Below are 56,938 nucleotides of genomic sequence, written 5' to 3'. Positions count from 1 at the left end.
GGGATTGGGGATCATGCTGCAGTTATAATCACAATGGTTGTTGCAATACCACCAATGATACTTTTAACACTGCTCGGACTAAGAGCAGTTCCACCAGAAGTAATTGAAGCAGGCAAAATGAGTGGTTGTACAAATTTCCAATTAATGACTAAAGTTTTAATACCAACAGCCAGAAGAGATATTCTTATAGGTGTTAACCAGGTGATTATGGTTTGTTTTTCAATGGCGGTTATTGCAGCCTTTATTGGAGCGAAAGGCTTAGGTTGGAATTTATTATTAGCTCTTAATCAACTTAATATAGGTTTAGCTTTAGAAGCAGGGTTGTGTATTAGTTTAATTGCAATTCTTCTAGACAAAATGTCATTAGCTTGGGCAAATAAACAAGAAGACTATTTTGGAAATTTAACTTTTTATCAAAAATATAAGAACTCTATATTTTTTATTGGAGCTGTAATTATTGGATCGATACTTGCATATTCTGGAACTTTAATTTTTAAAGATACTTTTAATTATTTATATGAAATTCCACATAACAAAGGTATTTCAACAGCTGCATTTTGGAATAAAGGTGTAGATTGGATTTTTGAAACTTTTTTTGTTTACATAAAAGCTTTTAATACGTGGCTTATAACAGAAGTGTTACAGCCAATGAGAGCACTCTTTTTAAGAATGCCTGCTGTTGCAACTTTAGTTTTAGTTGTAGGTGCTGGCTACATTATTGGTGGAGTAAGATCTGCAATGGTTGTTGGTGGGCTGACATTATTTATAGCTTTTAGTCCATGGTGGGATAGAGCTTTAGTTACTACATACATGGCAACTTTTGGTGTAGTAGTATCAATGATAATAGGATTAATTGTTGGTACTATCTGTGTTCAAAACAAACATTCTACAAATTTTATGTTGGGTGTCTGCGATATATTTCAAACATTCCCATCTTTTGTATATTTAATCCCAGTTATGATGTTATTTGGAATAACAGACACATCGGTTTTAATTGCGGTAATAGTTTATGCAACAATACCAGCAACAAGATATACAATTGAAGGATTAAGAGGAGTTTCACCTGCTTTACATGATGCAGCAACAATGTCAGGTGTAACTAAATTTCAAAGATTAACAAAAATTGAGTTTCCATTAGCTTTTCCACACATAATGTTAGGTTTAAATCAAACAATTGTGTTTGCTTTATTCATGGTAATTATTGGTGCATTCATTGGAACTGAAGATTTAGGTCAATATATTCTAAAAGCTCTATCGGACAAGCAAGGTGGAGGAAAAGGTTTAACACTTGGAATTTGTGTTGCATTCATTGGTTTAATTTTTGATAACCTAATTAGAACTTGGGTAGATCAAAAAAAGAAACATCTTGGAATAGCTTAATGCAAAAATTTATAATCTCTATAGATCAAGGAACAACTTCGAGTAGGGCAATATTATTTGATTTGAGAGGTAAACCAAAGTTTGTATCTCAAATGGAATTTACTCAATACTTTCCAAAAGATGGATGGGTTGAACATAACCCCGAGGAAATTTGGTCAACTACTCAAAAAGTTTTGAGAGATGTAATAAAAAAAAGTAAACAATTAAAAGGTAAAATTTTAACAATAGGAATTACCAATCAAAGAGAAACTACAATTCTTTGGGATAAACACACAGGTAAACCAGTATACAATGCAATTGTTTGGCAAGATAGAAGAGCCGTCGATTATTGTAATAAACTTATTAAACAAAAAAAAGAAACAATCGTTTACAATAAAACAGGATTACTAATTGATGCCTATTTTTCTGCAACAAAAATTAAATGGATAATTGATAATGTTCCTAAGGCAAAAGAACTAATTAAACAAAAACGATTATTATTTGGCACTGTAGATTGTTTTTTATTGTGGAGATTAACAGGAGGCACTAATCATTTTACAGACGCCTCTAATGCTAGCAGAACAATGTTGTTTAATATAACTAACAACAAGTGGGATAAACAAATTTTAGATATGCTTAAAATACCCGAGCACATATTGCCCGAAGTAAAAGATTGTTCTGATGATTTTGGACATACAGATCCAAAAATAACAGGCGAGTCTTATTCGGTTACAGGGATGATAGGAGACCAACAATCAGCAACTGTAGGCCAATGTTGTTTTGAACCTGGTTCTTTAAAAAGTACATACGGTACTGGTGCATTTTTACTATTAAATACTGGTAATAAAATAATTTATTCAAAAAATAAACTGTTAACTACTATTGGATATAGATTGAACGGAAAAACAACTTATGCACTTGAAGGTTCAATATTTATTGCAGGTGCCGGAGTACAATGGCTAAGAGATAAAATAAATTTTATAAAAAAAGCATCTGACACAGAAAAATTAATCAAAAAATTAAATTCAAATAGTGGAATTTATTTAGTTCCTGCGTTTACTGGATTAGGGACACCGTATTGGAATGCAAAATCTAGAGGTGTATTAAGTGGTTTAACAAGAGACACAGGTGTAAATGAAATTGTAAGAGCAACAGTAGAGTCTGTTGCTTATCAAACTTATGATTTATTTGAAGCGATGAAAAATGATGGTCTTAGACCCAAACTAGTAAGAGTTGATGGCGGTATGGTAAAGAATAATTGGTTTTCTCAATTTTTGAGTGATGTAGTTAATGTAAAAGTTTTAAGACCAAAAGTTGATGAAACAACTGCACTAGGCGCTGCATTTATGGCTGGTTTAAAAATTGGCGTTTATAAATCTTTAAAAGATATTTCTAAAAATTGGACATTAGACAAAAAATTTTCACCAAAAATGAAAAATTTAAAAAGAAAAACTCTTATTAGTGGGTGGGAGAAAGCAATCCAAAGAAGTCTCATTACATAACAACTTGTAATTGAAAAATTTATACACAAGTTAAATTAGCCCCTTTACATTAAACTTGTTTCTTTGTTAGGCTAGAGTACTTAAAACAACAAGGGAGAAAATAAATGTTTAAACATATCAAGACTTTCCTAGCTTTTGTTGTTTCATTCTCATTACTAGCAACATCTTCTTATGCAGACGCAGTTAAGAAGTATGCAACTGGTGAGTTTAGTCTTTCTACTCTTTCTGAAAAAGAAAGAATTAAAGAACTAAAGTGGTTTCAAAAAGCTGCAAAACCATTCAAAGGAATGGAAATCAATGTACTTTCTGAAACGATTCCAACTCACGAGTATGAGTCTAAAACACTAACAAAAGCATTTGAGGAAATTACAGGTATTAAAGTCAATCACCAACTTTTAGGAGAAGGTGAAGTTGTACAAGCTGTACAAACACAAATGCAAACAGGTAGAAATTTATATGATGCCTATATCAACGACTCTGACTTAATTGGTACGCACTCAAGATTACAGCTTGCTGTAAATTTGACTGACTGGATGGCTGGAGAAGGTAAAGCAGTTACTTTACCAACTTTAGATATCGATGATTTCATCGGTAAATCATTTACAACTGGTCCAGACGGAAAATTATACCAATTACCAGACCAACAATTTGCTAACCTATACTGGTTTAGAAAAGACTGGTTTGACAGAGCAGACATCAAAAAAGGCTTCAAAGCAAAATATGGTTATGATTTAGGTGTACCAGTTAACTGGTCAGCTTATGAGGACATAGCTGAATATTTTACTAATGATGTTAAAGAAATTGATGGTGTGAGAGTTTATGGTCATATGGACTATGGTAAAAGAGCTCCGGACTTAGGTTGGAGAATGACTGATGCTTGGTTATCAATGGCTGGAGCAGGTTCAGTTGGAAAACCTAATGGAATACCAGTGGACGAGTGGGGTATAAGAATGGAAGATGGTACTTGTAACCCAGTTGGTGCTGATGTAGCTAGAGGTGGAGCTGCAAATGGTCCTGCTGCTGTTTACGCAATTAGAAAATGGGATGAGTGGTTAAGAGCTTATGCTCCTCCAGGTGCTGCAAGTATGGACTTCTATCAGTCACTACCTGCATTATCATCTGGTAACGTTGCTCAACAAATTTTCTGGTACACAGCGTTTACTGCATCAATGGTAGCACCTAAGAGTTCTGGAAATAAAACAGTTGATGACAATGGTAATCCTTTATGGAGAATGGGTCCATCACCAAAAGGACCTTACTGGGATGAAGGTATGAAGCTTGGTTATCAAGATGCTGGATCATGGACTTTATTTAAGTCTACTCCAGTTGAGAGAAGAAAAGCTGCATGGTTATATGCTCAGTTCGTTGTATCAAAAACTGTATCATTAAAGAAAAGCCACGTAGGTTTAACAATCATTAGAGATAGTGATATTAATCACAAATCTTTCACTGAGAGAGCTCCTAAGTTAGGTGGATTGGTAGAATTCTACAGATCTCCTAACAGAGTATTGTGGTCGCCAACTGGTGTTAACGTTCCGGATTATCCGAAGCTAGCACAAATTTGGTGGCAACAAATTGGAGACGTGAACTCAGGTGCGTTTACTCCACAAGAAGCTATGGATCGTCTTGCAGAAGAGATGAACTTAGTAATGTCACGTATGGAAGCTGCAGATAAAGCTAACAATACATACGGTGGATGTGGTCCAAGATTATCTGAACCAAAAGGTGCAGATTATTGGTTAGGTCAACCAGGATCACCAAAGGCTAAGCGTGATGAAAAACCACAAGGTAAAACTGTTCCATACGCAAAAGCTTGGAACTAACTTTATTTTGTAAATAAAATCAATATCAAAGAGGGGTTAAAACCCCTCTTTGTTTTAATCACAAAATTTTTTTATATGAGTTTAGAATTAAAAGGCATTGAAAAAAAAGTAGGTGAAGTAACTCATATTTACAATACAGATTTAAAATTCGAAAAAAATACTATCAATGTTTTATTAGGTTCTACTTTAGCTGGAAAAACAACTTTGATGCAAATAATGGCCGGTTTGGATAAGCCGACATCAGGTGAGATTTGGTTTAACGAGAACAATGTAACTGGTGTGAAAGTTCAAAAAAGAAATGTTTCGATGGTTTATCAGCAGTTTATAAACTATCCAAATTTTACAGTTTACGAAAACATTGCATCACCATTAAAAATAATTGGGATTGAAAAAAGTGAGATAGAGCAAAGAGTTGGTAAAGTTGCAGATTTATTAAAACTTACTCCAATGTTAACTAAAAAACCAATGGAATTATCTGGAGGCCAACAACAAAGAACAGCATTAGCTAGAGCTTTAGTAAAAGACTCAGATTTAATTTTGCTAGATGAACCTTTAGCTAATTTGGATTTTAAACTAAGAGAAGAGTTAAGAGAGGAATTACCAAAATTATTTAAAGATAGAGATTGTATTGTGGTTTATGCAACTACAGAACCATCGGATGCCTTATTGATTGGCGGTTATACTGCAACACTTTTAGAAGGAAAGGTAATTCAACATGGTAAAACTTTAGATGTGTACAACAAACCAAATAATCTAGATTCAGCAAAGGTTTTTAGTGATCCACCTATGAACATTGCGGATATAAGCAAAAAAGGAGAAACATGTTCATTGTTATCAGATAAAGTTAGCTGGAAAACAAATCTAAATCTAAAAGATGGAAATTATAAAGTAGGAATTAGACCTCATAATATAACAACATATAAAGAAGGGGATAATTCTATAGAAATAAATGGAAAGGTAATCATTTCAGAGCTGAGTGGATCTGAAAGTATGATTCATTTTAACAATGGAAATTTAAATTGGGTATCATTGTCAGAGGGAATTCATCAAAAAGATGTGGGAGAAAATACAAAACTTTTCATGAATGCTGATGAATTTTTATATTTTGACAGCAATAATAGATTGGTAGGAAATGTCTAAAATAACTTTAAATGAATTAAGCCATAGTTATTTAAAATCACAAACAAAAGATGAAGACTGGGCAATTAGAAATGTAAATATTGATTGGGAGGATGGAGGAGCATATGCTTTACTTGGACCTTCTGGATGTGGAAAGACAACATTACTTAATATTATTTCAGGATTAATAATTCCTACTCGTGGAAAAATTTTATTTAATGATGAAGATATTACTGAAAAAAATCCAGTAGAAAGAAACATAGCTCAAATATTTCAGTTCCCTGTAATCTACGACACTATGACTGTTTTTGAAAATTTAGCATTCCCACTGAGAAACAGAAAAATTCCAGAGGAAGAGATAACAAGAAAAGTTAATGAGATTGCTGAAATGTTAGAACTTACTTCAACATTACATAACAGAGCTTCAGGCTTAACAGCTGATGGAAAACAAAAAATATCACTCGGAAGAGGACTGGTTAGGTCGGATGTAAATGTAATTATGTTTGACGAACCTTTGACTGTTATTGATCCCCATTTGAAGTGGGTGTTACGATCAAAACTTAAAGAACTTCACCAAAAAATTAAGAGAACTATGATTTATGTAACACACGATCAAACAGAAGCCTTAACTTTTGCTGATCAAGTAGTTGTTATGCATGAAGGTCAAATAGTTCAAACAGGAACACCCGTGGAATTATTTGAAAAACCTAAACACACTTTTGTTGGTCATTTTATAGGTTCTCCAGGAATGAATATTCTTCCATGTGAAATCAATAAAGGGGCAGTCGCTGTTAATGGAACAAAAATTAAGACTTCAAATTCAAAAATAGATAATTCTAATTTTTCCAAAATAGAAGTTGGTGTGAGACCTGAATTTATTTCCTTTAATAAGGAAGGTTTACCAGTAAAAATACTTAACGTTAGTAACACTGGAAAAAATAAGATTATTGAAACTGAAAGTGATAGTGGAAAAATAAAATTAATTACTAAAGCTTCAGAAAAAATACCAGAAGGCTCAGCTTTCTTAACATTTAAAAAAGAATACACTTATGTGTATGGGGACAACTGGATAGTAGATTAATGAATAAAACTGTAAATCAAAAAGCCTGGTTTTTTGTAATACCTGTTTTTGTTCTTGTTGCATTTAACGCAATCATTCCATTGATGACGGTTGTTAATTATGCCTTTCAAGAAACCTTTGGAAATAATGTCTTTATGTGGGAAGGAACAAGATGGTTTAAACAAATTTTAGTTTCCGAAAGATTTCATGCTGCCTTAGGTAGACAAGTTTTATTCACATTAATTATTTTAGTTATTCAGATACCTTTAGGAATTTTTATAGCATTGAATATGCCAAAAGAGGGAATTGGAGTTCCAATTTGTTTAGTTTTAATGTCTATGCCACTATTAATTCCTTGGAATGTAGTTGGAGCAATGTGGAATATTTTTGCGCTACCAGATATTGGTTTTTTAGGTCACTCATTAAATGCAATGGGTTTTGATTATAATTTTACACAACAAAGTGGTGATGCGTGGTTTACTACTATTTTGATGGATGTTTGGCACTGGACTTCATTGGTTGTTTTACTTTCGTATGCAGGATTGAGATCTATTCAACCTGCTTATTATCAAGCAGCTGAAATCGATGGTGCAACAAGATGGGCTGTATTTAGACACATAGAGTTACCTAAGATGAAAAAAGTTTTAACTATTGCAATCCTTCTAAGGTTTATGGACAGTTTTATGATTTATACTGAGCCTTTTGTTTTAACTGGGGGAGGGCCAGGAAATGCAACAGCTTTCTTATCTATTGATTTAGTTAAAATGGCATTAGGACAATTTGATTTAGGACCAGCAGCTGCAATGTCATTAATATATTTCTTTATTGTTCTTACTGTTTGTTGGGTTTTTTATAATTTAATGATGAAAAATGAGAGCCAGTCATGAAAAAAGTTAAGTGGTTAGTACCTACAATTTATATAATTTTTTTAATGCTACCAATCTATTGGTTATTAAACATGTCTTTTAAGACAACAACTGAAATTATAAATACTTACACATTATGGCCTCAAGAATTTACTTTAGAAAACTATAAAAAAATCTTTACAGATAGCACTTGGTATACTGGTTATTTAAATTCAATTTATTATGTAGTTTTAAATACCATTATTTCTGTTGCGGCTGCATTGCCAGCTGCATATGCTTTTTCAAGATATAAGTTTTTAGGTGATAAACACTTATTTTTCTGGCTACTTACAAATCGAATGGCACCACCAGCAGTATTTGCATTACCATTCTTTCAGTTTTATTCTTCAGTAAATTTGTTTGATACACATGTGGCTGTAGCCTTATCGCATTGTTTATTCAATATTCCTTTAGCTGTTTGGATTTTAGAAGGGTTTATGTCAGCAGTTCCAAAAGAATTAGATGAAACAGCTTATGTTGACGGATATTCATTTACTAAATTTTTCTTTAAAATCTTTATACCAACAATTACTGCAGGAATTGGAATTACAATGTTTTTCTGTTTCATGTTTTCATGGGTTGAATTATTACTAGCTAAAACATTAACCGCAGTTGCCGCAAAACCAATTGCAGCTACGATGACTAGGACCGCCAGTACATCAGGATACGAACTCGGATTATTGGCTGCAGCTGGTAGTTTAACAATTGTTCCAGGGGCTATAGTAATTTATTTTGTAAGAAATTATATCGCGAAAGGATTTGCGCTAGGTAGGGTATGATTTTTACTAATTCATTTGCAGCTGAAACTAATACTTGGGGCTCTGTTGCAGAAACTCAAAAAAAAGGTTTTTTTGATTTTGAATTCATTACATGGATGGCTTGGACTTGGCAGACTGCAGCGTTCTTTTTATTCATAATTTTATGTTTTGTAGTGATGGTTTTATGGGAAAAGAAAAAACCTGGTGGAAGTCCTAGAAGAGGAGTTCTAGGACTAGATACTACTAGAGGCGACAGGTTATTTATTTCTTTATTAAGCTCAGCTTATATTCACTTAGGTTGGCTAGGTTTAATTGGACCAATGCTTTGGATTGCTACTATTTTATCATTTGTTTTTGCAATATTTGTATTTAGGTACGTCTAAAAATTCATGAGTAAGATTGTAATCATAGGTGCAGGTGCAATGGGATCAGCTTTTGCAGTTCCTTGTGCAGACAATTCCAATGAAGTTTTTTTAGTCGGTTCATTCTTAGAAGATAAAGTAATTGAAGAAATAAATTCGAATAAAAATTTTCATCCAACTTTAAAATGTCAACTTCCATCTTCAATTAAAGTATTAAAATTTTCTGAATTTAATGAAGAAATTAAAAAAGATATTGATTTATTGGTGGTAGGTGTAAGTTCAAAAGGGATAGAGTGGATCGGAGAAGAATTATCTAAATTTTATAATCATTCAACAAACATTCTTTTACTTACAAAAGGTTTAGCTGTGATTGATAATAAATTTGAGACTCTAGCTGAAAAATTAAATAAAATTTTAGAAGAAAAAAAAATTAAAGATGCAAAAATTTCAGCAGTAGGTGGACCATGTTTAGCAAGTGGTTTAGCAAATAGAATTAAAAGTAGTGTAGTTTTAGCAAATGAAAATTTAGGTATTGTAAAAAAAATAGGATCAATGATATCAACAAAATATTATTCAACAGAATATTCAGATGATCTTATGGGTGTTGAAGTATGTGCTGCAACAAAAAATATATATTCAATGTTAATTGGAGCTTCAGAGGGTTTAAGTAGTGAAGATCAAAATGATGAAATAAAAAATAAGTATTATTTAAATACTGCTGCTTCTTTAGTTTATAAAGCAGTATCAGAAATGAAAAATCTTACAAAAAAACTTAATGGCAAAGCAGAAACTGCTTATGGATTGGCCGGTTTAGGAGATTTACATGTAAGTTCTGCTGGTGGAAGAAATAGTAAAATGGGTTTTTATCTTGGAAAGGGACACACCTTTAAAGATGCTAAAGCTAAATTTATGAAAGAAATCACAGTTGAAGGAGCTGATCTTGCATTTGCTATTGGCCCAAAGATATTAAAAGAATTTGATAAAAAAGAGTTTCCATTGTTACTCAGCATGATTGAATGCATTTGTAACAATGAAAAACTCAAAATTGATTGGAAGTAAATAAATTACTGATCCAAAAAAGTCTTCATAGAATCGTCCATCGCAGTTTCCCATGGTGTATGATGAACTGGTGCAACAGATCCTGTTACTGGTGAAGAGAAAGACTTATTTCTGTAAGTCATTATATCTTCTACTTTATGATGCTCCCATTCTTTGAAATGAGTTCTGATTAATTCAAAATCAATTTTTGGATAATCAGACATTTCATGCAACTCTTTTGTATACTCAGTTTGAAAGTCAATCATCTGATCTGGATTTTCAAGTTTTTCTTCCATCGCAACCCATTTATTAATATCAGTTTCAATTTCTTTAGAGTCAGGCATTTTAATTTTGCCCATGATGACATCTCTTGCAAACCAAGCTTGGCAGTCAAACATATTAAATGTATGAAATTGATCTTGCATACCAAGATACATCATTTTGTGATTATCCTGCCATACTACACCTTTGTATAATTTTGGTGGATATAATCTGTTATGAGTTTTTAATTTCAAACTTTCATCAATGAATGGAAAGTGATGAAGATAACCAGTACATAAAATAATAGCATCAGCATTTTGCTCAGTTCCATCTTTAAAAATAGCTTTTTTGCCTTCAAGTTTATCTAGATAGTGAACTTCTTTCATTCCCTTAGGCCATTTGAAACCCATTGGATTATGCCTGTAGCCAATAGTTACACTTTTTGCACCATATTTGTTGCATTGAAGCGCAACGTCTTCTGCAGAATAACTACTACCTAACACTATTACATCTTTACCTCTAAATTCTTCAGCGTCTCTAAAGTCATGAGAATGCATTATTCTTCCAGGAAAAGAATTCATTCCTTTATATTCAGGAATAAAAGGAACAGAGAAATGTCCAGATGAAACAACAACATAATCAAATGTTTCTTTAGACATCTCATTATTAACTTTGTCTTGGTAACTTACATCGAACTTATCATTTTTAAATTCAATATTTGCAACTCTAGTATTAAATTTTATTTTATTTTTAGATTTGCCTTTCTTTACTCTTCCAACAATATAGTCGTATAGAACTTCTCTTGGTGGAAAAGAAGGAATAGGTCGACCAAAATGTTCATCAAAAGAGTAATCAGCAAACTCTAAACATTCTTTTGGGCCATTAGACCATAAATATCTATACATACTATTAGGAACTGGATCACCATATTGATCTGAACCTGTTCTCCAACTGTAATTCCACAAACCTCCCCAATCTTCTTGCTTTTCAAAACAAACTAACTCAGGAACTTTTTCACCTTTTTTCTCTGCTTGCTCTATTGCTCTTAGAAATGACAGACCACACGGACCTGCACCTATTAATGCGACTTTTGTCATAATTTCTCTCTCCCTTTTCTTAATAGATTATCATAATCTAAATAGGATAAAATTATCAACAAATTATTTTATCCTAAGTGCGACTAAGGATCTTAGTTTTATGAAAAAAATTCTAATTGTTGAGGGCAATCTAAGAGAAGAAAATGACAGCTTTTCAAAAGTTGGAATACAAACTCACACTCAAAGCTTAAAAGATAGTTTGGCTTATTTCACAAATGATTTAACGTTTGATGTTGTAAATCCTTCATCAGATAAAAATATTGAACCTATTGTCCAAAAACTTTCAACTTATGATGGTTTGATATGGGGAGGGAGTAGCTTAAATATTTATAATGATACTCCAGAGATAAGAAGACAAATTGAATTCATGCGAGAGTGTCAAAAGAACGTTAAAAAAATTTTAGCTATTTGTTGGGGAATGCAAGTAGCGGTCACCGCCGCGGGTGGTGAAGTAAAAAAAGCAGACAATTCAAATATTGGTATAGCAAACGATGTAAAGATTAATGAAAAAGGATTAGATCATCCTTTGTATAGAGATAAAGATAAAATTTTTAATACACCAGCATTTAATTTTGATGAGGTAGTTAAAATTCCTAATAATGGAATTTGTTTAGCTTCCAATAAAATAAATAATGTTCAAAGTTTATATTTTGAAGTTAATGAAACTAAAGTTTGGGGACTTCAATATCATCCTGAAATTACTTATGAAAAAATGATAAGTCTTATTGAATTTAGAAAAGAAAAACTTGTTGAGACGCGTAAAGCGTTTAAATCTTTAGAGGATATTGATAATCATATTGATTTTATTAAAAAAGAGATTGCAATATCTAATAAAGATAAAACAATGATGGAACTTAGAAATTGGTTAAATTTTATTTATTAAAATAAACCTTCGATTTGACCTTTATCATTTAACTTAATTGCATCTGCAGCAGGAACTCTTGGAAGACCAGGCATTGTCATTATTGCTCCACAAATCACAACTATAAATTCTGCACCAGATGAAAGTCTTACTTCTCTAATTGGTAGAACATGACCTGATGGAGCTCCTTTTAAATTAGGATCTGTTGAAAAACTATACTGTGTTTTTGCAACACATATTGGTAGATTTCCGTAACCTTGCTCTTCAAAAGATTTTAATTGGTCTCTTATTTTAGTATCAGCAGTAACTTCACTCGCTCTATAAATTTCTTTTGCTACTGTTTCTACTTTTTTAAACAATGGAGTTTTATCTTCATAAAGAAATTTGAAATTCGCTTCTCCTTTATCAATTAACTCAACAACATGAGAAGCAAGTTCTTTTGTACCTTCTCCACCATTTGCCCAGTGAGTGCAAAGTTTTGCTTCAACACCCATTTTTTTACATGATGCTAATAATTCATTAACTTCATTTTCTGTATCTGCTATAAAATGATTTACTGCAACAGCAACAGGTAGTCCAAATTTTTTCACATTTTCTACGTGTCTTTCTAAATTAACTAAACCTTTTTTTAACGCATCAACATTTTCATTTTTTAATTCATCTTTTGATAAACCACCGTGCATTTTTAAAGCCCTTATTGTTGCAACAATAACAACACAGCTAGGTTTTAGACCTGATTTTCTACATTTAATATCTAAGAATTTTTCTGCACCCAAATCTGCACCAAAGCCTGCTTCTGTAACAACATAGTCAGCCAACTTAAGCCCTGCTTTAGTAGCAATTACAGAGTTACAACCATGAGCAATATTTGCAAATGGCCCACCATGTATGATTGCAGGATTATTTTCTAAAGTTTGAGTTACATTTGGTCTGATTGCATCTTTTAATAAAACTGTCATTGCACCTTGAGCATTTAGGTCTTTGGCAAAAATTGGTTTTCTTTCTCTAGTATATCCAATAGTAATGTTTCCAATTCTATTCTCTAAGTCTTCTAAGTCATTAGCCAAGCAGAAAATAGCCATTATCTCTGAAGCTACCGTAATATCAAAACCGTCTTCTCTCGGAAAACCATTAGCAACTCCACCTAAATTAATGTTGATAGCTCTAAGAGCTCTATCATTCATGTCCATAACTCTTTTCCAAGTAACTCTTCTGACATCAATATTTAATTTGTTACCCCAATAAATATGATTATCTATTAATGCAGAAAGAAGATTATGTGCTGATGTAATTGCGTGAAAATCACCAGTAAAATGTAAATTGATTTGTTCCATAGGAACAACTTGAGCATAACCACCACCTGCCGCTCCACCTTTCATTCCAAATGAAGGACCTAAGCTTGGTTCTCTTAAACACACTATAGATTTTTTTCCTATTTTGTTTAATCCATCGTTTAAACCTACAGATGTAGTTGTTTTACCTTCTCCAGCTGGAGTAGGAGTAATCGCTGTAACTAGAATTAGTTTTCCGTCTCTATTACTTTTTAATTTGTCAAGATATTCAAGATTTATTTTTGCAATATGTCTGCCCATTGGACTAAAGGCTTCAGGTTCATCTGGTACATTAATCTTATCAAGGATCTCCTTGATAGGTTGCATTTTTGCTTCTCTTGCTATTTCTATATCTGACTTTGGCATAAAATAATCACGATCTTTTATTCAATTTCATTTTGTTTTAAACTTCTAAAAAATATATATAAAAAATAATAAGAAAAGTTTAGATATTTTTCGCTAAAATCATTTTATGCAAAAATATTCAATTTTTAGTCTCGTCAAAAATGCTTTCTCTAATCATCAAAATTGGGATTTAGCTTGGAAAGATCCTGAACCAAAAGAAGAATACGATGTAGTAATAATTGGTGGTGGAGGTCATGGTTTAGCTACAGCATATTATCTAGCTAAAGAACATAAAATTACAAAAGTAGCGATAATTGAAAAGGGTTGGATCGGTGGAGGAAATATTGGCCGAAACACTACCATTATCAGATCAAATTTTATGTACGATGCTAATGCGAGATTTAATGAATTTGGAATGGATTTATGGAGAAATATGAGTCAGGAATTAAATTTCAACGTAATGTTTTCTCCAAGAGGAATAGTTAATTTAGCTCACTCTGATGCACAAATGAATGCTTACGCAAGAAGAGGTAATTCAATGAAATTGAACGGAATTGATGCTGAATTACTAAATAGAGAGCAAATAAAAAAAATTATACCTATGGCTGATTTTTCAGACGATGTTAGATATCCAATTTTTGGAGGTCTTGCGCAACCAAGTGCAGGAACTGCAAGACATGATGCGGTAGCTTGGGGATATGCAAGACAAGCTGACTCAATGGGAGTTGATATAATTCAAAATTGTGAAGTAACAGGGTTTGATGTAGCCAATGGTAAAATCAAGGGTGTTAGAACTAGTAGAGGAAATATTAAAACAAAAAAAATTGGTCTATGTGTTGCAGGAAGTTCAAATGTTTTAGCTGAACAACTTAATATGACGTTACCGATTGAAACACATTTATTACAAGCATGCGTATCAGAGCCAGTCAAACCTATTTTAGACGGAGTAGTAACTTTTGGTGCAGGCCACTTTTATATAAGTCAATCAGACAAAGGTGAAATGGTAATGGGTGGTGATTTAGATGGTTACAATAGTTATGCTCAAAAAGGAAATTTACCAACAATCCAACATGTTTTAACTGGAGGTATAGCTCTATTTCCTTTTTTAAGTAGACTTAAAATGCTTAGAACATGGGGTGGTATCATGGATATGTCTATGGATGGTTCACCAATTATTGATAAAACTCATATAGATGGTTTGTATTTAAATTGTGGTTGGTGCTATGGTGGTTTTAAATCTGTTCCAGCATCTGGTTGGACGTTTGCACACACAATCGCTCAAGATAGAATACATGAATTAAATTCTGAATTAAGTCTAAGTAGATTTGATAAAGGTTATTTGTTAGACGAAAAAGGTCTTGGAACAAAAACTTGGATTTCATAAATGTTAAATATTAAATGCCCATATTGCGGAATGAGAGGCCATAAAGAATTTGCTTATGGCGGAGATGGAACTGTAAAAAGACCTGAGTTAAATCAAGAAGTATCAGATGAGAAATGGAATGAGTTTGTTTATTTGAGAAAAAGTCCAAGAGGTAAACATATTGAGTTATGGCATCATATAGCAGGTTGTAGACAATGGTTTAAAGTTCATAGAGACACAGTTACTCACGAAATTTTTCAAACTGCAAAAATGAATGAAGAAATAAAATGAGTCAATCACACCGTTTAACTAATGAGGGTTTAATAAATAGAAATAAAGAAATAACTTTTTCTTTTAATGGAAAAAAATATATTGGTTACGAAGGAGATACTTTAGCTTCAGCCTTATTAGCTAATGGTGTTCATTTAGTTGGAAGAAGTTTTAAATATCATAGACCAAGAGGTTTTTTTGGTGCAGGTGTTGATGAACCTAATGCAAAATTACAAATTCAATTGAATGGTCATTCAGAACCAAATGTGAATGCAACAGAAATTGAACTAGTAGATGGTATAGAAGCTACAAGTCAAAACTGCTGGCCATCAGTCGAATTTGATGTAGGAGCAATAAATAACTTTTTAAATAAATTTTTTCCAGCTGGTTTTTATTACAAAACATTTATGTGGCCGAAAAGCTTTTGGTACAAAATATATGAACCTTTTATAAGAAAAGCAGCAGGTCTAGGTGTTGCATCAGTAGAAAAAGACAAAGAAAGATATGAACATAAATATGAATATTGTGATTTGTTAGTTACAGGATCAGGTCCAGCCGGATTATCAAGTGCATATGCTGCAGCAAAAAATGGCGCAAAAGTAATCTTAGCAGAAGACAAACCAAGATTTGGTGGAACACTTTTAACAGACGATGTTACAATTGATAATTTATCTGGAAAGGCATGGACTGATAAAATCATTACAGAGTTAAAAGAAATGCCAAATGTGATTGTGAAAAATAGATCTCAAGTTTTTGGATACTATGATCACAATATGATGGTGATGTTTGAAAGAACAGGCGATCATTTAAAAGAAAAACCCAAATACACCCCAAGACAAAGACTATGGTATATAAGAGCAAAAGAAGTTTTGTTATCAACAGGTTCGATTGAAAGACCTATAGTTTTTGGAAACAATGATACACCGGGAGTATTTTTATCTGCAGCAGCTAAGGAATACATAAAAGTTTATGGTGTTTTAGTTGGAAAGAAGCCTTTAATATTTACTAACAACGATAGTGCTTATGAAACTGCTTTGGAATTTAAAAAACAAGGTGTTGAACCAATTATTTTAGATACAAGAGAAGAGCAATCATCTGAATTAATAGATGCAGCAAAAAATCAAAACATAAAAATTAAATTTTCTCACGCAGTAATAGCTGCTAATGGATATAAGAAAGTAAAATCAGCTCAAATTGGTAAACTCAATAAAGATAAAACTGGATTTGAATCGTCCGAAATAATTGAATGTGATTGTATTTGTGTTTCTGGTTTTTGGACACCAACAGTGCATTTAGCTTCACAATCAGGAAATAAACTTAAATTTAATGATCAGATAGATGCTTTTGTCCCAGATAAATCAAAACAAAACGAGATATCTATAGGTGCATCAAAAGGTACTTTTACTTTACAAAAAACTTTAGATGAAGGATTTAAAACTGGATTTGAAGTCTCAAAAAATTTAACAAATAATGATGTATCAATTCCTACTCCAAACTCAAATGAACCTAAAAAAAATGTTCATGATAAATTTTGGTGTTCACCTTTACCAGAAGGAAAAAATTATAAAAGATTTGTAGATTTTCAAAACGATGTTGCAGTGTCTGACATTGAAGTGGCTTTAAGAGAAGGTTACAGATCAATTGAACATGTTAAAAGATATACAACATTAGGAATGGCAACAGACCAAGGTAGAACAAGTAATTTAAATGGTCTTCAATTAGTTGCAAATGTTGAGAAAAAAATTGTTCCACAAGTTGGACATACAACTTTTAGACCACCATTTACTCCTATTACTATTGGTACAATTGTTGGAAGAGAAGTTGATATGGAATACATGCCAACAAGAAAAACTCCAATGCACTCATGGCACGAAGAAAACAACGCTGTGTTTGTTGATGCAGGAGCTTGGAAAAGACCTAGGTATTATAAGCAAGGAAACGAAACTTTATTTGAGGCATCTAAAAGAGAAGCGAAAAATGTTAGAGATCATGTTGGTATTTGCGATGTAACAACACTTGGAAAAATAGATATTAAAGGACCAGATGCTGCAGAATTTTTAAACAGAGTTTACACTAATGCATGGTTAAAATTACCAATTGGTAAAGCTAGATATGGGGTAATGTTAAGAGAAGACGGAATTGTAATGGATGATGGAACAACAACAAGAATTTCAGAAAACCATTATCATATGACAACGACAACTGCTCAAGCAGCTAATGTCTTATCTCACTTAGAATATTACTTACAAGTTGTTTGGCCAGAATTGAATGTAAATGTAATTTCAACAACTGAACAATGGGCTGGGGCAGCATTAGCTGGACCAAAATCAAGAGATGTATTATCAAAATTATTTCCAGATCTAGATGTAAGTAATGAAGCTTTACCTTTTATGGGTTACACAGAAGGAGATTTATTCGGAGTTAATGCAAAGATTTTTAGAATTTCTTTCTCGGGTGAATTAGCTTATGAAATAAATGTTGCTTCTGATCATGGTCTTTTTATGTGGAAAAAAATGATGGAGGTCGGAAAAGAATTCAATATTCAACCTTATGGAACAGAGGCGCTATCAACACTGAGAATAGAAATGGGACATGTCGCTGGACCTGAATTAGACGGAAGAACAATTCCATATGATGTCTCTTTAGAAGGATTAGTATCTAAGAAAAAAGATTTTATTGGCAAAAGATCATTGCAAAAAGAAGCTTTTAATACGAATGATAGACAAAAAATTGTAGGACTTGTCCCATTAGATAAAAAATCTAGCATTCCAGAAGGATCTCATTTAGTTATAGATAAAAACGCAAAATTACCTAACCCTAAATTAGGTCATGTGTCTTCTTCTTGTTGGAGTGTTGAAAATAATAATCCTTTTTCATTAGCAATTGTTAAAGATGGAAAGAATATGATTGGTAAAAAGTTATTTGCTGTATCTCCATTAAAAAATACTGCAATTGAAGTTGAAGTTATATCTTCTCATTATGTCGATCACGAGGGAAAGAGAGTTAGATCATGACAAATGTTTCACCACTTAATTTTGTGCACAAGACAGGCAAATTTGGAGATTTTGAAGGGAAAAATGAAAATGACTTATTAAAAGTTTCAGAAATAAACAAACTACTAATATTCCAAGTTGCAAAATATCGAAATTCTGATTTTGATACATCAAAAATTAAAATCGATAATCTTGAATTACCATCATCTTTAAAATCATCTTCAAATTCAAAGACAAGAATACTATGGTTAGGACCTGATAATTGGTTAGTTTTTTCCTCTAGTTTAGATCTAATTCAAAAAGAAAAGGATCAATTTGATGATAAGCATTTAGCAATCACTGATATTTCACACTCGAGAACTATTATAGAAATAGAGGGAAATTTAGTAGATGAAGTATTAAAAAAAGGATGCCCATTAGATATAAATTCTCTAAAAGAAGGTGATTGTGCGAATTCTGTTTACAATGGAATTACAGTAACATTAGATTTTATCTCAGATAATCCAAAGAAAGTTAGAATATCAGGATTGAGAAGCTTTGGTGAGTCATTACACCATTCTATAACTGATGCTTGTTTAGAATTTGGGTATAAGTCAGTTTAATCTATTTTCTTGTTGCAATATATACACCAAAAGTAGCAATCAGAAATCCAACTATATCTAAATTACTTAATTTCTCTCCTAAAAAAAACCATGCCATCAAAGCTGAGGTCGGTGGAATTAAGAAAAATATAGAAACTGTTTTGCTAGCTGAATTTTTTTTTATTAGAAACATCAAAATTGTAAAAGCTCCAAAAGATACAAGAAAAACTTGATGTGCCATTGCTATTAAAAAGGTTTTATTAAAATTTATGTAAGGATTTGCAAAGAAGACAATAATTACAATGTGAAACAAAAAACCACCGACTGCTTGATAAAAATTACTAACCCTTAATGATAAATTGTTGCTTATTTTTTTTTGCCAAAGCGTTGAAGTTGTAATAGCTAATAAAGCTATAATGGTTGCAGCTAAACCCAAAACTGGAATCTCAACACCAATATCTAGTCCTAAAACCATTGCTGATCCAGTAAAACCAAGTATTACTCCAAGCCATTGTTTGAAAGTTACTTTTTCATTTAAAATAGGCCCACTTAAAGCATTTGTTAGAATTGGTTGAAGAGTAACTATTAAAGCAGCTATACCTGTTGGCATTCCTTTTGATACTGAGTAAAAAACGCCACCTAAATAAAGTCCATGAAATAAAACACCACTCAACAATGACTCACAAATATTTTTTTTGCTAACTAAAAGTTTCTGATTTGTATAAATTGAATAAATGGCAAATCCTAATGAAACCAAAAAAAATCTAAATGCCAGAGCTGAAAATGGATCACTATTATCAGTAAGAGGTTTTGTTGTTATAAAAGCAGAAGACCAAAGAATGATAAATATAAATGGAAATACTTTAATCACTATCAGTCAATCATATCTAATTTGATTAGATTTTCTTGTTTAGTTTCTTTACACCATAATTCATAACTTTCACAAGTTCTCCATAAATGATCAAAAGCTCTTTGAGATATCTCTAAAGGATAATGACTTTTTGCATAGTATAATCCAGAAAATTTGATTAATTGTTTAACCATCATATCTTTTTGGATATTTAAAAGTCTGATAGTTTCTTCAGGAATTTTCTTTTTTGTTTTTTTATCTACAAAATTATTTTTTTTTAATTCTTCAAACCAATCATCATGAAATTTTCCACTGCTAATTTCTTTGTAAAACTCAGACCCAATAAATCTATCAACAGCATCGATATTAGTTATTCCAGGGTTTTCTTTTTTTATCTGAACTACTTTTAAATAAATTAGTTCAGCAACATAAAGAATATATGGTTTCTCTTTTGAAATTTTCACTTTCTATTTCTTATATTTTTTAACAGCAGATGTAGCTAAAATTAAATTTGGATCTAAAAAAATTTTTGAAGTTTTTGCTGTTTTGATTGATTTAAATGCAAAAATAGCAATTGGAAGTTCAGTACAACCTAAAATAATTTTTTTACATTTATTCTTAATTAAATATTTTATTGATGATTGAATAACTTTAGCTGCTTTTTTCACATTACCCATTTTAACTTCTTTAATAGCTTTGTTTACACTTTGTTTTTGAAGTTTATTTGTTGGAAAACATAATTCATAATCTTTACTAAAAATTTTATCATATACTTTTGTTTTTAAAGTACCCTCAGTTGCAAGAAGACCAATCTTTGAATTTTTTTTACATGTTTTTTTGGTATGATTAAAAACCTCTTTTGGCATATTTATAATTGGTATTCTTATCTTTTTTTGTAAATCATCGTACCAATAGTGTGCGGTGTTACATGGTATAACAATAAATCTACACTTTGCTTTTTCTAATTTTTTACATCCATCAATTAAACTTTTTAAAACTTTTTCATACTTTCTTTTTGATGAAATATTTTCAAATCTATTAGAGAGTGCTCCAGTAGTTTTGCCTATAGACTCAGGTCTTCCAGGAATATTTGATTTGTTATATAAAAAGAAAAGAGGATAATCTTGATCTATTTTACCTCTATATTGAGTTGCAAGTTTATTGCAAAAATCAAGTCCTGCTTGAGTTCCCATTCCACCAAGAATACCAATCATAAATTAATTAATCCTATTCATTAATAAGTTTTGTGTAGTGCATTGAGTTAATATCTTCTTTGTAATGTGCAAAAGGCTCACAAACTTTAAAACCACACTTATCAAATAATTTCCTTGCTGGTAAGAAAAATTTTCCAGCACCAGTTTCTATACTTAATCTTTTAATTTTGAGTTTTTTTGCTTCTTCAATAAGATGATTAATGACTTTTATTCCATTATTCTGGCCTCTAAATTTATCGTGAACTCTTATTGATTTAAATTCACCATGCTCTTTATCTAAAAATTTTAGTGCTCCACATCCCATTAGATTATCTTTTTCCCATAAACTCCAAAATTTTATTGTTGGATCTTTTAAACCTGGAATATCCAAAACATGTGCACTTCCTTCTGGAGATGCAGCTCTCAATTCTATGAAATGTTTTATAAGCAATTCATTAACTTCAGGATTTTCAAAATTTCCTTCAATTGATTTAATCATTATATTAGTGTTGTTAGGTGACCCATTTTTCTTTTCTTTTTAACTTCTTTTTTTAAGTAGTCAAAAAAGAATTGATTTTTTTCAAGTGTAGGGTTCTGTCTATAATGTAGGATATCTTCACCAATTAGATTAATCATTTTTGCATTTGATAATTTTTTTAAAGGTATTTTGTCTAATTTACAAACTGCTCTTATATGATTTTCAAATTGGCTTACATTGAATGCGTTTATTGTTAAATGACCAGAGTTATGAACTCTAGGTGCAATTTCATTAACATAAAGATTGTCGTTTCTATCAACAAAAAATTCTACACACATAGTCCCAACATATTTTAATTCCTCAGCAAGCAATATGGCCCACTCTTTAGATTGATTTAAAATATTTTCACTAATATTCGCTGGTATCTCTGAATATTTTAAAATTTGATCTTCATGTTTATTTTCTATTGGTTCATACACCTCATAACTATTAACACCAAACCTAGTAACAATAACAGAAATCTCTTGTTTTAACTTAATTAGTCTTTCTAAAATGTATTCTTTAGAAAAATCTATGTTTAATTTTTCTATATCTTCATGAGATTTAATTGGGTATTGACCTTTACCGTCATATCCCAAAGTTGTGGTTTTAAGAATTCCTGGTAATAAATCTCCTAAAGCTTCTAAGTCAGATTTTTTTTCAACCACCGCATATCTTGTTGTTCTTATATTGAATTTATTAACAAAATCTTTTTCTGCGATACGGTGTTGTATAATTCTATTTACAGAAGGTTTAGGTAAAACAGGTTTTGAATTATTCATTTCATTCAAAGTTTGATAAGGGATATTTTCAAACTCGTATGTAATTAGATCTACTTTTTGAACAAATTCATTTATTTTGTTTTGATCATTATAAGCTGCATGAATATATTCATCACAGAAATTTTGTGCTGGCCCATCTTTATCATCACAATATACAACAACTTTTATATCAAACTTTTTTGCAGCAACAGTTAACATGCTACCTAGTTGTCCACCACCAATTATCCCTAAAGAAATATTTAACATTTACTTTATTTGGGTCTCTTCTTAACTTTATTTGTTTGTGAATTTCTCCAAGACTTCAACTTATTTTTAATTTTACTATTATCATTCGCCAAAATTGATGCTGATAATAAGGCTGCATTAATTGCTCCATCTTCACCAATTGCTAATGTACCTACTGGAATACCTTTCGGCATTTGAGCAATAGAAAGCAGACTATCGAGTCCTTTTAATTTTTTACTCTCAATAGGAACACCTAATACAGGTAAAGATGTGATCGCTGCAATCATCCCTGGCAAATGTGCTGATCCACCAGCGCCAGCAATTATTACGCCTGTGCCATTTTTTTCAGCATTTTTAGCAAATTGATACATCCTATCAGGAGTTCTATGTGCTGATATAATTTTAGTTTCAAAAGAAACGCCAATTTTTTTTAATATATTTTCAGCTAATTTCATAGTTTTGTAGTCAGATTGACTACCCATAACTATTGATACTTTTTTATTTTTCTTCATTGAAACCTTTAGAATCTTTATTTCAAACTCTTAGTAAAATTTCAATAAATTTATAGAAATTGAACATGAGATTGATAGACTATTTAGATCATCATGAGCAATAATTATAGAATTGATAATCTTCAGTATTGTAATTGGTCTAGAGAAATTTTTCAGATCAATAGAGAGGCAAAATTAGATGCTGTACATGTAACAATAGTTTATCACGAGGACTATGATGAATTATTATTAGAAATTAAGAAATGGCAAAAATTAGCTGAAAATAATTCTGATTTGATTTTTTTAGCTAATAATTCGACAGATATAGAGAAAGCAAAAAAACTAAATAAGACCGCAGTATTTTTTGGATTTCAAAATTGTTCACCAATTGAAGATGATATTTCGTTAGTTGAGAAAGTGCATCAACTTGGGTGTAGATTTATGCAACTTACATATAACAACCAATCTCTTCTAGCAACAGGCTGTTATGAAAGAAATGATAGTGGCGTAACAAATTTTGGTAGAGAAGTAATCAGAGAAATGAATAGAGTGGGAATTGTAATTGATATGTCACACTCGGCAGAAAAAAGCAGTTTAGATGCAATTGAGATAAGTGAAAAACCAATAGCGATTACACATGCCAACCCATCTTTTTGGCATCCAGCAAAAAGAAATAAATCAAATGATCTTTTAAAGGCATTAAATGATAGCAACGGTATGTTAGGTCTTTCTTTGTACCCTCATCATTTACATAATAATAGTAAATGCACATTAGAAAATTTTTGCGAAATGGTTGCAAAAACTGCAGAAATTATGGATGTAAAAAATATTGGTATTGGTTCTGATCTTTGCCTTAATCAACCTGATGAAGTTGTTGAATGGATGCGTAATGGAACATGGACTAAAACTAAAAATTATGGTGAAGGCTCAAAAAGCAAACCTGGTTTTCCAGATCAACCTAGTTGGTTCAAAGATGCAAGAGGATTTGATAATATTGAAAGTGGTTTAAGAAAGATTGGATTTTCTGAGGAAGATGTGAATGGAATTTTAGGAAACAATTGGTACAATTTTTATAAAAATATTTGAATATGAATATTGAGTTACGAAGTCCAGACAAAGTTATGAAATTATCAAGACTTGGATCATTTCATCAATCAAAACTTTCTTTTTTAAGAAGTTTTTTAAAGGAGTTTAAAGATTGGGAGTATAGAAGAGATTTATTTGATCTTAATAAAGAAGGATTTGGAACTGCTGTATATTCATTTAGAAAAGATGAGAGAGTTTATTCTCTAGTATGTTTTGCAAATCAAATTGATGACAATGAAAGATCAGATAGAGTGATTGCCACAAAATGGGATGCTGCCTTCACTCTTCACGATGGAATTCCTGAAAAAAAAGATATTGAAAGATTAAGAAATGAAGTTCCAAAGCAAGAAGTTGGAAGAATGTCTTACAAAGAACTAACCTTATCTAGAGCAAATAAATCTGTAAGAGTTTTTAATCATGTTGTTGAAAAATTAAGTAACGGAGAACAACCTGATTTGGAATTGTTGTCTAAGGTTGGATATTTATACAGAACTACAGCTGTATATGGTTCTGGAAAATTTGGATTGGCAGATAGGTTTAGAATAAAGAATAGAGAGGAAATCAATGGTCCATTTAGATTAGAAATGATGTTAGTTTACTTAGTAAGACAATTTACTTTTGACCAAGTAAATCATATTGCAAAATGTCGAAATCCTAAAAAAGCAATCTCTTTAGATAATAAAATTTCTAAAAATTTAGGCATAGGCAACTCAACTGGTTTAGGTATGGCACCTTTTATAGTAAATCACCCAACGTTGTTGAACAATTGGATATTGATGAGAGAAACAGCCCTAAAAAAAATTAGAGAAATCAAAAATGTTAAAGATCAAGATTTTCAATTATTTTGTACTTGTTTGAAAAATTCTTTGACCAATATAACTAGCTGGAACTCTGATAGTGAATATCAAATTAAGAAAATTAAATCTCTTTTAATTGATATAAATAAATTTTTAAAATTTATAGATAATGAACTTGATACGAATAAAGATTATTTATTTAATGAAATTTACAACTGGATCGATCAAAATATGTGCGAAGAGGCAATTGAATATATAGTTTCAATCATGCTTGAACCATATGATGAAATTTTAGAACCTTTAATTCAAAAAATGAGTTCTGATGAAGAAAAATATTTTAATATTCCAACAAATAGATCAACAGATGATTTAAATAAAATTTTAAAAGATAGATATTCAGAAATTTTAAAAATTGATTTTGAAAATAAAGAAAACAATCAAAATTTCTGGTTTATATCCAAAAATAAAGAAGAACCTAGACTTGCAGATAGATTTGATGAACAAGGATCTGAATTAGAGCAACCACTAGCTATTGCAAGAGATATAAAAAAATTACATCAAAAAGTAGAAAAATTAAAAAAAACAATTTCTGTTGCAGAGTTTTTAATTGAAAATGCTGATTTGAGACATGTTGTAAGACGTGTTTTTATAATTGAAAAATTTCCTTATTCTGAAATTCAAGATAACACCATAGGTAAATCAATTATGCCGATAGACATGTTAAGGCTTAAGTTATCATATTTTGGAGCATTAAAGTTTGATCCTAGATCAGACAAATGGTTAAGAATTTGTATGTTTCAAGGAGCACCTCTTCCAAATGATTTAAAAAATTATGATGAGCAATGGGTTTATAAAACCCAGATTTAAAATGAGATCTCTCAGTGAAATTGAAACAGTATCGAAAAGAGCTAGTAGAGCAGTTGGTTTTAGTTGGGGAGAAGCAGAAGAAATAGGAAAAAATATAAGATTATTAGAATTGTTTGGTTTACCAGGAATAAAAAATTTAAACTTATTTTTGTCAGAAAAAAAAAATAATAGATTTGAGAATTTAAATTTAATTTCAGAAACAAATAAATCTAATAAAAATCATTTTTGCCCAATTTCAACTGGTATCAGCTTCTTAGATCAGATAGATAATTTAAAAGATAAGATTGTCTCAATTAACAATATTGCTTATCCAATATTATTTATTCCATTCTTAAGCAGAAGTTCAGAAATTATTGGAAAAAGAATTAAGCTAAAATTTAATCAAGCACAGATAATACTTAATTTTAATGTTAATATTTATTCAGATAATAATTTTTCAGATTTAATTTTAAAAGGTAAAGATGTTGAAATTAGTTTTTTAGAAAATACTGATTCATTTTCTGAAGATGAATGGAAAAATCTTTATAAATTGAGTGAAGATACATTTGTTGAAGAATCTGAAAGTTTAAAACAAGGTGGAGCAGGAGCGGGATTAACAGATAATGATTGAAAATAATGATGAGCTTATTTTAGAAGATATTAATGAGGAAGAATTAAATAATATATGCGATGAATGTAAACAAGAACATCAAAGTGTTACTCAAAACCTAATATTAACTGGATATAAAATTTGTAAATCTTGTAGAGTTTCTAAAACTATATTCCCTCTTTAACTTACCTGACTTATTGGCATTGCATCCATTCTGCTCATTACAAATGAGATAGATAAAAATACAATTATTAGAAAAGATAAGAACACTATACCAAATGATTTCATATTGGATTTAAGATTGAGAATTTGTTTAGTTGAAATAATCAAACCAGCAAAAATCCAAAATTGCGTAAGAAAAATAATTGGTATCATTAATTCTGGTGTTACAGCAAAAAACCTAATTAAGCCTGGTGCATGCGCAAAACCAACAGCAGTAAGTACTTTTTTAAATGGTATTTTAGTATCTTTGTCTGGAAATAACTTAACACCAATAACATAAATCAATATTGCCCATACAAACCATGTAATAATTGCAGTTAAACCTGAAACACCAATGGCAGTTTTAACAACTGTGTTAGCTGCAACTGCACCAGCCACACCATCTAAAATCATGATAAGACCAGCAAAATAAATTGCAGCTTCTCCAAAGTTTTTATTATCTTTGTAGAGTGATCGATCTAGTTTAATTGATTTAAAAACAATATTTAAAAATTCACCAAACATATTTTATTTTTTTTTATCTTTTTGTTCTTTATATGAAATAATTAGTGGAAATATTATTAAAGCAATCGCAATAATAATGCAAACAGCGATTAAGAAAGTTTTTGACATAATTTAAAGGGGGCAATGTATTTGCCCCCTAAAAATAAAAATTAACCTTTTACAACTTCTCTTGTATTTGCGTTGTAAGATTCTTTAAATGGAATATCAACGACCACAGCATCTACAGGTTGACCTGGTTTATCTGCATATTGATCAGGTAAATGTATTTTATACTTTGTGCCTAATTTACCTTTTGGAAAGCCATTAGCATTTAATGTTCCATCAAAAGGTACATATCCCATTGCGATATTTTGTTTTTTCTCAGGGTGATACCAAGGAGAGGTAACAAAACCAACTGGATCACCACCATCTGCATTTGATATTAACCAAAAATCAGGAGCGTATTCTTCAATAGGTTTTCCACCTAGCTCAAGACCAACTAACTGAAGTTTGTATGGTTTTTTACCTGCTTTAAGATCAGCTCCCATTTTTTCGAGAGCAGCCTTTCCAACATAATCACCTTTCTTTTTCCATTCACCTTTTCCAGATAATGAAACTTGGTAACCTAAGTTACATTGAAAAGGATTGTGCTGTTGATCTAAATCTTGACCCCATGAAAGAATTCCTGCTTGAATTCTTCTATGGTGAGCTGGTGCAATAACCATTAAGTTATGCGCTTTACCTTTATCAAGAACAGCATTCCACATATCCTCAGCATATAAAGTAGAGTCTCTTAGGTAAATTTCATATCCTGCTTCTCCAGAAAAACCAGATTGAGAAATAATAACATCTCTTCCTCCAACTTTAGCAGAAGCTAAACCGTAGAATGGCATGTCATCAAAATCAACTTGATCTCCACAAAGATCTTTCATTAATGCTTTTGATTTTGGACCTTGAATTTGAACTGGACTGACATCGATTTCATTTATATCGACATTAAATCTTCCATCTGCATTCACTCCTTGAAGATACATTCCAATATCACTATCAGATAAACTGAACCAAAACTCATCTTCAGAAATTCTTAAAAGGATTGGGTCATTAAGAACTCCCCCATAAGCATTACATAGAATTACATATCTAGCTCTCATAGGTGAGATCTTAGTTGCATCTCTAGTAATTACGTAATCAACAAATTTTTCTGCATCTGGACCCTTAACTTGAATTTGTCTTTCTACAGCTACGTTCCACATTGTTACGTGATTTACAATTGCATCATACTCAACCATTGCACCACCATCTTCTGGTTTTACATACCCTCTTGGGTGATAGATACGATTGTAAACAGTTGCTCTCCAACAACCTGCTTTCATTGATAAATGCCAATATGGAGATTTTCTTACTCTCGTTGATATTAACATTTCTACTTTAGTAGGACCACTTTGTCTTAAGTTATATGGTACCTTTCTGTCAGACTGATCTACTGACGTTACATGCCTTACTTTGTCGTAATCGAACTCTTTAGACATATTTGTTCTCCTTCAACCACTTGTTTGTTTCCTTCAAGCCGCCGAATGTATAAATGTGGAAGTTATCAGTATGCGATTTAACCTTCCCAATTAAATCATTAGGGTCTTTAGGTTTTAATAAATCTAACGCCTTACTAAAATTAGATTTAAGAAAGTTAATGGAATTTTTCGCACCAACGATATTTGCAAACTTTATTAAGCTTGAAATTTTCATGGGCCCAGTAATTCCAACATGCACTGGTACGCTTTGTTTAGAAATGAAATCAATAATAGGCTGAGTATCTAATAACCATTGGGTTACAATATAATCAGCATAAGGCTTTTTATCTATCATTGCTTTTTCTAAATCTTGGTCAGAAATATCAGGGCTTCCTTCAGGGTGTCCTGCTATTCCAATTTTAATTCCTTCTAAATATCCTGTTTCAAGAATTTGAAATGAACTATCAAATTTTCCAATTGGTTCTCTACTTCCACCAATAACTAAAGCTTGTTTAACTCCTAAATCTTTACACATATTCATATAATCTTTTAGCTCTTCATCGTTGCTTATTGAACGAGCTGGAACATGTGGAACAGGGTTAAAACCCTCTTTAACTAAATCTCCTGATTTTTTTGCTGTCTCTTTATAGTCTCCTCCAGGCAATAGTGTTACGTAAACATCCGTCACAGCAGGAAGAGTGCTAAGATCCGTATGAGGACCAATTTCTAAAGAAAAATTCATTCTTCCCCGACTCGTATCTTTTTTGAAAATCTCTGTCAAAGAAATTCATTTCTTACTCTTAGGAAATTTATTGCTAAAAATTTAACCCATGGTAATTTTTTCTATGTCTCAGAAATTCACAAATTCAACCCTCTCAAGAATTTTGGAAATAGATAAGCTTAAAAATGTAGACATGCCAATTGAGAATGCAAATGGCCTCCCTAATGAATGTTACACAAATGCTGATTATTTAGATTACGAAAGAGAAAAAATTTTTTGTAATAAATGGATTGTAATAGGTGTCGCAAGCTCAATTCCAAATCCAGGAGATGCTAGACCATATAATCTGCTCGGGATTCCTTTAATTTTGGTAAGAGATAAAGATATGGGAATAAAAGTATTTCATAATGTATGTAGCCATAGAGGATTTAAGCTTGTTGATAAACCATGTACTTTAAAAAATGTGATTAGGTGCCCTTATCATTCTTGGTCTTATGATTTTAAAGGAAACTTAGTTGCAACTCCGCATATTGGCGGTCTTAATAATCACCAATCAGAAAAATTCGATAAAAATAAAAGTAATTTAAAAGAGGTAAAATCTAAAGTTTGGATGGATATAATTTTTGTAAATATCAATTCTAATGAAATAGAATTTGATGATTATATTAAACCTCTCGAAGATAGATGGTCTAGTTTTATCAATAAAGATGATCAAAAATTAATCGTTCATTCTAATGATTATGGTTATTTTAATTTAGACGTAAACTGTAATTGGAAGTTTGCAATAGAAAATTATTGTGAGAGTTATCACTTACCAACAATTCATCCTGAACTGAATAAAGTTTCAAATATCAATGATCATTATCATATTCAAGGTTTGCCAAATAGATTTGCAGGTCAAGGAAGTAAAAAATATGAACAACCTGTAAAAGGAAATAAAAAATTTGAAACTTTTCCTAATTGGGACAAAACAAAACTTAAGAATTCTGAATATATAGCTTTATTCCCTAATGTTATGATAGGTTTACACATAGATCATTTTTATGTTTATTGGTTAGAGCCTTTAGCAATGAATAAAACTCGTGAACATATGCAAATGTATTATGTTGGAAATGAAAGTGCTAACGGTGAGGAACTTAAAGAATTAAGAAAAGAAAATTCCAGATTTTGGAAAGATGTGATGATAGAAGACATAAAAGCTATAGAAGGAATGCAAGAGGGTAGAAATTCACCAGTATATAATGGAGGAAATTTTTCTCCAGTTATGGATCAACCAACACATCAATTTCATAAGTGGGTTGCAATTAATTTACTATGAAAATAATTTTAATCATGGGTCTTCCAGGATCAGGAAAAACAACTTTAGCTAATGAATTAGCACCATTGCTAAATGCAAAGAGACTTAATGCTGATGAAGTTAGAAAAGAAGCTAATGATTGGGATTTTTCAGAGGAAGGAAGAAAAAGACAATCAAAAAGAATGGCTGACTTTGCTCTAAAGATGAAAGAAAATGGAAATAATGTAGTTGCAGATTTTATTTGTCCAACACCTGAAGCAAGAAAATTATTTCCAGCTGATTTTGTTATTTGGGTAGATACAATAAAAGAAGGTAGATTTGACGATACAAATAAAATGTTTATTAAACCTGACAAGTTTGACTTTCATGTAACAACACAAGATGCTAAAAACTGGGCACCAAAAATATTAAAGGAGATAAAATAATGGCTTACGAATGGGATAATAAAAAACCAACCGCACAAATGTTAGGAAGATGGCAACCTTTTCATGATGGCCATTACACTTTATTTAAAGAAATAATTAAAAAAACTGGACAAGTTTGTATTCAAATTAGAGATGTACAAGGAGTTGATGATAATCCTTTTGATTTTGAAACAGTTAAAAAAAATATAGAGGAAAGACTTAACCCTGAGTTTGAGGGTAGATTTAAAATCATGTTAGTACCAAATATTACAAATATTTGTTATGGAAGGGGTGTTGGTTATAAGATTGAAGAAATTGTCTTATCTGAAGAAATTCAAAAAATCTCAGCTACCAAGATTAGAGCTAAAATGAGAGAAGAAGGAAAACTTTAGATCAATCTGTATAATTTATATTTACCAAAGAATTAAAATATAATAACGTAATCTTATGAATTTTAATTTGTCAACTCACCATCATAGACTTGCAAGAGTTGGATTAGGTTCTAAACTATCCTCAAAATTATTCTCATTATTACTTGAAAAGACAGATTGTAAAAATCATTTAAATTTTTCTACTCCTACCAAACTTTAAAATTTCCTTCTTAGGCAATCTAAATAAATTATTTTAAAAGGAGGAAAATGAATAAATTAGAAGAAATAGTAGATTTAAAAAGATATCCAATTCACGACGTTCATTCAAAAGAACGTAAGGAAATGATTTCTCATTATAAAAATGAGCTTGATGAAGTTGGTTGTTGTAAAATTCCAAATTTTATCAAACAAGAATCTCTTGATAAAATGTTTAAGGAGGTTATAGCAAGACGAAAACATATCTATTGGTCAGATGAAAGTCATAATCCATATTTTAGTGTCAAAGATGATCAATATGAAAAAGATCATCCAATAAATACATTTAATGAGAGAAAAAATGGTTATTTGAATTCCGATGTTTTGAGTGATGATAGCGATTTAAGATATATTTACGAAACTGACGAATTAAAAGATTTTGTTTCAGATTGTCTAGGAGTTAAACCTATTTTTCAATGGGCAGATCCATTAGGTAGAAATCCTTATAACTGTATGGATCCAGGGCACACACTACCTTGGCATTTTGATAGTAATGAATTTACTTTAAGTATTTTAGTAAAAAAAGCAGATGAAGGAGGAGATTTTGAATATGTTCCAAACCTAAGAGCTCCAAGTGACAATAAATTTGAAGAGGTCAAAAGAGTTTTAAATGGTGATAGAGAAAAAGTGAGAGTATTAAAGTTAGGAGAAGGTGATCTTCAAATTTTTAAAGGAAGATTTTCAATGCATCGCGTAACGAAAATTAAAGGTAACACAACTCGTTACATTGCTTTACCAACTTATGTTTTGGATAGCTGGAGAGTTAACACCCCCGCACATTCAAAGATTGTTTATGGCAGAGCAATGCCTATTCATTATGAAAGAAATAAAAAACGTGATGATGATTTGGTAGATTAATGATTAAAGTAGGCTTTATTGGTTTAGGTAATATGGGAATGCCGATGGCTTTAAATCTTCATAAATCAAAAAAAATTGATTTATTAGGATATGATGTTAGTCAAAAAACAATTCAAAAATTTAAATCAAAAAAAGCAAAAGCAACTAACTCTTTGAAAGAGTTGATTAATTTTTCTGACATCATAATAAGCTGTGTACCTGGACCCAAACAAATAAAATTATTATCAGTAGGAAAAAATAAAATTATTGATCAATTAGACAAAAATAAAGTTTGGATAGATTGTTCAACTAATTCTCTTAGTTGTTTCAATTTTTTGAAAAAAAAACTTAAGAGAAAAATCAATCAATTTGTTGATGCCACAATATCAGGTGGAAATTTAAAAGCTCAATCAGGAGATCTATCCATATTCGTGGGAGGCCAAAAAAAAACAGTAAATAAGCTTAAATTTATTTTCAATATTTTAGGCAAAAATCTTTATTATCTAAATACAGCTGGAGCAGGTTATGCTGCTAAAATTGCTCAAGTAAGCCTTTGCTATTTGAATTATCTTTCCCTTTCGGAGTCTCTAATGCTTGGAGTAAAATCAGGTATTAAACCAAAAACTATGTTGGAGATTATAGATAAGAGCGCAAGTGGCGGTTATACATCCACAAGATATGGACCAAATATGATTAATGGTGACTATGATCCTTCATTCTTTTTAGGTTTATCAATGAAAGACTTAAATCTTGCTAATGAAATAATTAAATTACAAAAATTAGATCTACCAATAATGAATTTAACATCAAAAATTTATAAAAAAGCTATTAAAAAATTTGGACCTAATTCTAATCACTTAAAAGTAATTAAACTTTTAGAACAAAATAATAAATTAACTTTTTCAAAGGAGGGAAGATGAAAAATAACATCAGTGAAGCAGACTGGAAAGTAAGAGTAGATCTTGCAGCCATGTTTAGATTGACTAATATGATGGGTTGGGATGATACTGTTTGGAACCATATAACTGCCAGAGCACCAGGAACAGATCATACATTCTTTATGCATGAGATGGGTTTGTTGTATGAAGAAGTTAAAGCGTCAAACTTAATTAAAGTTGATGAACATGGAAAAGTTTTAGAGGGACCAGAAAAAGCAAACACTGCAGGATTTATTATTCATAGTGCAATTCATCTAAATCATCCTAATGCAAAATTTGTATTTCATGCTCATCCACCTTCAGCATTAGCTGCTACAGCTCTTAAAGACGGTATTCCTCATTTAGTTCAAGATAGTTCAATGCTTTATGGAAAAGTCGGATATCATGAATGGGAAGGCTTATCGATAAACAAAGATGAAAGAGTTAGAATTGCAGAAAACATGGGAGACAACAAAGTTTTAATCATGAAGAACCATGGATTATTGACTGTTGGAGCTACAGCCGGTGAAGCTTTTATGAATATGTATTATGCAATTAGAATGTGTGAAGTTGCTATTCAAGCAACAAGTTCAGGTTTGCCTCTTGAGAGAGCTACTGAGGAAATGTGGAAATTATCTCAAAAACAGTATGATTTATTTTCACCAGGATTAAATGAGTGGCCAGCATTACTAAGAAGGTGTGATGCTAAAGATCCATCTTACAAAGAGTAATGATACAAATAAATTCTTTAGCTGACATTGTAGACAATGGCCTTTGTATTGGCTGTGGACTTTGCAAAAGTATTGCAGGTAATAATTCACTAAAGATGGAAATGAGTGACAAAGGTAATTTAGAACCTAAAGAATTAAAATCTATTAGCAATCAAACATTAGAAAATATTAAAAAAGTTTGCCCAGGAGTAATTGCAGAAGGACCAGAGGATCAAGAGGAAAACGAAGGATCAAATAAAGATATTATCTGGGGAAATTATTTTAGTTTATATTATTCATGGTCTAGTGATCCAAAAATTAGATTTCAAAGTTCAACAGGAGGGTTGTTAAATGGATTATCATTATATTTGCTAGAAAAAAATAAAGTTGATTTTATTATGCATACAGCTGGTGATAAGGAAAACCCAATGCGTAACGTTGTTAAATATAGCTATTCCAAAGATGACTTATTAAATTGTGAAAGTAGATCAAGATATGGTCCATCATCACCTTTGAGTGAATTCCATAAAGCATTGGATAAAAAACAAACTTTCACATTTGTTGGAAAACCTTGTGATGCAGGAGCGATAAGATTACTTGCTAAATTCGATGAACGAGTTGATCAATATTGCAAATATATTTTCACATTAGTTTGTGGTGGTTTTCAAGAATTAACAAAGTCACAAGAATTTATTGATAGTTTTAATGTTAAAGAACATGAGCTTGAGGAGTTTAGGTATAGAGGTTTTGGAAATCCAGGTAGAATGTATATAAAAACTAAAGATCAAAAAGAGTTTGACAAAGATTATAATTCATTCTGGGGAGATGAAAGTAATTGGAAAGTTCCTTTTAGATGTAAAATTTGTCCAGATGCAATTGGTGAAAGTGCAGATATAGCAGCACTTGATACTTGGAGGGGCGGTTCTCCAAAAGGAGAAGATGAAGGTTTCAATGCTGCAGTAATGCGAACAAAAAAAGGAATCAAAATTTTTAATGAAGCTGTTGAAAATGGATATCTTGTGAAAGGGGATCAAATAACTATTGATGATATAAAAGATTTTCAACCTCATCAAACCACAAAAAAACAAGCAGTATATGCAAGGCACCAAGGAATGAAAAAAAATAATTTACCATCAATTAATACTAAAAATTTGAGAATTGAAGAATTGTATAAATTAAATGATAATGATTTTAATAAAAAACAAGAAGAAGGTGTTGCAAAGAGAGTTAGTAAATTATGAAAATAACTAAATTATCAATTTGGAATATTAATCTGAAAAGTCATGAAACATATTTTATGGCAGGTAATAAAACTTGTGATGAAGTAGAGAGTATAATTATCTCAGTAGATACTGATAGTGGCATTAAAGGTTGGGGTGAATGTTGTCCAATTCCTCATTATTTGCCAGCATATGCAAAAGGAATAACACCCGCATTAACAGAGATAGCACCTGTAATTATAGGATCTGATCCAGTTGGACCAGAGGCTTTGATGACAAAGGTAAATAAATATTTACAAGGGCATCCTTATGCAAAATCACCTTTAGATATTGCGTTATGGGATATCACAGCAAAAGTTGCAAATTTACCTTTATATAAATTACTTGGTGGTCAAAAACAAAAAGACATGCCTTTATATCATTCCATAACTTGTATTGCTCCAGATGAAATGGTTAAAATTGCAAAGGAAAAACAAAAGGAAGGTATAACTCAGTTTCAAGTTAAACTTGGTGTTGATAATGATTGGAGAATTGACACTGAAAGATTAATTAAAATTAGAGAAGTTATTGATGATGGTTTTTTAGTTTATGGTGATTGGAATTGTGGAGCAACACCACTTGATGCAATAAGAACAAGTCGAGCTGTAGCTCATTTAGATATTATGCTAGAACAACCTTGTGTTACCTTATCTGAGTGTGCTTCAGTAAAACAAGCAACAGGTCTTCCAATGAAATTAGATGAAGGAGTTTATGATACAAAAACTCTTTTAGAAGGACATGAAAAAGGAATTATGGATGTAGCTGCTTTAAAACTTTCTAAATTTGGAGGAATTAGTGCAGTAAGAGATGCTAGAGAATTATGTAACTATTTTGGAACTAAAATGTGTATTGAGGACACATGGGGGAGTGATATAGCAACTTCAGCATTATTGCATCTAGGCACTAGTTGCGAACCTTCAAGATTATTAAATGTTTGTGACTTATCTGGTTACGTTTCTCCAAGACTAGACAAAAATGGACCTGCTAGAAAAAAAGGAAAAATTTCAGCTCCTGATGGTATAGGTTTAGGAGTTGAGCCAGACTTAGATATATTAGGAAAACCTGCTATTATTCTTGATTAATTTTAAAGAAAGAAATTAAATCTATTTTAATATAGGTTCTAATTTATTATGAATATTAAATATAAGTTTATTCAAAACAGTATTGCCTTAGTTACTATTAATGAACCAAAAACTTATAACTCTTTATCATTTAAAAATTTAAGTGATTTAATCAAAGTATTTAAGAAACTTGATAAAGATAACAAAACTAAGGTTATAATTTTAGAGGGAGCTGGCAAAGGTTTTAGTGCTGGACACAATTTGAAAGAGGTCAAAAGTTTAAAAGTTAAAAATAAATATCAAAAGCTATTTAATCTTTGTTCAAAATTGATGTTACAAATTGTTGAAGGAAAAAAACCTGTTATTGCCAAAGTCCATGGTGCTGCTTATGCTGCTGGCTGCCAACTGGTTGCAAGTTGTGACTTAGCTTACAGCACAAAAGATGCGTTGTTTGCAACACCAGGAGTAAACATAGGATTATTTTGTAGTACTCCTATGGTTGCGGTTAGCAGAAAAATTCAAAGAAAACCTATGATGAAAATGTTATTAACTGGGGAACCGATTAAAGCAGATTATGCAAAAGAATTAGGTTTAATTAATGACTGTTTTCCTAAATCAAAATTAAACAATGAAGTTTTAAAAGTTGCTAAAAAAATTGCCTCAAAATCTAATCTTACAATTAAAATTGGTAAGCAAGCTTTTTATAAGCAATTAGAAATGCCATTAAGTAAAGCTTATGCTTATACGAGTAAAATGATGACTTTAAATATGATGGCAATAGATGCTCAAGAAGGAATTTCTGCATTTCTTCAAAAAAGAAAACCTGTTTGGAAAAATAGATAATGACAGATGAAAAAATAAAAGAAATTTTGTCAAATTCTAAAACAATTGCAATGATTGGAGTTAGCAAAGATACAAGTAAAACTTCGACTATAGTTATGAAATATATGCAAGAATATGGATTTAAAGTTATTCCTGTAAACCCACGATCTAAAGGTGAGAAAGTATTAGGTGAGGAGTTTGTGGGAAGTTTAAATGAAATAAAAGAACAAGTTGATATAGTTAATGTTTTCAGGCCTTCTAAAGAAGCAGAAGGTTTTGCAAATGAAACTGTACAAATAAAAGCAAAAACTTTATGGCTCCAACTCGGTATTAAATGTGAAAAAGCTAAAAGTATTACTTCAAAAAATAATATTGAGTATATTGAAAACCGATGTACAAAAATGGAATACCAAAAACACTTTCTAAAAATCAGACAAGCGTTTCCAGTTTTAAATAATTAATGACAATAGTAAATTTCACGCCTTATTCTGCATTGATCGGAGGAATAATTATAGGTTTAGCTGTAGTAATCTTCTTCTTATTTAATGGAAGATTAGTTGGAATTAGTGGAATTGCAGCTAATGCATTAAATCAAAAAGAAAAAAGAATAGATAATATTTTATTTTTAGTAGGTTTAATTGTAGGTCCAATTCTATATGCTTTAATTTCAAATAAAGAAATTAATATTTCAATTTCAAATTCTTTACCTTTATTAATTATTGCAGGATTATTAGTTGGTATTGGGACAAGAATAAGTGGAGGCTGTACAAGCGGTCATGGTATTAGTGGGATTGGCAGATTTTCTTTAAGATCAATTATAGCAACTATAACTTTTATGGTTGTTGGAATTTTAACAGTTTTAATTAAAAATTTTGTATGACTAGAGTGATTTCATTAGTTTCAGGAATTATTTTTGGAATAGGTTTGGTTATAAGTGAAATGATTAATCCTGAAAAAGTTTTAGGTTTTTTAAATTTATTTGGTAATTGGGATCCTTCATTAGCTTTCGTAATGATAGGAGCTTTAGTGGTATCTTCACCTTTATTCCATCTTATAAAATATAAAGAAAAACCTATATGTGAAGTTTCATTCAATATTCCAAATAATAAAGAGATAAATAAAAAATTGGTTTTAGGCTCAGCAATTTTTGGAGCGGGTTGGGGACTTGGTGGTCTGTGTCCAGGTCCAGCAATTTCATCAATTGCTCTAATCAATTATTACTCAATTACTTTTGTTGTATCGATGTTTTTTGGATTTTATATTGTTAGGTTATTTGAGCCTACAACCCAAGCTCGGTGATAAAAATTATCAATATTTTTTTGAATTAAACTTTTAGCAAAATCCTCAGCTTTATCTTTAGAAAAAGGTCCATGTTGGTTTTTTGTATCTTCCTTTATTGATTTTATATCATTAGGATCAGCATGCTCACCTTCAATTACATAGTAATTTTCCATAAAATCCTTATATAACTAGTTTTAAAATTATGAAGAAAATTTTTTTAGTATACGGACACTACAATGACGCATCATTTAATGCTGCAATTAGAGATGAGTTCATAAAAACCTCAAAAGAAAAGGGCAATCAAGTTGATGTTGTTGACCTATATAAAGAGAAGTTCAATCCTGTTTTTGCAGGTGAAGAACCAGACAAAGAAGTCTTAGATCATAGAAAAAGAATAGAAGAAGCGGATACAATTGTTTTAATTGCTCCAATTTGGAATTTCAGAATGCCAGCAATTGTTGAAGGTTGGATAGATAAAGTTTTAGCGCCACCTTGGGCTTTCAGATTTAAACAATTAGTTGGAAACTATGGTTATCCAATTGGAAACTTAAAAAATAAAAAAGCTGTAATTTTTTGTACATATGGATCTCCAAGATTAGCTATTACAACTTTCTTTTTAAACTTACCGATAAGAAGATTAAAAAGAGGAGTTTTCCATATGTGTGGAATATATAATATTAATTATAGAAGATACTTTGCCGTTCCTTTTGTAGGTGAAGAAAAAAGAAAAGAGTTTTTAAAAGATGTTAGAGAAACTGCAAATAACGTTTAGGTCACTTACTATTCTATTGCTGCTTACTTGTATGGCAAAAGCAGACTTAATAGAGCCAAATAAAGATATCTCCCCAAAACAAGTAGTGGAAATTCAGTTAAAAGGATTAATGAATAATGACAAAGATTTTACTGATAGTGGCATTGAGCAAACCTGGAATTTCGCACACCCAGCCAACAAGCAAGTTACAGGCCCTCTTCCAAGATTTAAGACTATGCTAAAAGGAAAGTCTTATTCAATGATGATAGATCATTTAGAACATACGGTTACCCAGCTTGCATTCGGCGACAATTGGGCTCAGTTTGAGGTTATAATTTTAGGGAAAGATAAGAACTATCATAAATTCAATTGGCAGGTTGAAAAATTAACCTCTGAAGGACCACTCAATGATTGTTGGCTTACGACCATGGTGTCCCAACCTATATCCCTAGGTAACTCAATTTAATTATCCACAGATACATTTTTGTTTCGGATTATCAAAAAATTTAGTAGGAATCTGAAAAATGAAAACTAAAACAAAAGTAGTCGTTGTTGGTGGTGGAGTTGTTGGCGTAAGTGCTCTTTATCACTTAGCAAAAAAAGGTTGGTCAGATGTAGTTTTAGTTGAGAGAAAAGAATTAACTTCAGGTTCAACTTGGCACGCAGCAGGTTTACTTCCTTTATTCAACATGAGTTACTCAGTTGGACAACTTCATAAGTACGCAGTAAATTTATATAAAACACTCGAGGAAGAAACAGGAAAAAATGTTGGCTTTAGTGTTGTATCAAACATTAGACTTGCAAGCACTAAAGATAGAATGGATGAATACTATCAATATGCAGGTGTAGCAAAAACAATTGGTGTAGATGTAAAATTTTTAAAACCAGAACAAGTAAAAGAAATTTGGCCACTGTGCCATACAGATGATTTAGTTGGAGCAATTCAACACCCTGAAGATGGATATATTCAACCAGCTGATTTAACTCAAGCTCTTGCAACAGGTGCAAGAAATAGAGGAGCAGAGATTTATAGAAACACAACAGTATTAGCAATGAGACAAACCAAAGATGGTTGGATTGTTGAAACAGACAAAGGATCTATTGAATGTGAACATATAATATCTTGTTCAGGAAATTTTGCTAGACAAACAGGTGAGATGGTTGGTTTGGAAATACCAGTAATACCTGTTGAACATCAATACATTGTTACAGAACCCCATCCAGAAATTCAAAAAAGAAAAAAAGAAGGCTTACCTGAAATGGGAGTTTTAAGAGATAGTGATAGCAGATGGTACATGAGAGAAGAAGCTGGTGGATTAATTTTAGGTCCTTATGAAGATGGAGCACCAGCTTGTTATGTTGAAGGTCCATCAAAAGAATCTGAGTATGAATTATTTCAAGAAGATTTAGATAGACTTGCGCCACACATTGAAGGTGCAATTCATAGAGTTCCAGCTTTTGGAGAAGTGGGTGTTAAAAAAGTTTATAATGGTGCAATTTGTTATACACCAGATGGAAATCCAATTGTTGGTCCTGCGTGGGGTTTAAAAAATTTCTGGATTAATGAAGGTCACAGTTTTGGTATTACAGCTGCGGGTGGAGCAGGTTGGCAATTAGCAGAATGGATTGTAGATGGTGAACCAACTATTGATATGCTTGGTGTAGAACCAAGAAGATATGGTAATTATTGTTCTAAATCATATTTAAAAGCTAAAAATGAGGAAGCTTACAGTCATGTATTTATTGTTCATTATCCAGATGAAGAAAGACCTGCTGCAAGACCTTTAAGAACTTCTCCTTGCTATGAGAGAATGAAAAACTTAGGTGCAGTATTTGGTCAAAAATTTGGATGGGAAAGACCAAATTTTTTTGCAACAGATGGAATGGAACAAAAAGATGATTGGTCATTTAGAAGATCAAAATGGTTTGATGCAATTAAAAAGGAATGTCAGAATGTAAAAGAAAATGTTGGTCTACTTGATATGACAGCATTTGCTAAATGTAGAATTAAAGGACCAAAAGCAGAAGAATTTTTAGATTTCTTAGTTGCAAACAAACTTCCTAAGAAAGTTGGAAGAATAAATTTATGTCATGCCCTTAATACAAAGGGTGGTGTTCATTCAGAATTTACAATCATGAAAGAAGCAGAGAATAGTTATTATTTGGTTTCAGCTGGAGCCAATTTAAGATTAGATCATGATTGGATACAAAAGTGGATGCCAACAGATGGATCAGTAATATTTGAAGATCTTACAAACAGCAACGGTGTGTTGGTTGTTGCTGGTCCAAAAGCAAGAAAATTAATGGAAAAAGTTTCTAAAGACGATTTTTCAAATGAAAACTTTAAATGGTTAACAGCTAAAAAAGTAGATGTTGGGTATGCACCAGTAAATGCAATGAGAGTAAACTTTGTTGGTGAGTTAGGTTGGGAACTGCATCATCCAATTGAATATCAAAATCATATATTTGATAAATTAATGGAAGCTGGAAAAGAATTCGGAATTAAACCATTTGGAATTAGAGCAATGAATAGTTTAAGAGTTGAGAAATCTTATAAATTAGTTGGTACAGAACTTTCAATTGAATATTCACCTTACGAGTCTGGTCTTGATAGGTTCATACATCCTAACAAAGGAAAATTTATTGGTCTTGAAGCCCTAAATAAATGGAGAGAAAAAGGTTTTGATAATAAACTTGTAACATTAGAAGTTCATAATACTGAAGATGCAGACGTATTAGGCAACAACCCAATATATCAAAATGACAAAGTTGTAGGTAGAGCAACCAGTGGAGAATATGGATTTAGATTAGATAAATCTATAGCTCTTGCAATGGTGAAGCCTGATGTTGCGACAGTTGGCGAAAAATTAAAAGTTGATATTTTAGGTAAAATGTATGACGCTACAGTCTTAGATGAAAGTCCATACGATCCAGAAAATAATTTATTAAGAGCTTAATGAAAATCTTAGTCGCAGTAAAAAGAGTTATTGATTACAACGTCCAAATAAGAGTTAAAGAAGATGGAACAGGTGTTGTTACTGACAATGTTAAAATGTCAACTAATCCACCCGATGATAATGCAGTTGAAGAAGCAGTAAAAATTAAAGAAGCGGGAAAAGCAACTGAAGTAGTTGCAGTTACTATTGGAGAAGAAAAAGCTCAAGAAACAGTTAGAAAAGCTTTAGCGGTTGGCGCTGATAGAGGTATTCATGTTAAAGTTGATGGAACGATTGAACCTTTAGCAGTATCAAAATTATTACAAAAAGTTGTAGAAAAAGAAAATCCAGATTTAGTATTTATGGGTAAACAAGCAATTGATGATGATTGTAACCAAACTGGTCAAATGTTAAGTGCTTTATTAAAATGGCCTCAAGCAACTTTTGCTTCAAAAATAGATGTTAAAGATGGAAAATTAGAAGTTGTTAGAGAAATTGACGAAGGTTTAGAGACAATTGAAATAAATGTACCTGCGATTGTTACATGTGATCTACGATTAAATGAACCTAGATATGCTTCATTACCCAATATAATGAAAGCAAAGAAAAAACCAATAGAACAATTAAATGCAGCAGACCTTGGTGTTGATACTGCTCCAAGAGTGGAAGTCTTAAAAGTTGAAGAGCCACCAAAAAGAAAAGCAGGAATTAAAGTAGCAAATGTTGCTGAACTAGTTCAAAAATTAAAAAATGAGGCAAAGGTAATCTAATGGCGGTTTTACTTATAGCAGAACACAATAACAAAGAACTTAAACCTTTCACTTTAAATGCAGTAACAGCTGCTTCACAAATTGATGCAGATGTTCATGCTTTAGTTATAGGAAATAATTCTGCAGATGCAGCAAAAGCTTTATCCGAGTTACCTTTGGTTAAGAAAGTTCTAACTGTTGAAGCACCATATTATGAAAACTTTGTTGCAGAAAATTTTGCACCAGTTGTAATTAAATTAGCTGAAAATTTTTCTCACATTGTTTGTTCAGCTAATACGTTTGGAAAAAATTTAATGCCTAGAATAGCAGCAAATTTAGACACATCTCAGATTAGTGATATAACTAAAGTTATTTCTGCAGATACTTTTTTAAGACCTATTTATGCAGGCAATGCATTTGCAACAGTTAAAAGCAATGACCCAAAAAAATGTGTAACGATTAGACCAACTTCTTTTGATCCTTGTGAAACAAGCGGTGGCTCTGCTCCAATTGAAAAAGTTGATCCAAGTGATGAATTTACATCTACAAAATTTGTAAAAAGAGAAGAAATAAAATCTGATAGACCTGAACTTGGAACAGCTAGAGTTGTTGTTTCTGGAGGAAGAGGAATGCAGAATGGAGATAACTTTAAACTTATTACAGCAATAGCTGATAAACTAAATGCAGCAATCGGAGCATCAAGAGCTGCTGTAGATGCAGGCTATATAAGTAATGATCATCAAGTTGGACAAACTGGAAAAGTAGTAGTTCCAGATTTATATATTGCAGTTGGTATTTCAGGCGCAATTCAACATTTAGCCGGAATGAAAGAAAGTAAAATTATAGTTGCAATCAACAAAGATGGTGAAGCACCAATTTTCAGTGTAGCCGACTATGGTTTAGAAGCAGATTTATTTGAAGCGCTTCCTCAATTCTTAGAAGAATTGAACAAATTAAACACTATACAAAAATAACAAATCCTGTACAAAATTATCTCATGACAAGAGAGTCGATGGAATATGATGTTGTAATTATTGGTGGAGGACCATCAGGATTAGCTACAGCAATTAAACTTAAACAATTAGACTCTAATCTGAATGTTTGTCTTTTAGAAAAGGCCTCAGAAATTGGAGCGCATATCTTAAGTGGAAATGTTTTTGAAACTAGAGCTTTAGATGAGCTTTTGCCTAATTGGAAAGAATTAAATTCACCTATCAAAACTAAAGTTAGTAAGGAAAAATTTTTATTTTTAGGAAAAGAAAAATCAATTAGTTGGCCTACATGGTTATTACCATCGGTACAGCAGAACCATAAAAATTATATTATTAGCTTAGCTAATTTATGTAGATGGTTAGCAGAACAAGCAGAAGCTTTAGGTGTTGAAATATTTCCAGGTTTTCCAGCAAGTGAAATTCTCTATAATGATGATGGTTCTGTAAAAGGTGTTGCTACTCAAGATATGGGTATAGATAAAGAGGGTAATAAAAAAGACAGCTATGAACCTGGCATGGAATTACATGGAAAAGTAACAGTATTTGCAGAAGGGTGTAGAGGTCATTTAGGTAAACAATTAATAAGTAAATTTGAATTAAATAAGGGAAAAGATCCCCAACAATATGGAATTGGTTTTAAAGAAATTTGGGAAGTAAGTGAAAAAACTCATGAAGAAGGTTTAGTTATGCACACAGCTGGATGGCCTTTAGATAATAACACTTACGGTGGAAGTTTTATGTATCATGCAGAAAATAAACAGGTGTTTCTAGGTTATGTTATTGGTTTAGATTATAAAAACCCTCATCTTTCACCATTTGATGAATTTCAAAGATTTAAAACCCATCCAGTAATAAAAAAAATAATTGAGGGTGGAAAAAGAATTTCTTATGGAGCAAGAGCATTAATTGAAGGTGGCTTTCAAAGTTTACCAAAAATGTTTATGCCAGGAGCATTATTAGTCGGTTGTGATGCTGGAACATTAAATATGCCAAAAATAAAAGGATCTCATACTGCTATGAAAAGTGGGATGATTGCAGCTGAAACAATAGTTGATCATTTAAAAGAAAATAAAGATTTATCTAGTTTTGAGGAAAGATTTAAAAATAGTTGGTTGCATGAAGAATTGTTTAGAGCAAGAAATGTAAAACCAAGTTTTAGCTGGGGATTAATTTTAGGTATAATTTTTACAGGTATAGATCAAATTTTATTTAGAGGTAAATTACCTTTTACTCTTAAACATAAGCATGCAGATCACGAAACTTTAAAACCAGCTAATGAAATGCCAAAAATTGATTATCCTAAACCTGATAATGTTATTACATTTGATAAAACAAGTTCAGTATATTTAACTGGTACTAACCATGAAGATAATCAGCCAGTTCATTTAAAATTAAAAGATCCAGAATTACCCATAAAATATACATTAGAAAAATTTGATGAGCCTGCACAAAGATATTGTCCAGCAGGTGTTTATGAAGTTCAAAAAGAAGGAGATATAAATAAATTTGTTATAAATTCTCAAAATTGTATTCACTGTAAAACTTGTGACATAAAAGAACCGTCTCAAAATATTACTTGGGTAACTCCTGAAGGTGGTGGTGGTCCTAAGTATGGAAATATGTAGATCTTTAAGAAAGATCTATTGCAAATTTTTTTAAAGTTTCAATTGGAATTAGTTTTAATGTATTCTTGTGAGTGCTTTTTAATTTAATTGGACAACCTTTACCTGCTTCAACTGCTCGTGCATACCAAGTTGCACAAACACACCATCCATCTCCATCTTTTAATCCTGGAAACCCAAATTCTGGATGAGGTGTAATTAAATCATTACCAGCTTCTTTACACCATTCTAAAAATTCAGTTGTAACTTTTGCACAAACAGTGTGAACACCACGATCATTTTCATCAGTGTTACAACATCCGTCTCTATACCAACCTGTTAGTGGATCTTGTGAGCAATCCTCAAGCTCTTCTCCAAGAACATTTTTTTGTTTTTCTGACATTAAATTTTTGTTGGATTAGGTTGACCTTTATAAACTTCTTCAGGATCAAATTTTTTTTCATCTTCAAGAAATTTCATTTCGATTTTTCTCGCATTATCAATTGGACCTAAAGGAATTGATCTATAAAAACATGAACGGTATCCAACATGGCAACTAGCACCTTCTCCAATATCTACTGTAAGCCAAACAGAGTCTTGATCATCGTCAATTCTGATCTCTGTAACTTTTTGAACAAAACCACTTGTTTTACCTTTATGCCAAATAGCTTTTCTTGATCTACTGAAATAATGGGCTTCTTTAGTTTCTATTGTTTTTTGAAATGCCTCAACATTCATATAACCATGCATTAAAATATCTTTAGTTTTTGCACACATAGTTATGACTGGAATCAATCCGTCATTATCAAATTTTGGTGAAAGAAGATTTCCTTCTTCTATTTCCTCAACATTTTCTCTTTTTTTGAACATAAGAAGTGATTTTGTAGCACAATTTTGTTTATATTAAATATTTTAAAAATATTAATTTAAATGTATAAGTCCCTACGATGAAGTTAGTAAAAGATACCAATTTAAATGAACAATCAAAAAAAGTTTCAGATGATGAAGCTTTAGATGCTTTCAGAACTATACTTAGCTGGATGGGTGAAGATCCAAGTAGAGAAGGGTTAATTGAAACTCCAAAAAGAGTTTTAAAAGCATATAAAGAGTACTTTGGTGGTTACAGCTTAGATGCAAATAAAGTTTTAGAGAAAACATTTGGTGATGTTGAAGGTTATGATGACATGGTTGTTGAAAAAAACATATCAGTAACAAGCCATTGTGAGCATCATATGGCACCGATAGTAGGTACAGCGCATTTAGCATATATCCCAAAAGACAGAGTTGTGGGTTTAAGTAAACTTGCAAGAGTTGTTGAGGTATTTTCGAAAAGATTACAAACTCAAGAAAGATTAACAATGCAAATTGCACAATCTTTAATGACAGCTCTTGATGCTAAGGGTGTTGCTGTTACTATAGATGCAGCTCATCAGTGTATGACTATGAGGGGAATTAAAAAAGAGAATGCTACTACTGTAACAAATTATTTCCTTGGCCAATTTAAAGAAGATCTTTCAATTCAAAATAGATATTTAAGGTTTATAAGTAAATAAAGTGTCAGATAATTTTAAAGCTCTAGTTCTCAATCAAGAAGGTGAGAACTTTACAAGAGAAATTAAATCAATAGACAAAAATTTTTTAAAACATGGCGATGTAACAGTTAAGGTTGATTATTCTGATCTTAACTTTAAAGATGGAATGATCTTAAAAAATGGTGGAAGACTTGTTAAAGAGTTTCCTCATATACCTGGTATTGATTTTTCAGGGACAGTTATTGAAAGTGAAAACTCAAAATTCAAAGAAGGTGATGAAGTTATTCTTACAGGATTTAGAGTTGGTGAAGTTTTTTATGGTGGTTATTCTCAAATAGCAAAAGTTGATGGAAATTTTTTAGTAAAAAAACCATCAAACCTTACTTCTAAACAAGCTATGATTTTAGGTACAGCTGGTTTTACATCTTTGATGAGTGCATTTGCAATCCAAGCTCGTGAAGGAATATTATTAGGTGAAAAAGTAAATGATGTTTTGGTAACTGGTGCAACTGGTGGAGTAGGTAGTGTTGCTGTGATTGCTTTAAGTAAACTTGGATACAATGTTACTGCAGTAACGGGAAAAGATTCTAAAGCAGATTACTTAAAATCACTAGGAGCAAAAAATGTAATAAATAGATCTGAATTTGATAAAGATCCAAAATTAATTGATAAAGGTTTATGGGATGGAGTTGTAGATACTGTTGGTGGAAAAATATTAGCTAATACAATAGTTCAAACAAAACCAAATGGAATAATAGCTGTTTGTGGAAATGCAAATACTAATGAACTTAATACAAATGTAATTCCATTTATGTTGAGAGGAATTAAATTATGGGGAATGGATTCAGCAAATTGTAGTATTAAAAGAAGAGAATTTATTTGGGGAGAAGCGGCAAATTTAATTGATTTTAGTTTAATAGAACCATCTGTTCAAACTGTAAGTTTAGAGGAGTTAATTGAAACTTATCCTAAAATATTAAAAGGAGAAATATCAGGAAGAGTTTTAGTTGATCTTAATAAGTAATGGATTGGGATAAATTAAAAATTTTTCATGCAGTTGCAGAAGCTGGAAGTTTTACTAACGCAACAATTAATTTAAATTTAAGTCAATCAGCAATCAGTAGACAAATTCAATCTTTAGAACAAGACCTAAAAGTTCAATTATTTGAAAGACATGCAAGAGGACTTACACTTACAGAAAATGGTGAATATGTATTTAAAACAGCTCACGAAGTAATTAGTAAATTAAAAGAAGTAGAAACTTCTTTAGGAGATCAAAAAAATAAGCCAACTGGAAAACTTACAATTACAACAGTAAGAAGCTTTGGAACTCACTGGTTAACACCAAGAATTCAAGAATTTATGAGGCTTAATCCAGAAATAGAAATTGAATTAATCTTTGAGGATAAAGAATTAGATTTGAGCACAAGACAAGCAGACATTGGTATTTTTATGAGAAGACCTAAGCAATTAAATTATATTCAAAAAAAATTGATTGATCTTAAGTATTACATCTATGGATCAAATAAATATCTAGAGAAATTTGGAATGCCAAAAACTGTAAATGATTTAAATAAGCATAAATTTATCTCATTTGGTAAAGGTGCCCCTTCACCAGTTTATAATCCAGACTGGGCATTAAAATTGGGTATGCCTGATGGAAAAAAAAGAAAAACTATCATGAAAGTAAACAGTGTAATGGGTTTGCTTCTAGCAGTAGAGTCTGGGGTTGGATTAGCAGCATTACCTGAATATTTAGTTACAAATTCTTCAAATGTGATAAAAGTTCTTCCAAAATCAGAAGGACCAATAACTGAAGCGCATTTCGTTTATCCTCAATCATTAAAGAATACTGCAAGAGTTCAAGCATTTAGAAATTTCTTATTTAGTAAAATAGGAGATTGGAATTCGTAAATATAAAGGTTGACAAACCATATTGCGATTGATAATCATTCGCAACTAGATTAATTCTCAATTATTTAATCATTAAATATGAAATTATTGGCTGTTGTATTATTTGTAATTAGTTTTTTTAGCAATTTAGCAATTGCTGAAGAAGTTAATGTTTTTAGCTCAAGACATTATGATTCTGATATTCAGTTATATAAAAAATTTACAGCTGAGACGGGAATAAAAGTTAATGTTGTTTCTGGAAAAGATAAAGCACTACAAAAAAGAATTAAAGAAGAAGGTAAAAATTCAAAAGCAGATTTATACATTACAGCGGATGCTGGAAGATTAGGATCGTTTGAAAAAGATGGAATGTTTCAAACAACCACTTCACCATTTATCAAAAAACAAGTTCCAGAAACATTAAGATCTAGTAATTGGACGGGTATAGCTAAAAGGGCAAGAATAATTTTTTATTCAAAAGATAGAGTTTCTGATGAGGAAATTAAGAATTTACGTTACGAAGATTTAGGAAATGAAATTTGGAAAAATAGAATTGTTATAAGAAAATCAGATAATATCTATAATCAATCTTTGATTGCTTCATTAATCCAAAATAATGGAAAAGACCAAATTCAATCTTGGTTAAAAAGTTTTGTGTCTAATTTTGCTAGATCACCCAAAGGAAATGATCGTGCTCAAATTTTAGCAGTTGCGGCTGGTGAAGCAGATTTAGCTATCGCTAATACTTATTATTATGCGTTAATGTTGTCAGGTCAAAAGGGAAAAGAACAAAAAGAAGCAGCAAAAAAAGTAATCCCTTATTTCCCAAATCAGAATGATAGAGGTACTCATATTAATATAAGTGGAGTGGGGATTTTAAAAAATTCTCCTAATCCTAACAATGCTTTAAAACTAATTGAGTTTTTACTAACTGAAGAAGCACAAAAGCATATCGTAGAAAACACTTTTGAATATTCAATTCTTGATAAAGTTAAGTCTCATGAATTAATTGAATCTATGGGAAACTTTAAACAAGATTTAAAAACACCTGTGGCAGAATTTATTAATTATCAATCAGATGCATTTAAATTAATGCTTATTTCAGGATGGAAATAGATGTCTAGTAGAATAAATATTTGGTATCTGAGTTCATTTTTGATTTCTTTATTTGTTGCTATCCCAATCTTAACAGTTTTTGGAAGTTTTTTTGAAAGCACTGGTTCTTATAGCTCTATTTTAAAAGATACTTTTTTATTCGAGTATATTTTCAATTCAATATTACTTTTATTTGGAGTTTTAATTATTACTTTTATTATTGGAGTAGGAGCTGCTTACTTAGTTTCATTTTATGAATTTCCAGGAGTTAATTTTTATAAGTGGGCCTTAATTTTATCATTTGCAGTGCCTGCTTATATTTATTCATATTCATTAACAGCATTTTTTGAAAACTATGGCACAGCATTTGCAATTTTAACTAACCTATTGGGTGAAGGAAATTATAATAAATTTATTCCTAAATTGGATGGCATGATTGGAGCAATAATTTCTATTTCGTTTTCAATATTTGGATATGTGTATGTTCTAACAAGAGCTTCATTTAATTATCAATCTCAAAATTTAATTGATCTTGGAAAAAATTTAGGATTTTCCAAATCAAAATCTTTTTTCAGAATAATATTACCTTCAGCAAGACCAGCTATAATTGCAGGACTTTCCTTAGTTGCAATGGAAACATTATCTGATTTTGGTTCAGTATCATTTTTTGGAATATCTACTTTGACAACTGGAATTTATAATGCTTGGATTGCATTTGATGATTTAGTTTTAGCCAATAGAATATCATTTTTCTTGCTCATCTTTATTTTAGCTTTGTTTTTAATTGAAAATTTTTCAAGAAAAAAAGCCCAGTATCATTCATCATCTAAAGGTGGTTTTAAAACTAAATCAAAGATTAAACTTCAAGGTTATAAATCTAAAATAGCTAGTTTAATATGTGGAAGTATATTTTTTATAAGTTTTGTATTTCCAGTATCACAAATGCTTTACTGGACAATAATTTTTCCAAAACATTTAAATGATTTAAATATCTTAGAATTAATATTTAATACCATTACTTTAGTAATTTTGTCTTGTTTAGTGCTAATTCTGTTTGCCTTTCTTTCTAATTATGGAAATCGAATATCAAGAAGTAAATTTTTAGAGGCTTTAACTACCTTTTCTATTTCTGGATACGCAATTCCAGGAATAATCTTAGCTGTAGCATTTATAAGTTTCATATCTTTTGTAGATTTTACAATGTCAAATTTTTTAAATCTTAAATCAATTTTTATAGGATCAATCTTTGGATTAGTTATAGTTTATTTTATTAGATTCTATTCTTTGGCAAATAATGGAATTAAATCTGGATATTTAAAAATAAATTATTCTATTGATGAAAGTGCTTATTTATTGGGTTATTCAAAGTTTAAAACTTTTACCAATATTCATTTACCATATTTAAAGAATTCAATTTTATTAATAGGAATTTTGTTATCTATTGAGATTATAAAAGAGTTACCAATTACATTAATAATGAGACCATTTAATTTTGAAACATTTGCAACCAAGGCTTATACTTTTGCATCACAAGATTTATTAGAAGCTGCTGCCGCTCCATCTTTAATATTAATTGTTATTGCAAGTATTTTTATTTTAACTACATCTAAATACATATTGAGAGATTAATGAAAAAAAGTTTTTTAGAAATTGAAAACGTAACTTTTGCAGCTAGCAATAAAAATAAAGTTAATAATGTTTCATTTAACATTGAAAATGAAGGAGATGTTGTTTGTCTACTTGGACCATCTGGTATTGGCAAAACTACAATTCTTAGAACAATTGCAGGGTTAGAAAAAATAAATTCAGGTAAAATAGTTTTAAATGACAGATTATTGTCATCAAAAGAAAAACATGTTGAGCCTGAAAAAAGAAATATATCTTTGGCTTTTCAAGATAATTCATTATTTCCACATTATACAGTTTTAGAAAATATTTCTTTTGGTGCTGAAAGAAATAAACGTAAAAAGAAATTAAAGGTCAACGATGTAGTAAATTTTTTACATCTTGATCATATTATAAATAAATATCCTCACCAAATAAGTTCTGGAGAAGCTCAAAGAGCTTCATTAGCAAGATCATTATTGTCAATGCCAGACTTATTATTGCTAGACGAACCTCTTTCAAATGTTGATCAAAGTTTTAAAGAAGAAATTCAAGTTAAATTAAAGCAGATATTAAGTGAATACAAAATAACAACAATTATTGTTACCCACGACTCTTATGAGGCATTTTACTTAGGAGGTAAGTGTGGGATTATTTTAAATGGTCAACTGAAACAGTACGATGATCCTTACAATGTTTATCATTTCCCAAATTCAGTTGAAGTAGTTAATTTTTTAAATAGAGGAATACTAATTCCCGCAAAAGTTACAGGTGAAAACTCATTAGAAAATAAAGATCTTGGTACTATAGAGGGAAATTTTATTAAGCATTACCCAAAAGGTTCGGAGGTAAAATTACTTCTTCAACCTGAAGATCTTGAACATGATGATAAAAGTAATTTAAAATTAGAAGTAGTTGATAGAAAATTTAGAGGTACAAACTTTATTTATACCCTTAAAACACCAAGTGAAATGTTAATACCTGTTTTTGTTCATTCACATCACATTCATCAACACGAAGTTGATGAAAAATTTGGTATTAAAAGACCGATTCATATTGATCATATAGTTTGCTTTTAGTAAACGTCTCACAAATGAATGAAAAATTAAAAATTACATTAAAGGGATCTTTTAATATTTTACCTTTACTAATTCCTGTTGTTCCTTTTGGAATAATTCTTGGTGCAATCGGAATGGAATTGGGCTTTAGTGTTTTAGAAACTTTTGCAACTTCATTTATTATTTTTGGAGGAGCGTCTCAAATAGTTTTTTTGCAATTACTGTCTGGTGGGGCCTCTCAAATTATTGCAATTTCATCTGCATTTGTTGTTAATTCTAGACATTTTTTATATGGAGCAACTTTAAGCGAGTATTTAAATAAACTTCCAATGGGATGGAAGATTATCTTGTCTTATTTGTTAACTGACCAGGCGTTTGCTGTATCAAATACTTATTTTAGAGCAAATGAAAATAATCGTTTAAAACATTATTACCTTTTAGGGTCTGGTTTTACACTTTGGTCTATTTGGCAGATTTCAACTTTATTAGGGATTTTTTTAGGCTCAATTGTTCCTGACGAACTTGGTTTAGCCTATACAATACCACTTACATTCATTGCTTTACTGGTAAACTATTTTAGAAAAATTGATCATCTTATTGTTATTTTAGTCTCAGGAATTTTGTCTCTAGTATTATTTAATGCACCTTTAAAATCTTACATTATATTATCTAGTCTTACTGCATTATTTGTAGGTTTCTTAATTATCAAATTTAAAAAAGGAAATAATTCATGATTTGGGCAGGAATGATTGCAGCAGGAATTTTAAATTTTTTATCAAAATTTTTATCTTTAAATTATTTTGATGCGAGCAAAATGAATCCAATAGTTAGACAAATTTTAGCATACGTGCCATCAGCTATATTTCCTGCAATTATTTTTCCAGCAATATTTTTAAATGAAACTGGGAGTTATGATTTAGAAAATAACCCTAAGATTTATGCATCAATAGTTGCCGTTATTATTGGAGTTTTAAGTAAAAATATTATTGCGACAATAATTTCAGGATTAGTTTCGTATTGGTTTATTATATTTGTTATATAAAGACTTATGAAAAAATTTTTTATATTTATCTCTTGTTTATTTGTTTTCAACAGTATCTCACTTGCTAAAGAAACAACTTTTAAAAAAGAATTGTTCGATAAAGCCCAAGCAGACGGCAAAGTTGTAATAGTTAGTTCTTGGATTAATTATTGTACATCTTGCGCTAGTCAAATGAAGATTTTAGATAAAGCTAAAAATGATTTTGATAATATTGAATACTTTAAATTTGATGTAACAATTGAAGAAATCGCACAAATGTTTGATGTACAATATCAAACAACGCTTTTGATTTTTAAAAATAACGAAGAAGTTCACAGATCTATCGGTCAAATTGAGAAAGATAAAATTTACTCAATTATTGAATCTGTCTTATAATCTAAGACTTAATAGCCAAAAAGATCCTAAGATTAAACAAGTCCCTGAAAACTTTCCAATCAAAGACAAATCTTTTTTGAAAAAGTTTTCTTTAATATAGTTCACTAAATGAGCATATATTAAGTCAGAAATTAAACCTAAAGTACAAAAAATTATTCCTAATATTATTACTTGATTAAAAGTATCTTGATTTAAATCTAAAAAAACTGGAATGATACTTGCCATCATTACTAACATTTTTGGATTTGACCAAAGTACTAAAAACCCATGTAAATAAAAATTTTTATTATTTTTATTCTCTAATTTAATATTTAAATTTTTTGAGTCTCTTATCATTACAAAACCCATATAAAATAAAAAGAGGATACCGATCCATTGAACAAAATTTAGAAAAGTTTGAAAATTTTTACTTAATAAATCAAACCCAAATGCATAAATAACAAACATTGATGCTGCACCACTTACAGTTCCAATAACAGTTTTAACTCCAGCACTCAAATTATACCTCAAAGTATTAGCAACAATGACAGATACTGATGGACCAGGAACAATCATGAATAGTATTACTGTAAATGTGAATGAAATATATGTAGTCATTTTGATTATTGATTTTTAAAGACTTAAACCTTTATCTTTCCAATTTTTTAAGCCTCCAATTAAATGATAACAATTAGATAGATTATAAGATTTTGAAATCTGAACTGCCAAAGTTGATCTATGACCATGAGCACAATAAAAAAGTATTTTTCTATTTATTAAATCTTTTTTATTTTCTTCTAAGTATTCATTAATTTTATTCATTGGAATAATTTTGCTATCTTTAATTATCCCATCTTTATCAATTTCACATTGTTCTCTTAAATCAATTAATAACGATTTTTCATCTTCTTTTATTTGATTGAATTTTTCAGGCTCAATTCCGTTGTTTACTTTTTGTTTATTGAAATCTATTCCTAATTTCAAATTACTTGGAACAGCTATATCCATCATTTGTGGATCTGGAAGATTAAGATTGTTCATTATCTCCACATACTCATCTATTGATTTCACCTGTAATCTTGGATTAAAATTTTTCTCTTCTCCAATAGTGCTTACTGTTTCTCCTTTATAATCATGCGCAGGATATACCAATGTGTCTTCAGGAAGTTTTAGTAATTTATTAAATATAGAATTATAAGAGTCTTTTGGATTTCCATTTTGAAAATCAGTTCTACCTGTACCTTTAATCAGTAAAGTATCGCCAGTAAAAACTCTGTCTTTCATAAGATAACTAAAACTTTCGGAGGTATGACCAGGAGTATAGATAGCTTGAAGATCAAAACCATCACAAGGTATTTTATCTTCATCGCTCACACGCATCGCAACTACATCAGCTGGAGTTTGATCTCCCATAATAGTTACACAGTTTGTTTTATCTCGAAGCTCAGCTATACCGGAAATATGATCTGCATGAATATGGGTATCGATCACTTTTACCAACTTCAAATCAAGATTTGTTAAAATACTTAAATATTGTTGAACATTTTCTAAAACAGGATCAATAATAATTGCTTCTCTTTCTTTTCCTGATGCTATCAAATAAGTATATGTGCTTGATTTTAAATCAAACAACTGCCTAAAAATCATAATGTTAATTTATCATATGTAAATTTTCTTAAAAGCAATTATATAAAAGTTATGAACACGTCTAAGCTTGATTGGAATTGTAAACACACCTGGAAAACAAGTGCTAAGAATACTGCATGGTGTGTACTAGGATGTGCAATAGGTGATTTTGGAACAATATTATTTTTTCAGCTTTCACAAATTCCTTTTCCAGTATTGGTAATAATGGTTTTAGCAATAATAAATGGTTTAATTACAAGTATAATTTTAGAGACAATAATTTTAATGCTGCAAAACTTTAGTCTATCTAATGCACTTAAAACAGCAGCGGGTATGAGTTTAATTTCTATGATTAGTATGGAAGTAGCAATGAATTTGACTGACTACATTTTAACAGGCGGCGCTATGTTAACTTGGTGGGTTGTTCCAATAATGTTGATTATTGGTTTTTTGACACCATGGCCATATAATTATTGGAGATTAAAAAAGTATGGAATAGCTTGTCATTAATTAAATCTTCTAATTATATTTTTTAAATAATAAAATAAAGACAAAGCTCTTAAAATCATAAACAAGCAAAGTGAAATCCAAACCCCGGTATTTGAATAATATTTTGTTAATACAATTGAAATCAACAAATAAAAAAATACAGAAAACATCATAGCATTTCTTAGCTCTTGAGTTTGTGAAGCTCCAATAAAAATACCATCAAATTGATAACAGAAGGATGCAATAAAAGGTAAAATAATTAACCAAACTACAAATGATGAACTTAATTTTTTTACTTCATCAATGTCAGACATCAAGTTAATTGCAAAATCGTTAAATAGAAAATAGATAATTGAAATTACAAATCCAGTAATAGAACTTAAAATAAATGAGTTTTTTAAAATTTTTTTAAATAAAGATAAATTATTTTTCCCAAGAGAATAACCCACCATCCCTTCGGTTGAAAAAGCGTAAGCATCAAGAATAAATGCTGATAAAAAGACTAAATTAATTAAGATTGTATTTGCAGCAACATATTCTTCACCAATATTTGTACCCAAAAATGTGAACCATAAAAAAGAAAATGTTAGAAGGATTGTTCTTATGAAGATATTAAAATTGATATTAAAAATATTCTTTAA

General features: G+C 30.8%; 64 protein-coding genes (1 of these 64 cut by a window edge). 47 read left to right on the top strand and 17 right to left on the bottom strand.

All coding sequences use genetic code 11. The features are described from left to right. The 9 genes from ACTT9D_RS00320 to ACTT9D_RS00280 all read left to right on the top strand — a co-directional run. On the top strand, positions 1-1,380 hold the 3' portion of the coding sequence (locus ACTT9D_RS00320; RefSeq protein WP_440929925.1) for an ABC transporter permease. 774 nt of this gene lie to the left of the window's left edge; only the last 1,380 of its 2,154 coding nucleotides appear in the window; its start codon lies off the left edge, out of view; it ends in the stop codon at positions 1,378-1,380. Beyond that, positions 1,380-2,861 carry a glycerol kinase GlpK gene (gene glpK, locus ACTT9D_RS00315; protein ID WP_440929924.1) on the top strand — a complete coding sequence of 494 codons (1,482 nt, stop codon included), beginning with the start codon at positions 1,380-1,382 and terminating at the stop codon, positions 2,859-2,861. Before ACTT9D_RS00320 ends, glpK begins: the two co-directional genes overlap by 1 nt. A 104-nt stretch (positions 2,862-2,965) precedes the next feature. Next, positions 2,966-4,684 (top strand): ABC transporter substrate-binding protein, encoded by a 1,719-nt coding sequence (locus ACTT9D_RS00310; protein WP_440929923.1) that lies wholly within the window; start codon positions 2,966-2,968, stop codon positions 4,682-4,684. Positions 4,685-4,759: 75 nt separating this feature from the next. Next, entirely contained in the window at positions 4,760-5,824 is a 1,065-nt protein-coding gene (locus tag ACTT9D_RS00305; protein WP_440929922.1) for an ABC transporter ATP-binding protein, read from the top strand. Beyond that, positions 5,817-6,884, top strand: coding sequence for an ABC transporter ATP-binding protein (locus ACTT9D_RS00300; RefSeq protein ID WP_440929921.1), 1,068 nt, complete (start codon positions 5,817-5,819; stop codon positions 6,882-6,884). Before ACTT9D_RS00305 ends, ACTT9D_RS00300 begins: the two co-directional genes overlap by 8 nt. Beyond that, positions 6,884-7,750: a carbohydrate ABC transporter permease gene (locus ACTT9D_RS00295; RefSeq protein WP_014953515.1), complete on the top strand. Its 867-nt coding sequence runs from the start codon at positions 6,884-6,886 to the stop codon at positions 7,748-7,750. The genes ACTT9D_RS00300 and ACTT9D_RS00295 overlap by 1 nt, the downstream gene beginning before the upstream one ends. Beyond that, on the top strand, positions 7,747-8,547 hold the full coding sequence (locus ACTT9D_RS00290) for a carbohydrate ABC transporter permease (protein WP_014953514.1): 801 nt from the start codon (positions 7,747-7,749) through the stop codon (positions 8,545-8,547). The genes ACTT9D_RS00295 and ACTT9D_RS00290 overlap by 4 nt, the downstream gene beginning before the upstream one ends. A gap of 95 nt (positions 8,548-8,642) precedes the next feature. Beyond that, positions 8,643-8,909 carry a DUF2160 domain-containing protein gene (locus tag ACTT9D_RS00285; RefSeq protein ID WP_440929967.1) on the top strand — a complete coding sequence of 89 codons (267 nt, stop codon included), beginning with the start codon at positions 8,643-8,645 and terminating at the stop codon, positions 8,907-8,909. A gap of 6 nt (positions 8,910-8,915) precedes the next feature. Further along, positions 8,916-9,947 (top strand): 2-dehydropantoate 2-reductase N-terminal domain-containing protein, encoded by a 1,032-nt coding sequence (locus ACTT9D_RS00280; RefSeq protein WP_440929920.1) that lies wholly within the window; start codon positions 8,916-8,918, stop codon positions 9,945-9,947. 5 nt (positions 9,948-9,952) lie between these two features. On the opposite strand, the gene ACTT9D_RS00275 is transcribed toward ACTT9D_RS00280, so the two are convergent. Next, a complete protein-coding gene (locus ACTT9D_RS00275) occupies positions 9,953-11,284 on the bottom strand; it encodes an NAD(P)-binding domain-containing protein (protein WP_440929919.1) in 1,332 nt (443 codons plus the stop codon). A 100-nt stretch (positions 11,285-11,384) separates the two neighbouring features. Between ACTT9D_RS00275 and ACTT9D_RS00270 the strand changes: the two genes are divergently transcribed. Further along, entirely contained in the window at positions 11,385-12,167 is a 783-nt protein-coding gene (locus ACTT9D_RS00270; RefSeq protein WP_440929918.1) for a glutamine amidotransferase-related protein, read from the top strand. On the opposite strand, the gene ACTT9D_RS00265 is transcribed toward ACTT9D_RS00270, so the two are convergent. Beyond that, entirely contained in the window at positions 12,164-13,843 is a 1,680-nt protein-coding gene (locus ACTT9D_RS00265; RefSeq protein ID WP_440929917.1) for a formate--tetrahydrofolate ligase, read from the bottom strand. The genes ACTT9D_RS00270 and ACTT9D_RS00265 overlap by 4 nt on opposite strands. A 106-nt stretch (positions 13,844-13,949) precedes the next feature. Here ACTT9D_RS00265 and ACTT9D_RS00260 point away from each other — a divergent pair, with 106 nt between their 5' ends. Genes ACTT9D_RS00260 through ACTT9D_RS00245 form a run of 4 tightly spaced genes read left to right on the top strand, consistent with a single transcriptional unit; the run spans position 13,950 to position 19,050 of the window. Continuing rightward, the gene (locus tag ACTT9D_RS00260; RefSeq protein ID WP_440929916.1) at positions 13,950-15,206 is read left to right on the top strand and encodes a sarcosine oxidase subunit beta family protein; all 1,257 of its coding nucleotides are present in this window, start codon (positions 13,950-13,952) and stop codon (positions 15,204-15,206) included. Next, the gene (locus tag ACTT9D_RS00255) at positions 15,207-15,476 is read left to right on the top strand and encodes a sarcosine oxidase subunit delta (RefSeq protein ID WP_440929915.1); all 270 of its coding nucleotides are present in this window, start codon (positions 15,207-15,209) and stop codon (positions 15,474-15,476) included. After that, a complete protein-coding gene (locus tag ACTT9D_RS00250; protein WP_440929914.1) occupies positions 15,473-18,469 on the top strand; it encodes a sarcosine oxidase subunit alpha family protein in 2,997 nt (998 codons plus the stop codon). Before ACTT9D_RS00255 ends, ACTT9D_RS00250 begins: the two co-directional genes overlap by 4 nt. Continuing rightward, positions 18,466-19,050: a sarcosine oxidase subunit gamma gene (locus tag ACTT9D_RS00245; protein ID WP_440929913.1), complete on the top strand. Its 585-nt coding sequence runs from the start codon at positions 18,466-18,468 to the stop codon at positions 19,048-19,050. Before ACTT9D_RS00250 ends, ACTT9D_RS00245 begins: the two co-directional genes overlap by 4 nt. A gap of 1 nt (position 19,051) precedes the next feature. Here the strand turns inward: ACTT9D_RS00245 and ACTT9D_RS00240 are convergent, their stop codons facing one another. The 6 genes from ACTT9D_RS00240 to purE are packed head-to-tail and all read right to left on the bottom strand — an operon-like array spanning position 19,052 to position 23,108. Further along, positions 19,052-19,900: a DMT family transporter gene (locus ACTT9D_RS00240; RefSeq protein WP_440929912.1), complete on the bottom strand. Its 849-nt coding sequence runs from the start codon at positions 19,898-19,900 to the stop codon at positions 19,052-19,054. A gap of 2 nt (positions 19,901-19,902) precedes the next feature. Beyond that, positions 19,903-20,343, bottom strand: a complete 441-nt coding sequence (locus ACTT9D_RS00235; protein ID WP_440929911.1) for a hypothetical protein — start codon at positions 20,341-20,343, stop codon at positions 19,903-19,905. Between the two features lie 3 nt (positions 20,344-20,346). Continuing rightward, positions 20,347-21,093: an aspartate/glutamate racemase family protein gene (locus ACTT9D_RS00230; RefSeq protein ID WP_440929910.1), complete on the bottom strand. Its 747-nt coding sequence runs from the start codon at positions 21,091-21,093 to the stop codon at positions 20,347-20,349. 13 nt (positions 21,094-21,106) lie between these two features. After that, the gene (locus ACTT9D_RS00225) at positions 21,107-21,571 is read right to left on the bottom strand and encodes a GNAT family N-acetyltransferase (protein ID WP_440929909.1); all 465 of its coding nucleotides are present in this window, start codon (positions 21,569-21,571) and stop codon (positions 21,107-21,109) included. Continuing rightward, positions 21,571-22,617: a 5-(carboxyamino)imidazole ribonucleotide synthase gene (locus ACTT9D_RS00220; RefSeq protein ID WP_440929908.1), complete on the bottom strand. Its 1,047-nt coding sequence runs from the start codon at positions 22,615-22,617 to the stop codon at positions 21,571-21,573. The genes ACTT9D_RS00225 and ACTT9D_RS00220 overlap by 1 nt, the downstream gene beginning before the upstream one ends. A gap of 5 nt (positions 22,618-22,622) precedes the next feature. Beyond that, positions 22,623-23,108 carry a 5-(carboxyamino)imidazole ribonucleotide mutase gene (gene purE / locus ACTT9D_RS00215; RefSeq protein ID WP_440929907.1) on the bottom strand — a complete coding sequence of 162 codons (486 nt, stop codon included), beginning with the start codon at positions 23,106-23,108 and terminating at the stop codon, positions 22,623-22,625. A gap of 93 nt (positions 23,109-23,201) precedes the next feature. Between purE and ACTT9D_RS00210 the strand changes: the two genes are divergently transcribed. Genes ACTT9D_RS00210 through ACTT9D_RS00195 form a run of 4 tightly spaced genes read left to right on the top strand, consistent with a single transcriptional unit; the run spans position 23,202 to position 26,610 of the window. After that, positions 23,202-24,173, top strand: a complete 972-nt coding sequence (locus tag ACTT9D_RS00210; protein WP_440929906.1) for a membrane dipeptidase — start codon at positions 23,202-23,204, stop codon at positions 24,171-24,173. Positions 24,174-24,175: 2 nt separating this feature from the next. Further along, positions 24,176-25,837 (top strand): hypothetical protein, encoded by a 1,662-nt coding sequence (locus ACTT9D_RS00205; protein WP_440929905.1) that lies wholly within the window; start codon positions 24,176-24,178, stop codon positions 25,835-25,837. Between the two features lies 1 nt (position 25,838). Further along, entirely contained in the window at positions 25,839-26,447 is a 609-nt protein-coding gene (locus tag ACTT9D_RS00200) for a DUF3726 domain-containing protein (RefSeq protein WP_440929904.1), read from the top strand. Then, positions 26,440-26,610, top strand: a complete 171-nt coding sequence (locus ACTT9D_RS00195; protein ID WP_440929903.1) for a hypothetical protein — start codon at positions 26,440-26,442, stop codon at positions 26,608-26,610. Before ACTT9D_RS00200 ends, ACTT9D_RS00195 begins: the two co-directional genes overlap by 8 nt. Here ACTT9D_RS00195 and ACTT9D_RS00190 read toward each other — a convergent pair. The 3 genes from ACTT9D_RS00190 to ACTT9D_RS00180 all read right to left on the bottom strand — a co-directional run bounded on the left by ACTT9D_RS00190 (position 26,607) and on the right by ACTT9D_RS00180 (position 29,381). Beyond that, the gene (locus ACTT9D_RS00190) at positions 26,607-27,152 is read right to left on the bottom strand and encodes a hypothetical protein (protein WP_014953494.1); all 546 of its coding nucleotides are present in this window, start codon (positions 27,150-27,152) and stop codon (positions 26,607-26,609) included. The two genes, ACTT9D_RS00195 and ACTT9D_RS00190, sit on opposite strands and share 4 nt — an antisense overlap. Before the next feature lie 149 nt (positions 27,153-27,301). Further along, on the bottom strand, positions 27,302-28,660 hold the full coding sequence (locus tag ACTT9D_RS00185) for an aminomethyl transferase family protein (RefSeq protein ID WP_440929902.1): 1,359 nt from the start codon (positions 28,658-28,660) through the stop codon (positions 27,302-27,304). Beyond that, a complete protein-coding gene (locus tag ACTT9D_RS00180; RefSeq protein ID WP_440929901.1) occupies positions 28,653-29,381 on the bottom strand; it encodes a methylenetetrahydrofolate reductase in 729 nt (242 codons plus the stop codon). The genes ACTT9D_RS00185 and ACTT9D_RS00180 overlap by 8 nt, the downstream gene beginning before the upstream one ends. A 103-nt stretch (positions 29,382-29,484) precedes the next feature. Between ACTT9D_RS00180 and ACTT9D_RS00175 the strand changes: the two genes are divergently transcribed. The 13 genes from ACTT9D_RS00175 to ACTT9D_RS00115 are packed head-to-tail and all read left to right on the top strand — an operon-like array spanning position 29,485 to position 38,592. Continuing rightward, positions 29,485-30,678 (top strand): aromatic ring-hydroxylating oxygenase subunit alpha, encoded by a 1,194-nt coding sequence (locus ACTT9D_RS00175; protein WP_440929900.1) that lies wholly within the window; start codon positions 29,485-29,487, stop codon positions 30,676-30,678. Then, positions 30,675-31,082, top strand: a complete 408-nt coding sequence (locus ACTT9D_RS00170; RefSeq protein ID WP_440929899.1) for an AAA family ATPase — start codon at positions 30,675-30,677, stop codon at positions 31,080-31,082. The genes ACTT9D_RS00175 and ACTT9D_RS00170 overlap by 4 nt, the downstream gene beginning before the upstream one ends. Then, positions 31,082-31,453: a cytidyltransferase gene (locus tag ACTT9D_RS00165; RefSeq protein ID WP_440929898.1), complete on the top strand. Its 372-nt coding sequence runs from the start codon at positions 31,082-31,084 to the stop codon at positions 31,451-31,453. Before ACTT9D_RS00170 ends, ACTT9D_RS00165 begins: the two co-directional genes overlap by 1 nt. 55 nt (positions 31,454-31,508) lie before the next feature. Then, complete coding sequence (locus ACTT9D_RS00160) at positions 31,509-31,652, top strand: hypothetical protein (RefSeq protein WP_014953488.1); 144 nt, start codon at positions 31,509-31,511, stop codon at positions 31,650-31,652. 47 nt (positions 31,653-31,699) lie between these two features. Continuing rightward, positions 31,700-32,545, top strand: coding sequence for a HalD/BesD family halogenase (locus ACTT9D_RS00155; RefSeq protein ID WP_014953487.1), 846 nt, complete (start codon positions 31,700-31,702; stop codon positions 32,543-32,545). Then, complete coding sequence (locus tag ACTT9D_RS00150) at positions 32,545-33,444, top strand: NAD(P)-dependent oxidoreductase (protein ID WP_014953486.1); 900 nt, start codon at positions 32,545-32,547, stop codon at positions 33,442-33,444. Before ACTT9D_RS00155 ends, ACTT9D_RS00150 begins: the two co-directional genes overlap by 1 nt. Beyond that, a complete protein-coding gene (locus ACTT9D_RS00145; protein WP_014953485.1) occupies positions 33,441-34,172 on the top strand; it encodes a class II aldolase/adducin family protein in 732 nt (243 codons plus the stop codon). The genes ACTT9D_RS00150 and ACTT9D_RS00145 overlap by 4 nt, the downstream gene beginning before the upstream one ends. After that, a complete protein-coding gene (locus ACTT9D_RS00140; protein WP_440929897.1) occupies positions 34,172-35,392 on the top strand; it encodes a Coenzyme F420 hydrogenase/dehydrogenase, beta subunit C-terminal domain in 1,221 nt (406 codons plus the stop codon). Before ACTT9D_RS00145 ends, ACTT9D_RS00140 begins: the two co-directional genes overlap by 1 nt. Then, complete coding sequence (locus ACTT9D_RS00135) at positions 35,389-36,492, top strand: mandelate racemase/muconate lactonizing enzyme family protein (protein ID WP_440929896.1); 1,104 nt, start codon at positions 35,389-35,391, stop codon at positions 36,490-36,492. Before ACTT9D_RS00140 ends, ACTT9D_RS00135 begins: the two co-directional genes overlap by 4 nt. Before the next feature lie 48 nt (positions 36,493-36,540). Next, a complete protein-coding gene (locus ACTT9D_RS00130; protein ID WP_440929895.1) occupies positions 36,541-37,314 on the top strand; it encodes an enoyl-CoA hydratase in 774 nt (257 codons plus the stop codon). Continuing rightward, on the top strand, positions 37,314-37,754 hold the full coding sequence (locus ACTT9D_RS00125; protein WP_440929894.1) for a CoA-binding protein: 441 nt from the start codon (positions 37,314-37,316) through the stop codon (positions 37,752-37,754). The genes ACTT9D_RS00130 and ACTT9D_RS00125 overlap by 1 nt, the downstream gene beginning before the upstream one ends. Continuing rightward, entirely contained in the window at positions 37,754-38,173 is a 420-nt protein-coding gene (locus ACTT9D_RS00120) for a YeeE/YedE family protein (protein WP_440929893.1), read from the top strand. The genes ACTT9D_RS00125 and ACTT9D_RS00120 overlap by 1 nt, the downstream gene beginning before the upstream one ends. Continuing rightward, positions 38,170-38,592, top strand: a complete 423-nt coding sequence (locus ACTT9D_RS00115) for a DUF6691 family protein (RefSeq protein ID WP_440929892.1) — start codon at positions 38,170-38,172, stop codon at positions 38,590-38,592. Before ACTT9D_RS00120 ends, ACTT9D_RS00115 begins: the two co-directional genes overlap by 4 nt. On the opposite strand, the gene ACTT9D_RS00110 is transcribed toward ACTT9D_RS00115, so the two are convergent. Beyond that, complete coding sequence (locus ACTT9D_RS00110; RefSeq protein ID WP_440929891.1) at positions 38,550-38,747, bottom strand: DUF4170 domain-containing protein; 198 nt, start codon at positions 38,745-38,747, stop codon at positions 38,550-38,552. The two genes, ACTT9D_RS00115 and ACTT9D_RS00110, sit on opposite strands and share 43 nt — an antisense overlap. 29 nt (positions 38,748-38,776) lie before the next feature. On the opposite strand from ACTT9D_RS00110, the gene ACTT9D_RS00105 reads away from it, so the two are divergent. The 6 genes from ACTT9D_RS00105 to ACTT9D_RS00080 are packed head-to-tail and all read left to right on the top strand — an operon-like array spanning position 38,777 to position 45,627. Next, positions 38,777-39,346 carry an NAD(P)H-dependent oxidoreductase gene (locus tag ACTT9D_RS00105; protein WP_440929890.1) on the top strand — a complete coding sequence of 190 codons (570 nt, stop codon included), beginning with the start codon at positions 38,777-38,779 and terminating at the stop codon, positions 39,344-39,346. Between the two features lie 16 nt (positions 39,347-39,362). Further along, positions 39,363-39,791, top strand: a complete 429-nt coding sequence (locus ACTT9D_RS00100; protein ID WP_440929889.1) for a hypothetical protein — start codon at positions 39,363-39,365, stop codon at positions 39,789-39,791. Positions 39,792-39,849: 58 nt separating this feature from the next. Then, a complete protein-coding gene (locus ACTT9D_RS00095) occupies positions 39,850-42,282 on the top strand; it encodes a GcvT family protein (RefSeq protein ID WP_440929888.1) in 2,433 nt (810 codons plus the stop codon). After that, entirely contained in the window at positions 42,282-43,031 is a 750-nt protein-coding gene (locus ACTT9D_RS00090; RefSeq protein WP_440929887.1) for an electron transfer flavoprotein subunit beta/FixA family protein, read from the top strand. Before ACTT9D_RS00095 ends, ACTT9D_RS00090 begins: the two co-directional genes overlap by 1 nt. Next, on the top strand, positions 43,031-43,984 hold the full coding sequence (locus tag ACTT9D_RS00085; protein ID WP_440929886.1) for an electron transfer flavoprotein subunit alpha/FixB family protein: 954 nt from the start codon (positions 43,031-43,033) through the stop codon (positions 43,982-43,984). The genes ACTT9D_RS00090 and ACTT9D_RS00085 overlap by 1 nt, the downstream gene beginning before the upstream one ends. A gap of 23 nt (positions 43,985-44,007) precedes the next feature. Then, on the top strand, positions 44,008-45,627 hold the full coding sequence (locus ACTT9D_RS00080) for an electron transfer flavoprotein-ubiquinone oxidoreductase (protein WP_440929885.1): 1,620 nt from the start codon (positions 44,008-44,010) through the stop codon (positions 45,625-45,627). 4 nt (positions 45,628-45,631) lie between these two features. Here the strand turns inward: ACTT9D_RS00080 and ACTT9D_RS00075 are convergent, their stop codons facing one another. Both ACTT9D_RS00075 and hisI read right to left on the bottom strand, forming a co-directional pair. Further along, on the bottom strand, positions 45,632-46,006 hold the full coding sequence (locus tag ACTT9D_RS00075) for a DUF2237 family protein (RefSeq protein ID WP_440929884.1): 375 nt from the start codon (positions 46,004-46,006) through the stop codon (positions 45,632-45,634). Continuing rightward, positions 46,006-46,473, bottom strand: a complete 468-nt coding sequence (hisI, locus tag ACTT9D_RS00070; RefSeq protein ID WP_014953470.1) for a phosphoribosyl-AMP cyclohydrolase — start codon at positions 46,471-46,473, stop codon at positions 46,006-46,008. The genes ACTT9D_RS00075 and hisI overlap by 1 nt, the downstream gene beginning before the upstream one ends. 77 nt (positions 46,474-46,550) lie before the next feature. On the opposite strand from hisI, the gene folE reads away from it, so the two are divergent. From folE to ACTT9D_RS00025, 9 genes are all read left to right on the top strand, one after another. Further along, positions 46,551-47,156 (top strand): GTP cyclohydrolase I FolE, encoded by a 606-nt coding sequence (gene folE / locus ACTT9D_RS00065; RefSeq protein ID WP_440929883.1) that lies wholly within the window; start codon positions 46,551-46,553, stop codon positions 47,154-47,156. Position 47,157: 1 nt separating this feature from the next. Continuing rightward, the gene (locus ACTT9D_RS00060; protein ID WP_440929882.1) at positions 47,158-48,159 is read left to right on the top strand and encodes an MDR family oxidoreductase; all 1,002 of its coding nucleotides are present in this window, start codon (positions 47,158-47,160) and stop codon (positions 48,157-48,159) included. Further along, positions 48,159-49,049 (top strand): LysR family transcriptional regulator, encoded by an 891-nt coding sequence (locus ACTT9D_RS00055; RefSeq protein ID WP_014953467.1) that lies wholly within the window; start codon positions 48,159-48,161, stop codon positions 49,047-49,049. The genes ACTT9D_RS00060 and ACTT9D_RS00055 overlap by 1 nt, the downstream gene beginning before the upstream one ends. A 78-nt stretch (positions 49,050-49,127) precedes the next feature. Beyond that, positions 49,128-50,144 (top strand): extracellular solute-binding protein, encoded by a 1,017-nt coding sequence (locus ACTT9D_RS00050; protein WP_440929881.1) that lies wholly within the window; start codon positions 49,128-49,130, stop codon positions 50,142-50,144. Continuing rightward, positions 50,145-51,752 carry an ABC transporter permease gene (locus ACTT9D_RS00045; protein WP_440929880.1) on the top strand — a complete coding sequence of 536 codons (1,608 nt, stop codon included), beginning with the start codon at positions 50,145-50,147 and terminating at the stop codon, positions 51,750-51,752. It abuts the gene before it with no gap. Continuing rightward, positions 51,752-52,807, top strand: coding sequence for an ABC transporter ATP-binding protein (locus ACTT9D_RS00040; protein ID WP_440929879.1), 1,056 nt, complete (start codon positions 51,752-51,754; stop codon positions 52,805-52,807). The genes ACTT9D_RS00045 and ACTT9D_RS00040 overlap by 1 nt, the downstream gene beginning before the upstream one ends. A 14-nt stretch (positions 52,808-52,821) precedes the next feature. Further along, positions 52,822-53,520, top strand: a complete 699-nt coding sequence (locus tag ACTT9D_RS00035; RefSeq protein WP_440929878.1) for an AzlC family ABC transporter permease — start codon at positions 52,822-52,824, stop codon at positions 53,518-53,520. Beyond that, a complete protein-coding gene (locus tag ACTT9D_RS00030) occupies positions 53,517-53,828 on the top strand; it encodes an AzlD domain-containing protein (protein WP_440929877.1) in 312 nt (103 codons plus the stop codon). The genes ACTT9D_RS00035 and ACTT9D_RS00030 overlap by 4 nt, the downstream gene beginning before the upstream one ends. Positions 53,829-53,834: 6 nt before the next feature. Then, the gene (locus ACTT9D_RS00025; protein ID WP_440929876.1) at positions 53,835-54,203 is read left to right on the top strand and encodes a thioredoxin family protein; all 369 of its coding nucleotides are present in this window, start codon (positions 53,835-53,837) and stop codon (positions 54,201-54,203) included. Here the strand turns inward: ACTT9D_RS00025 and ACTT9D_RS00020 are convergent. Continuing rightward, positions 54,198-54,800, bottom strand: coding sequence for a LysE family translocator (locus ACTT9D_RS00020; RefSeq protein WP_440929875.1), 603 nt, complete (start codon positions 54,798-54,800; stop codon positions 54,198-54,200). The genes ACTT9D_RS00025 and ACTT9D_RS00020 overlap by 6 nt on opposite strands. 15 nt (positions 54,801-54,815) lie before the next feature. Next, positions 54,816-55,829, bottom strand: coding sequence for an MBL fold metallo-hydrolase (locus ACTT9D_RS00015; RefSeq protein WP_440929874.1), 1,014 nt, complete (start codon positions 55,827-55,829; stop codon positions 54,816-54,818). Positions 55,830-55,880: 51 nt separating this feature from the next. Between ACTT9D_RS00015 and ACTT9D_RS00010 the strand changes: the two genes are divergently transcribed. Continuing rightward, positions 55,881-56,318: a DUF4396 domain-containing protein gene (locus ACTT9D_RS00010; protein ID WP_440929873.1), complete on the top strand. Its 438-nt coding sequence runs from the start codon at positions 55,881-55,883 to the stop codon at positions 56,316-56,318. Here ACTT9D_RS00010 and ACTT9D_RS00005 read toward each other — a convergent pair. Next, positions 56,315-56,938, bottom strand: a 624-nt coding sequence (locus ACTT9D_RS00005) for an MATE family efflux transporter (RefSeq protein WP_440929872.1), incomplete at its 5' end; no start/stop codon positions are given. The two genes, ACTT9D_RS00010 and ACTT9D_RS00005, sit on opposite strands and share 4 nt — an antisense overlap.

Origin of the sequence: Candidatus Pelagibacter sp. (assembly GCF_052049815.1) — a bacterium.
Classification (GTDB): domain Bacteria; phylum Pseudomonadota; class Alphaproteobacteria; order Pelagibacterales; family Pelagibacteraceae; genus Pelagibacter.
Note: the sequence above shows the minus strand (reverse complement) of the source record. Positions and strands in the feature narration are given on the sequence as shown.

Coding starts and splice junctions, on each gene's coding strand:
- ACTT9D_RS00095 (WP_440929888.1), top strand. CDS start 39,850: ATGAAAACTAAAACAAAAGTAGTCGTTGTTGGTGGTGGAGTTGTTGGC.
- hisI (WP_014953470.1), bottom strand. CDS start 46,473: ATGTTCAAAAAAAGAGAAAATGTTGAGGAAATAGAAGAAGGAAATCTT.
- ACTT9D_RS00135 (WP_440929896.1), top strand. CDS start 35,389: ATGAAAATAACTAAATTATCAATTTGGAATATTAATCTGAAAAGTCAT.
- ACTT9D_RS00035 (WP_440929878.1), top strand. CDS start 52,822: ATGAATGAAAAATTAAAAATTACATTAAAGGGATCTTTTAATATTTTA.
- ACTT9D_RS00200 (WP_440929904.1), top strand. CDS start 25,839: ATGAGATCTCTCAGTGAAATTGAAACAGTATCGAAAAGAGCTAGTAGA.
- ACTT9D_RS00165 (WP_440929898.1), top strand. CDS start 31,082: ATGGCTTACGAATGGGATAATAAAAAACCAACCGCACAAATGTTAGGA.
- ACTT9D_RS00015 (WP_440929874.1), bottom strand. CDS start 55,829: ATGATTTTTAGGCAGTTGTTTGATTTAAAATCAAGCACATATACTTAT.
- ACTT9D_RS00175 (WP_440929900.1), top strand. CDS start 29,485: ATGTCTCAGAAATTCACAAATTCAACCCTCTCAAGAATTTTGGAAATA.
- folE (WP_440929883.1), top strand. CDS start 46,551: ATGAAGTTAGTAAAAGATACCAATTTAAATGAACAATCAAAAAAAGTT.
- ACTT9D_RS00280 (WP_440929920.1), top strand. CDS start 8,916: ATGAGTAAGATTGTAATCATAGGTGCAGGTGCAATGGGATCAGCTTTT.
- ACTT9D_RS00230 (WP_440929910.1), bottom strand. CDS start 21,093: ATGATTGGTATTCTTGGTGGAATGGGAACTCAAGCAGGACTTGATTTT.
- ACTT9D_RS00180 (WP_440929901.1), bottom strand. CDS start 29,381: ATGAATTTTTCTTTAGAAATTGGTCCTCATACGGATCTTAGCACTCTT.
- ACTT9D_RS00140 (WP_440929897.1), top strand. CDS start 34,172: ATGATACAAATAAATTCTTTAGCTGACATTGTAGACAATGGCCTTTGT.
- ACTT9D_RS00310 (WP_440929923.1), top strand. CDS start 2,966: ATGTTTAAACATATCAAGACTTTCCTAGCTTTTGTTGTTTCATTCTCA.
- ACTT9D_RS00260 (WP_440929916.1), top strand. CDS start 13,950: ATGCAAAAATATTCAATTTTTAGTCTCGTCAAAAATGCTTTCTCTAAT.
- ACTT9D_RS00025 (WP_440929876.1), top strand. CDS start 53,835: ATGAAAAAATTTTTTATATTTATCTCTTGTTTATTTGTTTTCAACAGT.
- purE (WP_440929907.1), bottom strand. CDS start 23,108: ATGAAGAAAAATAAAAAAGTATCAATAGTTATGGGTAGTCAATCTGAC.
- ACTT9D_RS00010 (WP_440929873.1), top strand. CDS start 55,881: ATGAACACGTCTAAGCTTGATTGGAATTGTAAACACACCTGGAAAACA.
- ACTT9D_RS00290 (WP_014953514.1), top strand. CDS start 7,747: ATGAAAAAAGTTAAGTGGTTAGTACCTACAATTTATATAATTTTTTTA.
- ACTT9D_RS00160 (WP_014953488.1), top strand. CDS start 31,509: ATGAATTTTAATTTGTCAACTCACCATCATAGACTTGCAAGAGTTGGA.
- ACTT9D_RS00250 (WP_440929914.1), top strand. CDS start 15,473: ATGAGTCAATCACACCGTTTAACTAATGAGGGTTTAATAAATAGAAAT.
- ACTT9D_RS00265 (WP_440929917.1), bottom strand. CDS start 13,843: ATGCCAAAGTCAGATATAGAAATAGCAAGAGAAGCAAAAATGCAACCT.
- ACTT9D_RS00040 (WP_440929879.1), top strand. CDS start 51,752: ATGAAAAAAAGTTTTTTAGAAATTGAAAACGTAACTTTTGCAGCTAGC.
- ACTT9D_RS00020 (WP_440929875.1), bottom strand. CDS start 54,800: ATGACTACATATATTTCATTCACATTTACAGTAATACTATTCATGATT.
- ACTT9D_RS00270 (WP_440929918.1), top strand. CDS start 11,385: ATGAAAAAAATTCTAATTGTTGAGGGCAATCTAAGAGAAGAAAATGAC.
- ACTT9D_RS00245 (WP_440929913.1), top strand. CDS start 18,466: ATGACAAATGTTTCACCACTTAATTTTGTGCACAAGACAGGCAAATTT.
- ACTT9D_RS00210 (WP_440929906.1), top strand. CDS start 23,202: ATGAGCAATAATTATAGAATTGATAATCTTCAGTATTGTAATTGGTCT.
- ACTT9D_RS00090 (WP_440929887.1), top strand. CDS start 42,282: ATGAAAATCTTAGTCGCAGTAAAAAGAGTTATTGATTACAACGTCCAA.
- ACTT9D_RS00275 (WP_440929919.1), bottom strand. CDS start 11,284: ATGACAAAAGTCGCATTAATAGGTGCAGGTCCGTGTGGTCTGTCATTT.
- ACTT9D_RS00115 (WP_440929892.1), top strand. CDS start 38,170: ATGACTAGAGTGATTTCATTAGTTTCAGGAATTATTTTTGGAATAGGT.
- ACTT9D_RS00075 (WP_440929884.1), bottom strand. CDS start 46,006: ATGTCAGAAAAACAAAAAAATGTTCTTGGAGAAGAGCTTGAGGATTGC.
- ACTT9D_RS00225 (WP_440929909.1), bottom strand. CDS start 21,571: ATGATTAAATCAATTGAAGGAAATTTTGAAAATCCTGAAGTTAATGAA.
- ACTT9D_RS00125 (WP_440929894.1), top strand. CDS start 37,314: ATGACAGATGAAAAAATAAAAGAAATTTTGTCAAATTCTAAAACAATT.
- ACTT9D_RS00145 (WP_014953485.1), top strand. CDS start 33,441: ATGAAAAATAACATCAGTGAAGCAGACTGGAAAGTAAGAGTAGATCTT.
- ACTT9D_RS00130 (WP_440929895.1), top strand. CDS start 36,541: ATGAATATTAAATATAAGTTTATTCAAAACAGTATTGCCTTAGTTACT.
- ACTT9D_RS00190 (WP_014953494.1), bottom strand. CDS start 27,152: ATGTTTGGTGAATTTTTAAATATTGTTTTTAAATCAATTAAACTAGAT.
- ACTT9D_RS00185 (WP_440929902.1), bottom strand. CDS start 28,660: ATGTCTAAAGAGTTCGATTACGACAAAGTAAGGCATGTAACGTCAGTA.
- ACTT9D_RS00050 (WP_440929881.1), top strand. CDS start 49,128: ATGAAATTATTGGCTGTTGTATTATTTGTAATTAGTTTTTTTAGCAAT.
- ACTT9D_RS00170 (WP_440929899.1), top strand. CDS start 30,675: ATGAAAATAATTTTAATCATGGGTCTTCCAGGATCAGGAAAAACAACT.
- ACTT9D_RS00195 (WP_440929903.1), top strand. CDS start 26,440: ATGATTGAAAATAATGATGAGCTTATTTTAGAAGATATTAATGAGGAA.
- ACTT9D_RS00255 (WP_440929915.1), top strand. CDS start 15,207: ATGTTAAATATTAAATGCCCATATTGCGGAATGAGAGGCCATAAAGAA.
- ACTT9D_RS00205 (WP_440929905.1), top strand. CDS start 24,176: ATGAATATTGAGTTACGAAGTCCAGACAAAGTTATGAAATTATCAAGA.
- ACTT9D_RS00150 (WP_014953486.1), top strand. CDS start 32,545: ATGATTAAAGTAGGCTTTATTGGTTTAGGTAATATGGGAATGCCGATG.
- ACTT9D_RS00305 (WP_440929922.1), top strand. CDS start 4,760: ATGAGTTTAGAATTAAAAGGCATTGAAAAAAAAGTAGGTGAAGTAACT.
- ACTT9D_RS00045 (WP_440929880.1), top strand. CDS start 50,145: ATGTCTAGTAGAATAAATATTTGGTATCTGAGTTCATTTTTGATTTCT.
- ACTT9D_RS00295 (WP_014953515.1), top strand. CDS start 6,884: ATGAATAAAACTGTAAATCAAAAAGCCTGGTTTTTTGTAATACCTGTT.
- ACTT9D_RS00085 (WP_440929886.1), top strand. CDS start 43,031: ATGGCGGTTTTACTTATAGCAGAACACAATAACAAAGAACTTAAACCT.
- ACTT9D_RS00080 (WP_440929885.1), top strand. CDS start 44,008: ATGACAAGAGAGTCGATGGAATATGATGTTGTAATTATTGGTGGAGGA.
- ACTT9D_RS00220 (WP_440929908.1), bottom strand. CDS start 22,617: ATGTTAAATATTTCTTTAGGGATAATTGGTGGTGGACAACTAGGTAGC.
- ACTT9D_RS00110 (WP_440929891.1), bottom strand. CDS start 38,747: ATGGAAAATTACTATGTAATTGAAGGTGAGCATGCTGATCCTAATGAT.
- ACTT9D_RS00300 (WP_440929921.1), top strand. CDS start 5,817: ATGTCTAAAATAACTTTAAATGAATTAAGCCATAGTTATTTAAAATCA.
- ACTT9D_RS00030 (WP_440929877.1), top strand. CDS start 53,517: ATGATTTGGGCAGGAATGATTGCAGCAGGAATTTTAAATTTTTTATCA.
- ACTT9D_RS00055 (WP_014953467.1), top strand. CDS start 48,159: ATGGATTGGGATAAATTAAAAATTTTTCATGCAGTTGCAGAAGCTGGA.
- ACTT9D_RS00120 (WP_440929893.1), top strand. CDS start 37,754: ATGACAATAGTAAATTTCACGCCTTATTCTGCATTGATCGGAGGAATA.
- ACTT9D_RS00285 (WP_440929967.1), top strand. CDS start 8,643: ATGGCTTGGACTTGGCAGACTGCAGCGTTCTTTTTATTCATAATTTTA.
- glpK (WP_440929924.1), top strand. CDS start 1,380: ATGCAAAAATTTATAATCTCTATAGATCAAGGAACAACTTCGAGTAGG.
- ACTT9D_RS00155 (WP_014953487.1), top strand. CDS start 31,700: ATGAATAAATTAGAAGAAATAGTAGATTTAAAAAGATATCCAATTCAC.
- ACTT9D_RS00105 (WP_440929890.1), top strand. CDS start 38,777: ATGAAGAAAATTTTTTTAGTATACGGACACTACAATGACGCATCATTT.